Annotated in this window: 51 protein-coding genes (1 of these 51 only partly in view); 22 read left to right on the top strand and 29 right to left on the bottom strand. The window is 61.4% G+C overall.

The window, feature by feature from the left end:
• A protein-coding gene (gene rpsB, locus QLG12_RS15355; RefSeq protein WP_008052780.1) for a 30S ribosomal protein S2 crosses the window boundary here: on the bottom strand, nucleotides 1-337 show its 5' portion. Its footprint begins 401 nt before the window's first position; 337 of the gene's 738 nt are visible here — the first part of the coding sequence; it begins with the start codon at nucleotides 335-337; its stop codon lies beyond the left edge, outside the window.
• 373 nt (nucleotides 338-710) lie between these two features.
• Between rpsB and map the strand changes: the two genes are divergently transcribed.
• The 5 genes from map (at nucleotide 711) to QLG12_RS15330 (ending at nucleotide 7,233) form a co-directional block, all read left to right on the top strand.
• Nucleotides 711-1,493 (top strand): type I methionyl aminopeptidase, encoded by a 783-nt coding sequence (gene map / locus QLG12_RS15350; protein WP_039769663.1) that lies wholly within the window; start codon nucleotides 711-713, stop codon nucleotides 1,491-1,493.
• A 40-nt stretch (nucleotides 1,494-1,533) separates the two neighbouring features.
• Nucleotides 1,534-4,236 carry a [protein-PII] uridylyltransferase gene (locus tag QLG12_RS15345; protein WP_236194220.1) on the top strand — a complete coding sequence of 901 codons (2,703 nt, stop codon included), beginning with the start codon at nucleotides 1,534-1,536 and terminating at the stop codon, nucleotides 4,234-4,236.
• A gap of 43 nt (nucleotides 4,237-4,279) precedes the next feature.
• A complete protein-coding gene (gene dapC, locus QLG12_RS15340) occupies nucleotides 4,280-5,479 on the top strand; it encodes a succinyldiaminopimelate transaminase (RefSeq protein ID WP_282474826.1) in 1,200 nt (399 codons plus the stop codon).
• Nucleotides 5,480-5,644: 165 nt separating this feature from the next.
• A complete protein-coding gene (locus QLG12_RS15335; RefSeq protein WP_197868755.1) occupies nucleotides 5,645-6,379 on the top strand; it encodes a M12 family metallopeptidase in 735 nt (244 codons plus the stop codon).
• Between the two features lie 182 nt (nucleotides 6,380-6,561).
• Nucleotides 6,562-7,233, top strand: a complete 672-nt coding sequence (locus tag QLG12_RS15330) for a hypothetical protein (protein WP_282474825.1) — start codon at nucleotides 6,562-6,564, stop codon at nucleotides 7,231-7,233.
• A 24-nt stretch (nucleotides 7,234-7,257) separates the two neighbouring features.
• Here QLG12_RS15330 and QLG12_RS15325 read toward each other — a convergent pair whose 3' ends face one another.
• Complete coding sequence (locus tag QLG12_RS15325) at nucleotides 7,258-8,889, bottom strand: Na+/H+ antiporter (protein ID WP_197868757.1); 1,632 nt, start codon at nucleotides 8,887-8,889, stop codon at nucleotides 7,258-7,260.
• 181 nt (nucleotides 8,890-9,070) lie between these two features.
• Here QLG12_RS15325 and QLG12_RS15320 point away from each other — a divergent pair, with 181 nt between their 5' ends.
• The 4 genes from QLG12_RS15320 to QLG12_RS15305 all read left to right on the top strand — a co-directional run bounded on the left by QLG12_RS15320 (nucleotide 9,071) and on the right by QLG12_RS15305 (nucleotide 12,231).
• The gene (locus QLG12_RS15320; protein WP_003222107.1) at nucleotides 9,071-9,433 is read left to right on the top strand and encodes an ArsC family reductase; all 363 of its coding nucleotides are present in this window, start codon (nucleotides 9,071-9,073) and stop codon (nucleotides 9,431-9,433) included.
• A 31-nt stretch (nucleotides 9,434-9,464) separates the two neighbouring features.
• Nucleotides 9,465-10,499 carry a 2,3,4,5-tetrahydropyridine-2,6-dicarboxylate N-succinyltransferase gene (dapD, locus tag QLG12_RS15315; protein ID WP_011332675.1) on the top strand — a complete coding sequence of 345 codons (1,035 nt, stop codon included), beginning with the start codon at nucleotides 9,465-9,467 and terminating at the stop codon, nucleotides 10,497-10,499.
• 125 nt (nucleotides 10,500-10,624) lie between these two features.
• Nucleotides 10,625-11,830 (top strand): cysteine desulfurase, encoded by a 1,206-nt coding sequence (locus QLG12_RS15310; protein ID WP_197868812.1) that lies wholly within the window; start codon nucleotides 10,625-10,627, stop codon nucleotides 11,828-11,830.
• Nucleotides 11,827-12,231: a SufE family protein gene (locus QLG12_RS15305; RefSeq protein WP_197868813.1), complete on the top strand. Its 405-nt coding sequence runs from the start codon at nucleotides 11,827-11,829 to the stop codon at nucleotides 12,229-12,231. The genes QLG12_RS15310 and QLG12_RS15305 overlap by 4 nt, the downstream gene beginning before the upstream one ends.
• 117 nt (nucleotides 12,232-12,348) lie before the next feature.
• Here QLG12_RS15305 and tcdA read toward each other — a convergent pair whose 3' ends face one another.
• Nucleotides 12,349-13,167 carry a tRNA cyclic N6-threonylcarbamoyladenosine(37) synthase TcdA gene (gene tcdA / locus QLG12_RS15300; protein WP_282474824.1) on the bottom strand — a complete coding sequence of 273 codons (819 nt, stop codon included), beginning with the start codon at nucleotides 13,165-13,167 and terminating at the stop codon, nucleotides 12,349-12,351.
• Between the two features lie 214 nt (nucleotides 13,168-13,381).
• On the opposite strand from tcdA, the gene QLG12_RS15295 reads away from it, so the two are divergent.
• The 4 genes from QLG12_RS15295 to QLG12_RS15280 all read left to right on the top strand — a co-directional run bounded on the left by QLG12_RS15295 (nucleotide 13,382) and on the right by QLG12_RS15280 (nucleotide 18,599).
• Nucleotides 13,382-15,973, top strand: coding sequence for a glycosyltransferase (locus QLG12_RS15295; RefSeq protein ID WP_039769651.1), 2,592 nt, complete (start codon nucleotides 13,382-13,384; stop codon nucleotides 15,971-15,973).
• A gap of 212 nt (nucleotides 15,974-16,185) precedes the next feature.
• Nucleotides 16,186-17,337, top strand: a complete 1,152-nt coding sequence (gene dapE, locus QLG12_RS15290; RefSeq protein WP_011332670.1) for a succinyl-diaminopimelate desuccinylase — start codon at nucleotides 16,186-16,188, stop codon at nucleotides 17,335-17,337.
• Nucleotides 17,337-18,146: a putative RNA methyltransferase gene (locus tag QLG12_RS15285; RefSeq protein ID WP_236194215.1), complete on the top strand. Its 810-nt coding sequence runs from the start codon at nucleotides 17,337-17,339 to the stop codon at nucleotides 18,144-18,146. Before dapE ends, QLG12_RS15285 begins: the two co-directional genes overlap by 1 nt.
• 75 nt (nucleotides 18,147-18,221) lie before the next feature.
• The gene (locus tag QLG12_RS15280) at nucleotides 18,222-18,599 is read left to right on the top strand and encodes a hypothetical protein (protein ID WP_064378976.1); all 378 of its coding nucleotides are present in this window, start codon (nucleotides 18,222-18,224) and stop codon (nucleotides 18,597-18,599) included.
• A gap of 81 nt (nucleotides 18,600-18,680) precedes the next feature.
• On the opposite strand, the gene QLG12_RS15275 is transcribed toward QLG12_RS15280, so the two are convergent.
• Entirely contained in the window at nucleotides 18,681-18,890 is a 210-nt protein-coding gene (locus QLG12_RS15275) for a cold-shock protein (RefSeq protein ID WP_007954750.1), read from the bottom strand.
• Nucleotides 18,891-19,127: 237 nt separating this feature from the next.
• On the opposite strand from QLG12_RS15275, the gene plsB reads away from it, so the two are divergent.
• Genes plsB through QLG12_RS15260 form a run of 3 tightly spaced genes read left to right on the top strand, consistent with a single transcriptional unit; the run spans nucleotide 19,128 to nucleotide 22,796 of the window.
• The gene (gene plsB / locus QLG12_RS15270) at nucleotides 19,128-21,632 is read left to right on the top strand and encodes a glycerol-3-phosphate 1-O-acyltransferase PlsB (protein ID WP_197868816.1); all 2,505 of its coding nucleotides are present in this window, start codon (nucleotides 19,128-19,130) and stop codon (nucleotides 21,630-21,632) included.
• Between the two features lie 51 nt (nucleotides 21,633-21,683).
• Nucleotides 21,684-22,082, top strand: a complete 399-nt coding sequence (locus QLG12_RS15265) for a YbaY family lipoprotein (RefSeq protein WP_197868817.1) — start codon at nucleotides 21,684-21,686, stop codon at nucleotides 22,080-22,082.
• Nucleotides 22,083-22,106: 24 nt separating this feature from the next.
• Nucleotides 22,107-22,796, top strand: a complete 690-nt coding sequence (locus QLG12_RS15260) for a DUF4197 domain-containing protein (RefSeq protein ID WP_011332665.1) — start codon at nucleotides 22,107-22,109, stop codon at nucleotides 22,794-22,796.
• Here QLG12_RS15260 and QLG12_RS15255 read toward each other — a convergent pair.
• The 3 genes from QLG12_RS15255 to QLG12_RS15245 form a co-directional block, all read right to left on the bottom strand.
• Nucleotides 22,793-24,187 carry a Fic family protein gene (locus QLG12_RS15255; protein ID WP_282474823.1) on the bottom strand — a complete coding sequence of 465 codons (1,395 nt, stop codon included), beginning with the start codon at nucleotides 24,185-24,187 and terminating at the stop codon, nucleotides 22,793-22,795. The two genes, QLG12_RS15260 and QLG12_RS15255, sit on opposite strands and share 4 nt — an antisense overlap.
• 490 nt (nucleotides 24,188-24,677) lie before the next feature.
• On the bottom strand, nucleotides 24,678-27,746 hold the full coding sequence (locus QLG12_RS15250) for an efflux RND transporter permease subunit (RefSeq protein WP_197868819.1): 3,069 nt from the start codon (nucleotides 27,744-27,746) through the stop codon (nucleotides 24,678-24,680).
• 6 nt (nucleotides 27,747-27,752) lie between these two features.
• Nucleotides 27,753-28,853: an efflux RND transporter periplasmic adaptor subunit gene (locus QLG12_RS15245; protein ID WP_108559792.1), complete on the bottom strand. Its 1,101-nt coding sequence runs from the start codon at nucleotides 28,851-28,853 to the stop codon at nucleotides 27,753-27,755.
• Nucleotides 28,854-28,947: 94 nt separating this feature from the next.
• On the opposite strand from QLG12_RS15245, the gene QLG12_RS15240 reads away from it, so the two are divergent.
• A complete protein-coding gene (locus tag QLG12_RS15240) occupies nucleotides 28,948-29,583 on the top strand; it encodes a TetR/AcrR family transcriptional regulator (protein ID WP_282474822.1) in 636 nt (211 codons plus the stop codon).
• Nucleotides 29,584-29,715: 132 nt separating this feature from the next.
• On the opposite strand, the gene QLG12_RS15235 is transcribed toward QLG12_RS15240, so the two are convergent.
• Nucleotides 29,716-30,498 carry a class I SAM-dependent methyltransferase gene (locus QLG12_RS15235; protein WP_197868821.1) on the bottom strand — a complete coding sequence of 261 codons (783 nt, stop codon included), beginning with the start codon at nucleotides 30,496-30,498 and terminating at the stop codon, nucleotides 29,716-29,718.
• A 93-nt stretch (nucleotides 30,499-30,591) separates the two neighbouring features.
• On the opposite strand from QLG12_RS15235, the gene QLG12_RS15230 reads away from it, so the two are divergent.
• Entirely contained in the window at nucleotides 30,592-31,206 is a 615-nt protein-coding gene (locus tag QLG12_RS15230) for an energy transducer TonB (RefSeq protein ID WP_197868822.1), read from the top strand.
• 4 nt (nucleotides 31,207-31,210) lie between these two features.
• Here QLG12_RS15230 and QLG12_RS15225 read toward each other — a convergent pair whose 3' ends face one another.
• The 7 genes from QLG12_RS15225 to ppc all read right to left on the bottom strand — a co-directional run bounded on the left by QLG12_RS15225 (nucleotide 31,211) and on the right by ppc (nucleotide 38,454).
• Nucleotides 31,211-31,903: an extensin family protein gene (locus QLG12_RS15225; protein WP_282474821.1), complete on the bottom strand. Its 693-nt coding sequence runs from the start codon at nucleotides 31,901-31,903 to the stop codon at nucleotides 31,211-31,213.
• Nucleotides 31,904-31,905: 2 nt separating this feature from the next.
• Nucleotides 31,906-32,742 (bottom strand): isocitrate lyase/phosphoenolpyruvate mutase family protein, encoded by an 837-nt coding sequence (locus QLG12_RS15220; RefSeq protein ID WP_282474820.1) that lies wholly within the window; start codon nucleotides 32,740-32,742, stop codon nucleotides 31,906-31,908.
• Between the two features lie 32 nt (nucleotides 32,743-32,774).
• A complete protein-coding gene (locus QLG12_RS15215; RefSeq protein WP_085609175.1) occupies nucleotides 32,775-33,635 on the bottom strand; it encodes a DUF72 domain-containing protein in 861 nt (286 codons plus the stop codon).
• Entirely contained in the window at nucleotides 33,635-33,943 is a 309-nt protein-coding gene (locus QLG12_RS15210) for a hypothetical protein (RefSeq protein ID WP_007954720.1), read from the bottom strand. The genes QLG12_RS15215 and QLG12_RS15210 overlap by 1 nt, the downstream gene beginning before the upstream one ends.
• A gap of 173 nt (nucleotides 33,944-34,116) precedes the next feature.
• On the bottom strand, nucleotides 34,117-34,791 hold the full coding sequence (gene tsaB, locus QLG12_RS15205) for a tRNA (adenosine(37)-N6)-threonylcarbamoyltransferase complex dimerization subunit type 1 TsaB (RefSeq protein WP_282474819.1): 675 nt from the start codon (nucleotides 34,789-34,791) through the stop codon (nucleotides 34,117-34,119).
• 93 nt (nucleotides 34,792-34,884) lie between these two features.
• Nucleotides 34,885-35,535 (bottom strand): adenylate kinase, encoded by a 651-nt coding sequence (gene adk / locus QLG12_RS15200; protein ID WP_064593717.1) that lies wholly within the window; start codon nucleotides 35,533-35,535, stop codon nucleotides 34,885-34,887.
• 288 nt (nucleotides 35,536-35,823) lie between these two features.
• Complete coding sequence (ppc, locus tag QLG12_RS15195; protein ID WP_282474818.1) at nucleotides 35,824-38,454, bottom strand: phosphoenolpyruvate carboxylase; 2,631 nt, start codon at nucleotides 38,452-38,454, stop codon at nucleotides 35,824-35,826.
• A gap of 214 nt (nucleotides 38,455-38,668) precedes the next feature.
• Here ppc and QLG12_RS15190 point away from each other — a divergent pair, with 214 nt between their 5' ends.
• From QLG12_RS15190 to QLG12_RS15180, 3 genes are all read left to right on the top strand, one after another.
• Nucleotides 38,669-39,013 (top strand): hypothetical protein, encoded by a 345-nt coding sequence (locus QLG12_RS15190; protein ID WP_011332654.1) that lies wholly within the window; start codon nucleotides 38,669-38,671, stop codon nucleotides 39,011-39,013.
• 367 nt (nucleotides 39,014-39,380) lie between these two features.
• Nucleotides 39,381-39,785, top strand: a complete 405-nt coding sequence (locus QLG12_RS15185) for a DUF4398 domain-containing protein (protein ID WP_064378962.1) — start codon at nucleotides 39,381-39,383, stop codon at nucleotides 39,783-39,785.
• A gap of 55 nt (nucleotides 39,786-39,840) precedes the next feature.
• Complete coding sequence (locus QLG12_RS15180; protein ID WP_197868828.1) at nucleotides 39,841-40,629, top strand: OmpA family protein; 789 nt, start codon at nucleotides 39,841-39,843, stop codon at nucleotides 40,627-40,629.
• Between the two features lie 65 nt (nucleotides 40,630-40,694).
• On the opposite strand, the gene QLG12_RS15175 is transcribed toward QLG12_RS15180, so the two are convergent.
• From QLG12_RS15175 to QLG12_RS15110, 14 genes are all read right to left on the bottom strand, one after another.
• Nucleotides 40,695-41,024, bottom strand: a complete 330-nt coding sequence (locus QLG12_RS15175) for a hypothetical protein (protein ID WP_197868829.1) — start codon at nucleotides 41,022-41,024, stop codon at nucleotides 40,695-40,697.
• Entirely contained in the window at nucleotides 41,021-41,935 is a 915-nt protein-coding gene (locus QLG12_RS15170) for an alpha/beta hydrolase (RefSeq protein ID WP_007954702.1), read from the bottom strand. The genes QLG12_RS15175 and QLG12_RS15170 overlap by 4 nt, the downstream gene beginning before the upstream one ends.
• A 100-nt stretch (nucleotides 41,936-42,035) precedes the next feature.
• Nucleotides 42,036-43,313: a flavohemoglobin expression-modulating QEGLA motif protein gene (locus QLG12_RS15165; RefSeq protein ID WP_011332649.1), complete on the bottom strand. Its 1,278-nt coding sequence runs from the start codon at nucleotides 43,311-43,313 to the stop codon at nucleotides 42,036-42,038.
• A 33-nt stretch (nucleotides 43,314-43,346) separates the two neighbouring features.
• On the bottom strand, nucleotides 43,347-43,901 hold the full coding sequence (locus QLG12_RS15160) for a hypothetical protein (protein WP_192563670.1): 555 nt from the start codon (nucleotides 43,899-43,901) through the stop codon (nucleotides 43,347-43,349).
• Nucleotides 43,902-44,034: 133 nt separating this feature from the next.
• Nucleotides 44,035-44,739, bottom strand: coding sequence for a TetR family transcriptional regulator (locus QLG12_RS15155; protein ID WP_282474966.1), 705 nt, complete (start codon nucleotides 44,737-44,739; stop codon nucleotides 44,035-44,037).
• Nucleotides 44,740-44,857: 118 nt separating this feature from the next.
• Complete coding sequence (gene lysS / locus QLG12_RS15150) at nucleotides 44,858-46,360, bottom strand: lysine--tRNA ligase (RefSeq protein WP_039769614.1); 1,503 nt, start codon at nucleotides 46,358-46,360, stop codon at nucleotides 44,858-44,860.
• Nucleotides 46,361-46,429: 69 nt separating this feature from the next.
• Nucleotides 46,430-47,525 (bottom strand): peptide chain release factor 2 gene (gene prfB / locus QLG12_RS15145; protein WP_102621447.1). Its coding sequence is split into 2 segments (ribosomal slippage): nucleotides 46,430-47,452 and nucleotides 47,454-47,525, totalling 1,095 coding nucleotides; the frame shifts between segments, so codons are not numbered across the junction.
• Nucleotides 47,526-47,631: 106 nt separating this feature from the next.
• Nucleotides 47,632-48,633: a PleD family two-component system response regulator gene (locus QLG12_RS15140; RefSeq protein WP_197868831.1), complete on the bottom strand. Its 1,002-nt coding sequence runs from the start codon at nucleotides 48,631-48,633 to the stop codon at nucleotides 47,632-47,634.
• A gap of 48 nt (nucleotides 48,634-48,681) precedes the next feature.
• Complete coding sequence (locus QLG12_RS15135) at nucleotides 48,682-49,692, bottom strand: chemotaxis response regulator protein-glutamate methylesterase (protein ID WP_197868832.1); 1,011 nt, start codon at nucleotides 49,690-49,692, stop codon at nucleotides 48,682-48,684.
• Nucleotides 49,689-51,983 (bottom strand): hybrid sensor histidine kinase/response regulator, encoded by a 2,295-nt coding sequence (locus QLG12_RS15130; RefSeq protein WP_282474817.1) that lies wholly within the window; start codon nucleotides 51,981-51,983, stop codon nucleotides 49,689-49,691. Before QLG12_RS15130 ends, QLG12_RS15135 begins: the two co-directional genes overlap by 4 nt.
• Nucleotides 51,980-52,663, bottom strand: a complete 684-nt coding sequence (locus QLG12_RS15125) for a chemotaxis protein CheW (RefSeq protein ID WP_282474816.1) — start codon at nucleotides 52,661-52,663, stop codon at nucleotides 51,980-51,982. The genes QLG12_RS15130 and QLG12_RS15125 overlap by 4 nt, the downstream gene beginning before the upstream one ends.
• Nucleotides 52,660-53,937: a CheR family methyltransferase gene (locus tag QLG12_RS15120; RefSeq protein WP_282474815.1), complete on the bottom strand. Its 1,278-nt coding sequence runs from the start codon at nucleotides 53,935-53,937 to the stop codon at nucleotides 52,660-52,662. The genes QLG12_RS15125 and QLG12_RS15120 overlap by 4 nt, the downstream gene beginning before the upstream one ends.
• Nucleotides 53,934-54,470 (bottom strand): chemotaxis protein CheW, encoded by a 537-nt coding sequence (locus QLG12_RS15115; RefSeq protein WP_282474814.1) that lies wholly within the window; start codon nucleotides 54,468-54,470, stop codon nucleotides 53,934-53,936. The genes QLG12_RS15120 and QLG12_RS15115 overlap by 4 nt, the downstream gene beginning before the upstream one ends.
• Entirely contained in the window at nucleotides 54,470-56,092 is a 1,623-nt protein-coding gene (locus tag QLG12_RS15110; protein WP_197868837.1) for a methyl-accepting chemotaxis protein, read from the bottom strand. The genes QLG12_RS15115 and QLG12_RS15110 overlap by 1 nt, the downstream gene beginning before the upstream one ends.
• Before the next feature lie 526 nt (nucleotides 56,093-56,618).
• Here QLG12_RS15110 and QLG12_RS15105 point away from each other — a divergent pair.
• On the top strand, nucleotides 56,619-57,081 hold a 463-nt coding region (locus QLG12_RS15105), incomplete at its 3' end, for an Hcp family type VI secretion system effector (RefSeq protein WP_282474813.1).

Raw genomic sequence — 57,081 nt, 5'->3', positions numbered from 1 at the left:
GCTTGATGGAAGCACGAATGGTTTTGAAGTTGGTCAGCATGCCGCCCAACCAGCGGTGATCGACGTACGGCGAACCGCAACGTGCTGCTTCTTCAGCAACGATCTTGCCAGCGGAACGCTTGGTGCCGACGAACAGAATCTTGTTTTTGCCCTGGGCCAGACGCTCTACGAAAGTCAGAGCTTCGTTGAACATTGGCAGGGTTTTTTCAAGGTTGATGATGTGAATCTTGTTACGCGCGCCGAAAATGTACTTGCCCATTTTCGGATTCCAGTAACGGGTTTGGTGACCGAAGTGCACACCGGCCTTCAGCATATCGCGCATGTTGACTTGGGACATGATAGTTCCTTGATAAGTCGGGTTGGGCCTCCACGTATCCCAATGACCAACCATTGATCCGAGGATCAAAGGCACCCAGGCCATCGTGTCGACACGTGTGTGGGTTAATGCTCCCGGGGCTATCCCCGGAAAGCGGCGCATTTTATACCACAGGGACGACGCAAACGGAACCCGGAATCTGCAATCGCGTCAGGGACATGCGCGCCAGCCCCTTGGAATCGGGACAATGCACCGCATTGTATAGAGAGAAGCGATGCACGCAGGCGCGGATTTGCGCCTTTGGTCTGTTAGAATCGCGTTTTTCGGGGCCGCCAAATCAACGCCGCGCCCCTGTTCGTATCAGCAAGCGCCGCCGAGCGCAGAGAGAGCCTGTATGACCGTCACCCTCAAAACCCCCGAGGACATCGCTGGCATGCGTGTCGCCGGCAAACTGGCCGCCGATGTGCTGGAAATGATTGCCGAGCACGTCAAGCCGGGCGTGACCACCGATGAGCTGAACCAGATCTGCCACGACTATATCGTCAACGTGCAGCAGGCCATCCCCGCCCCGCTCAACTACAAGGGCTACCCGAAGTCGATCTGCACCTCGATCAACCACGTGGTCTGCCACGGCATCCCGAACGACAAGCCGTTGAAAAACGGTGACACCCTGAACATCGACGTCACCGTGATCAAGGACGGCTACCACGGCGACACCAGCCGCATGTTCCACGTCGGCACCGTGCCGGTCTGGGCCGAGCGCCTGTCGCAGGTCACCCAGGAATGCATGTACAAGGCGATCGAAATCGTCAAACCCGGCTGCCGCCTCGGTGACATCGGCGAAATCATTCAGAAGCACGCGGAAAAGAACGGCTTCTCGGTGGTGCGTGAATTCTGCGGCCACGGCATCGGCAAGGTATTCCACGAAGAACCGCAGATCCTGCACTACGGCCGCGCCGGCACCGGCATGGAACTGAAGGCCGGCATGACCTTCACCATCGAGCCGATGATCAACCAGGGCAAGGCCGACACCAAAGTACTGGGCGACGGCTGGACCGCGATCACCAAGGATCGCAAGCTGTCGGCACAGTGGGAACACACTTTGCTTGTCACCGATACCGGCTACGAGATCTTCACCCTGCGCAGCGACGACACGATCCCGCGCATCTCGGCCTGACCCAGACACCGCTCCCAGCCTATAGAAGGAAAGCCAATCGATGCCGCAGGTGGATCCCGAACTTTTCGACCGCGGCCAGTTCCAGGCTGAACTGGCCCTGAAAGCGAGTCCCATCGCGGCATTCAAGAAGGCGATCCGCCAGGCCCGCGAAGTGCTCGATGCACGTTTTCGGGCCGGGCGCGACATTCGGCGACTGATCGAAGACCGGGCGTGGTTCGTCGACAACATCCTGCAAAAGGCCTGGGACCAGTTCGACTGGAGCGAAGACGCCGACATCGCGCTGGTCGCAGTCGGCGGCTACGGTCGCGGTGAGCTGCACCCCTACTCCGACATCGACCTGCTGATCCTGCTGGACAGCGCCGACCACGAAATTTTCCGCGATTCCATCGAGCGCTTTCTGACGCTGCTGTGGGACATCGGCCTGGAAGTCGGTCAGAGCGTTCGCTCGGTCGACGAATGCGCCGAAGAGGCCCGCGCCGACCTGACGGTGGTCACCAACCTGATGGAAAGCCGCACCATCTGCGGCCCCGAGCGCCTGCGCCAACGCATGCTCGATGTCACCAGCACTGCGCACATGTGGCCGAGCAAGGATTTCTTCCTGGCCAAGCGCGCCGAGCAGAAGGCTCGCCACCACAAGTACAACGATACCGAATACAACCTGGAACCCAACGTCAAAGGCTCGCCCGGCGGGCTACGGGATATTCAGACGATTCTGTGGGTAGCCCGTCGTCAGTACGGCACCCTGAACCTGCGCGCCCTGGCCGGTGAAGGGTTCCTGGTCGAGAGCGAGAACGCCTTGCTGGCCTCCTCCCAGGAATTCCTCTGGAAGGTGCGTTACGCCCTGCACATGCTGGCCGGTCGCTCCGAAGACCGCCTGCTGTTCGATCACCAGCGCACCATCGCCGGGCTGTTGGGGTTTGAGGGTGACGACGCCAAACAGGCCGTCGAAAACTTCATGCAACAGTACTTCCGCGTGGTGATGAGCATCGCCCAGCTCAGCGACCTGATCATTCAGCACTTCGAGGAAGTCATCCTCGCCCCGGAAGACGAAGCGCCGCCGCAGCCGATCAACTCGCGCTTCCAGCTGCACGACGGTTACATCGAGGCACGCAACGACAACGTGTTCCGCCGCACGCCGTTCGCCATGCTCGAGATCTTCGTGCTGATGGCCCAGCAGCCGGAAATCAAAGGCGTACGCGCCGACACCATTCGTCTGCTGCGGGAAAACCGTCACCTGATCGACGACAACTTCCGCAACGACATCCGCAACACCAGCCTGTTCATCGAGCTGTTCAAGTGCAAGATCGGTATCCACCGCAACCTGCGGCGGATGAACCGCTACGGCATTCTCGGGCGCTATCTGCCGGAGTTCGGCTTCATCGTCGGGCAGATGCAGCACGACCTGTTCCACATCTATACGGTCGATGCGCACACGCTGAATCTGATCAAACACCTGCGCAAGTTGCAGTACACCCAGGTGTCGGAGAAATTCCCGTTGGCCGCCAAGCTCATGGCCAAACTGCCGAAGCCTGAACTCATTTATATGGCTGGCCTGTATCACGACATCGGCAAGGGCCGGCATGGCGATCACTCGGAAATCGGCGCGGTCGATGCCGAGGCGTTCTGCCAGCGCCACCAACTGCCGGTCTGGGACAGCCGCCTGATCGTCTGGCTGGTGCAGAACCACCTGGTGATGTCGACCACCGCCCAGCGCAAGGATTTGTCCGACCCGCAGGTGATCCATGACTTCGCCCTGGCGGTCGGTGACGAAACCCGTCTCGACTACCTGTATGTCCTGACCGTAGCCGACATCAACGCGACCAACCCGACCCTCTGGAACTCGTGGCGTGCCAGCCTGTTGCGCCAGCTCTACACCGAAACCAAGCGCGCCCTGCGCCGTGGCCTGGAGAACCCGGTGGATCGCGAAGAGCAGATCCGCCAGACCCAGAGCGCAGCGCTGGACATACTGGTACGCGGCGGCACCGATCCAGATGACGTCGAGCAATTGTGGGCGCAACTGGGTGACGACTACTTCCTGCGTCACACCGCCGGCGATGTGGCCTGGCACACCGACGCCATCCTCCAGCAACCGGCCGACGGCGGTCCGCTGGTGCTGATCAAGGAAACCACCCAACGCGAATTCGAGGGTGGTACGCAGATCTTCATCTATGCGCCGGACCAACACGACTTCTTCGCCGTGACCGTGGCCGCGATGGACCAGCTCAACCTGAACATTCACGACGCCCGGGTCATCACGTCCAGCAGCCAGTTCACCCTCGACACCTACATCGTGCTCGACACTGATGGCGACTCGATCGGCGACAATCCGGTCCGGGTCAAGCAGATTCGCGACGGCCTGACCGAAGCGCTGCGCAACCCGGCCGACTACCCGACGATCATCCAGCGTCGGGTGCCGCGCCAGCTCAAGCATTTCGCGTTCGCTCCGCAGGTGACGATCCACAACGACGCCCAGCGCCCGGTAACGGTGCTGGAACTCACCGCGCCGGATCGCCCGGGCCTGCTGGCACGGGTCGGCGGGATTTTCCTCGAGTTCGACCTGTCGCTGCAGAATGCCAAGATCGCCACCCTGGGCGAGCGGGTGGAAGACGTGTTCTTCATCACCGACGCCCACAATCAACCGCTGTCCGACCCGCTGCTGTGCAGCCGTTTGCAGGATGCCATCGTCGAACAGTTGAGCGTCAATCAGGAACCCGATATCAAACTGACGCGCATCAGCATTTGATTGCGCGCCCGGCTTCAACCGCTTTGCACGAGATCCCGCACCGATGAACAACGCTCTGTCCCAGCTTCAGCCCTACCCGTTCGAAAAGCTCCGCGCCCTGCTCGGCAGCGTCACGCCAAACCCGGACAAACGCCCGATCGCGCTGTCCATCGGCGAACCGAAGCACCGCTCGCCAAGCTTTGTCGCCGAGGCGCTGGCGAACAATCTGGAGCAGATGGCGGTGTACCCGACCACCCTCGGCATCCCGGCCCTGCGCGAAGCCATCGCGGCCTGGTGCGAGCGTCGCTTCAACGTGCCGAGCGGCTGGATCGACCCGGCGCGCAACGTGCTGCCGGTCAACGGCACCCGTGAAGCGCTGTTCGCCTTCACCCAGACCGTGGTCAACCGTGGCGACGACGCGCTGGTGGTCAGTCCGAACCCGTTCTATCAGATCTACGAAGGCGCAGCGTTCCTCGCCGGCGCCAAGCCGCACTACCTGCCATGCCTGGACGAGAACGGCTTCAACCCGGACTTCGACGCGGTATCGCCTGACATCTGGAAGCGCTGCCAGATCCTGTTCCTGTGCTCGCCGGGCAACCCGACCGGCGCGCTGATTCCGGTCGACGTGCTGAAAAAGCTCATTGCCCTGGCCGACGAATACGACTTCGTGATCGCCGCCGACGAGTGCTACAGCGAGCTGTACTTCGACGAACAGACCCCGCCACCGGGCCTGCTCAGCGCCTGCGCCGAACTCGGTCGCAAGGACTTCAAGCGTTGCGTGGTGTTCCACAGCTTGTCCAAACGCTCGAACCTGCCGGGCCTGCGCTCCGGTTTTGTCGCCGGCGATGCCGACATCCTCAAAGGCTTCCTGCTGTACCGCACCTACCACGGCTGCGCGATGCCGGTTCAGACCCAACTGGCCAGCGTCGCCGCATGGAATGACGAAGTGCATGTTCGCGCCAACCGTGCGCTGTACCGCGAAAAATTCGATGCCGTGCTGGCGATCCTCAGCCCGGTGATGGATGTGCAGCGTCCGGATGGCAGTTTCTACCTGTGGCCGAATGTGCAAGGTGACGATGCCGCGTTCTGTCGGGATCTGTTTGCCGAAGAGCACGTGACCGTAGTGCCGGGTTCCTATCTGTCGAGGGACGTCGACGGCGTCAATCCGGGCGCCGGGCGCGTGCGCATGGCGCTGGTAGCCCCCTTGGCGGAGTGCGTGGAAGCGGCCAAGCGCATTCGCGATTTCGTGTTGCGCCATAAGTAATCGCTCACGCCCGTGCCGGGCAATCCGGCACGGGCGATCAAACATGACGTAACACTTCCCCCGCTTTTTCTACCCCACCTTTACGCTGGCCAGACGTTAGTCTTGAGTCGCGTCATTCTGCGCACTACCAAAAATCAACCTGCAACTTCATGGACGAAGTAAATAATGAAAGAACTTCTGGATTGCCAACTGATTCAATGGCCGGACGACCAGGCCGCTTACATCGCCGCCATCAACGAGAACCCGGCGAATGCCGGTCCCCAAAGCACAGCAGGCTCTCGCCGCAAACGCTCGGTGGTCAATTATTCGAAACTCTGGGCAAATGGTCGAACATTGAAAATTGCTTTTATGGACGCACCCGACGCCGATCATAAGACAAGGATTATCAACGCGGCTCGTAAATGGCTGGCCTATATCAACCTGAACTTCGAATTCGTCGACGATCTGAAAGGCGATATTCGCATCGCAACCCGAAACAATGACAACAGTTCAATGCTGGGTACCGATGCCCTGTTGATACATCCCGACCATCCAACGATGAATCTGGGCGTCAAACCAGAGCATCCCGATTTCGAGACCATCGTGATCCACGAGTTCGGCCATGCACTGGGCGCCCTGCATGAACATCAGCATCCTCAAGCCAATATTCCGTGGGACAAACCCAAGGTTTACGCGTTTTACCGGAATCGGGAAATGAATCCGCTGACTCGCGAACAGGTCGACCGCAACCTGTTCGCGACTTTCGATACGCTGGATGCGATTTATACGAACTACGACAGGCGATCGATCATGCATCATCCTGTATCGAACGATTTGACCATCGGCAACTGGGAAGTACCGATAAACCGCAAGATCAGTAAAAAAGACAAACAATTGATGAAGCTGCTTTATCCAAAATAATTCGGACATTTCAAAATAAAAAATTTGCCAGGTGCAACGCCTGGCAAACTTCAATTGAAAACACACAACCTTACATCAAACAACTTTCACAAACTAACATCCACCACTAACTTCAACACCACCCGAACCCATCGAGTCCCGGGAAATTCAACTATCAATTCTACAAGCAAGGACACTTGAACATGATTGCGACTATCACCGCCCCCCGTCGTAAAAAACGTGCGATTGGCAAACCGGCTCACTTTTGGACACCAGGTCAAACATTGCGCATTGCCTTCTTAAACGGCGACCAGCCGTTCAAGGATGCGGTCAAGGCTGCTGCCAGCGAATGGCTGCCGTACATCAATTTGAACTTTGATTTCGTCGAGGGTGAATCGGGAGATATCCGAATCAGCAGCGAGCCCGGGATTTACTGGTCGATGATTGGCACCCACGCACTGCTGATCGAGGACGGCCCGACCATGAGGCTGTCGCCGGATCTGCAGGCACCGGCGTTTTTCGCCGCCAACGTCATGCACGAGTTCGGGCATGCGCTGGGGGCCGAGCATGAGCACCTGCATCCGGAATCGAACATCCCCTGGAACAAGGCAGCGGTCTATGCCGCGCACTGGGTCAAAGAAAACGCCGACGAAGACGATTACGCCCGCCGGTCTGTCGATGAACGCTACTTCAACCTGCTCGACGCCAGCGATTTCGACCATTTGCCCTACGATCCGAAATCGATCATGCACTACGCCGTGCGTCAGGACTGGACCCACGGCGACTTCAAGATTGATCTGAATCTGGAGCTCAGTGAAACGGACAAGACGTTCATGTCGAAGGCTTACCCCTACCCTGCAGAACAAGCGCAATAACCCATTCGAACCAACGTGACGCCATTATTTGACCGAGCCCAGATTCGCCTCACTCAAATCCAGCTCCCCCAGGACTTCACGCAACACGTCATCACCAATCTGGTGCTGTCGGCTGAGGCTGTACAACTCAAGGCGCTGCGCACGCAATGCCTTGAGGCGCAAGCGGCGTTCGAGCAAGTCCATCTGGAACGCCAACGCCTGGGCTTCCGCCGAATCGTTGAACACCTCCAGTTGATGGCGATACTCGGACATGATCCGCGCCTTGAGCTCCGCTGCCAGGGCGGCTTGCGCGGCGTCCTGCGGGTTGACCTCCTCGGTCTCCAGCGCATGGATCGCTGCTTCCGCCGTCTTGCGCCAGGCGTCGCGCACTTCCTGACGACGCTTGTCGTCCGGACTCTTTTCGATGCCGCGCAACAGCAACGGCAGCGCAATACAGGCCGCCACCAGCGATAACAGAATCACCCCGGCGGCGATGAAGATCAGCAGATCGCGCTCGGGGAACGCCTCGCTCCCCATCAGCATCGGCACCGACATCACGCCCGCCAGGGTCACCGCACCGCGCACGCCGCCGACGGTCAGCAGCCAGCAGGAACGGGCGGTCGGCACCTGCGTCAGATCACCCTTGCCGCGCAAGCGACGCAGCAGCACCGACAGCCGCCAGATGCTCTGCACCCAGATAAAGCGCAACAACACCAGCGCCAGAAAAATCGCCACCACATCGAGACAGCGATAGAACAGGGTCGGCCATAACGATGTCTCGTGGCTGACCACCGCTTTAATGATGTCCGGAAGTTGCAGGCCGAGCAGCAGGAAGATCAAACCGTTGAAGGCAAACTCCAGCAACGACCAGACGCTGCGGTTGAGCAACCGGGTGCTGGTCTGGCGCGGCAGCAGATCGAGCCAGCTCTGCATCATCCCCGCCGCCACTGCCGAAAGAATGCCCGACGCGCCAAGCCGCTCGGCCAGCACGTAAGCGGCGAATGGCAGCAGCAACATGAACACCACGTGGGTCGCCGGATCGTCCCAGCCCCGGGCGATCATCCAGGCGCGCAACCGGCCGACCAGCCAGCTCAGCGCCACGCCGACCGCCAGCCCGCCGACGGCCACCAGCACGAAGGTCAGGCTGGCATTGGCCAGGGAGAATGCACCGGTCACCGCCGCGACCAGCGCGAACTTGAACGTCACCAGGCCCGACGCATCGTTCATCAACGCCTCGCCCTGCAACATGTGCATCAACGGCGTGGGCAAGCGGTTCTGCGAAATGGCCGAGACCGCCACGGCGTCGGTCGGAGACAGCACCGCCGCCAGCGCAAAGGCCACCGGCAATGGAATCGTCGGCAGCAGCCAATGAATGAAGTAGCCAGCACCGACCACGGTAAACAGCACCAAACCGACCGCGAGCGTCAGCACCGGCCCGCGCAGGCGCCACAATTCACGCTTGGGCATGCGCCAGCCATCGGAAAACAGCAGCGGCGGCAGGAACAGAAACAGGAACAGTTCAGGATCAAGAGCCACGTGCAGGCCGAGAGTCGGCCAGGCCAGCAAGGCACCGGCGGCGATCTGCACCAGTGGCAGCGGCAGCGGAATCACCCGTCCAATCAGGCGCGAGACACTGACCAGCATCAGCAGGATCAGGACGGTATAAGCGGTTTGCATAAAGCGGAAATCCCGGACAATCGACAGCGTTGAACTGCCATATTAGCCGCTTAGGCTGTGCGTGACCGTTGCACCTATGTCGCAGCCTCCTAAGCAAAAGCAACCTCGGCGCCGCGAAACCGTCTGGTCATGGCATAATCCGACACCATTTTTTTCCAGCACCTGTAAAGGGGGCAATTCCTTGACCGTTTCAAGCAAAACGTTGCACCTTTTCGGCATCAAAGCCTGCGACACCATGAAAAAGGCGCGCACCTGGCTCGATGAACACGCTGTCAGCTATGACTTCCACGATTACAAGACCGCCGGCATTGACCGCGAGCACCTGACCCAATGGTGCGACGAACATGGCTGGCAAACGGTGTTGAACCGCGCAGGCACGACCTTTCGCAAACTCGACGACGAACGCAAAGCCGATCTCGACCAGTCGAAAGCCATCGAACTGATGCTCGCTCAACCCTCGATGATCAAGCGCCCGGTGCTCGATCTCGGTGACCGAACCCTGATTGGCTTCAAGCCAGATATCTACGCGGCCGCCCTCAAGTAAGCAGCCCGTCACATTTTGTAGAGGTATTCACATGTCCAACTCCCTGTTCAGTATCGCCTTCGGCGTCGGCACCCAGAACCGTCAAGGCGCGTGGCTGGAAGTGTTCTACGCTCAGCCGCTGCTCAATCCATCGGCCGAACTGGTTGCCGCAGTTGCACCGATCCTCGGCTACACCGAAGGCAACCAGGCCATCACCTTCACCACCGCACAGGCTGCGCAGCTGGCTGAAGCCGTGAAAGGCATCGACGCCGTACAAGGCAAGCTGCTGACCCGTCTGGCTGAAAGCCACAAACCGCTGGTCGCCACCCTGCTGGCCGAAGACGCGCAACTGACTTCCACCCCTGAGGCTTACCTCAAGCTGCACCTGCTGTCCCATCGTCTGGTCAAGCCACACGGCGTGAGCCTGGCCGGGATCTTCCCGCTGCTGCCAAACGTGGCCTGGACCAGCCAGGGCGCGATCGACCTGAGCGAACTGGCCGAGCTGCAACTCGAAGCCCGTCTGCGCGGCGAGCTGCTGGAAGTGTTCTCGGTGGACAAGTTCCCGAAAATGACCGACTACGTGGTACCGGCCGGCGTGCGTATCGCTGACGCCGCGCGTCTGCGCCTGGGCGCCTACGTGGGCGAAGGCACCACCGTGATGCACGAAGGTTTCATCAACTTCAACGCCGGCACCGAAGGCCCGGGCATGATCGAAGGCCGCGTTTCCGCTGGCGTATTCGTCGGCAAGGGCTCGGACCTGGGCGGCGGCTGCTCGACCATGGGCACCCTGTCGGGCGGCGGCAACATCGTGATCAAGGTCGGCGAAGGCTGCTTGATCGGCGCCAACGCCGGTATCGGTATCCCGTTGGGCGACCGCAACACCGTCGAGTCGGGCCTGTACGTGACCGCCGGCACCAAAGTCGCACTGCTGGACGAGAACAACAATCTGGTCAAAGTGGTCAAGGCCCGTGAACTGGCCGGTCAGACCGACCTGCTGTTCCGTCGCAATTCGGAAACCGGTGCCGTGGAATGCAAGACCCACAAATCGGCCATCGAACTGAACGAAGCGCTGCACGCTCACAACTAAGCGCCAGAAGCTCACCTGAGGGAGCCAGCCTGTTTGCGATGACGTTCGACCGATCGTCATCGCGGGCAAGCCCGCTCCCACAGGGTTCGGCGTTAACCCGCCCATCTTCACCAGGGCTTGAAACCGTGATGATTCCCTCCCCCTGGCGCGCCGACTTCCCGGCCATCGCCGCCCTGCAACGGCAAGACCAGACCTATCTGGACAACGCCGCCACCACGCAAAAACCCCAGGCCCTGCTCGACGCACTGACGCATTACTACGCCAATGGCGCGGCCAACGTGCATCGTGCCCAGCATCTGCCCGGCGCTCATGCCACGCAGGCGTTCGAGGACAGCCGCCTGAAGGTTGCCCAGTGGCTGAATGCCGGTGAAAGCGGGCAGATCATCTTCACCCACGGCGCCACCAGTGCGCTGAATCTCCTGGCTTATGGCCTGGAACACCTTTTCCATCCGGGCGATGAAATTGTCATCAGCGCCCTGGAGCATCACGCCAACCTGCTGCCGTGGCAGCAACTGGCACAACGTCGCGACCTGAAACTGGTGATCCTGCCGCTGGACGATGACGGCGTGATCGACCTCGCCGCCGCCGTTCACCTGATCGGTCCGCGCACTCGCTTGCTGGCGGTCAGCCAGTTGTCCAACGTACTCGGTGCCTGGCAACCGTTGCCGGCACTGCTGGCGATGGCCAGGGCGCACAACGCACTGACCGTGGTCGATGGCGCTCAGGGCGTGGTCCATGGCCGGCATGATGTGCAAGCGCTGGGTTGTGACTTTTACGTATTTTCCAGCCACAAGCTGTACGGCCCCGATGGCCTCGGCGTGCTGTTCGGGCGCAACGCAGCGCTTGAGCAACTGCAGCCGTGGCAATTTGGCGGCGAGATGGTGCTGGAAACCAATTATCACGACGCCCGTTTCCGCCCGGCGCCACTGGGCTTCGAGGCCGGAACGCCGCCGATTGCCAGCGTGATCGGCCTCGGTGCGACCCTCGACTATCTGGCCGGTCTGGATCAGGACGCCGTGTCCGCTCACGAAGCGGCGCTGCATGATTATCTGCTGCGCGGCCTCGCCGCCCGCAATGGCATTCGTCTGCTGGGCAAGCCGCAACTGGCGCTGGCCAGTTTTGTCGTTGAAGGCGTACACAACGCCGATCTGGCTCATTTGCTGACCGAACAGGGCATCGCCGTGCGCGCCGGGCACCACTGCGCCATGCCGCTGCTCAAGCGCTTCGAACTGGCCGGGGCGATTCGCGTGTCGCTGGCGCTGTACAACGATTCCGAGGATCTTGAGCGGTTCTTTGAAGCGCTGGATCAAGCGCTGGAGTTGTTGCGATGAGTCTGCCGGTCGAGGCTGCCGAAGCGCTGCAAACGTTTCAGAACGCCACCGGTTGGGAACAACGGGCGCGGCTGTTGATGCAGTTTGGTGATCGTCTGCCGCCGTTGAGCGATGAAGACAAGTGCGAGGCCAATCGGGTGCACGGCTGTGAAAGTCAGGTGTGGCTGGTTGGCGAATTGCGCGATGGCCACTGGCAATTTGCAGCGGGCAGTGATGCGCGAATGATTCGCGGGTTGGTGGCGTTGCTGCTGTTGCGGGTCAACGGTTTGACCGCCGGCGAGCTGCAACAGTTGGACCTGCCGGACTGGTTCAATCAGTTGGGACTGTCGCGACAGTTGTCGCCGTCGCGCAGCAATGGCTTGAATGCCGTGCTGCAGCGGATGAATGAGTTGGCGGGCTAATCGCCATCGCTGGCAAGCCTGCTCCCACATTGGATTTTGGTGTTACACGGATTTTGTGTTCACTGAGGATCAATTGTGAGAGCTGGCTTGCCAGCGATGAGGCCATCAGCCACAACATCAAACCTGAGGCTTGACCCGATCCGCCGGACGCCGAACGCCCGCCACAATCTTGTCCACAGCCTTGGTCGCCGCGACCATGCCGAACGTCGCCGTGACCATCATCACTGCGCCAAACCCGCCGGCGCAGTCCAGCTTCACGCCATCACCGACAAAACTCTTCTGCAGGCAAATGCTGCCGTCCGGTTTCGGATAGCGCAGCTGTTCGGTGGAAAACACGCACGGCACGCTGTAATGGCGAGTCACAGTGCGCGAGAAACCATAGTCACGACGCAGCGTGGAGCGCACTTTCGAGGCCAGAGGATCATTGAACGTACGGTTGAGATCGCAGACCTGAATCAGCGTCGGATCGATCTGCCCGCCCGCCCCACCGGTGGTGATGATCTGGATCTTACGGCGCTTGCACCAGGCGATCAGCGCGGCTTTTGCGTTGACGGCGTCGATGCAGTCGATCACGCAATCGATGTTCGGCGTGATGTATTCGACCATGGTGTCGCGGGTGACGAAATCCGCCACGGCGTGCACCGTGCAGTCCGGGTTGATCCCGCGCAGACGCTCGGCCATCACCTCGACCTTGGGCTTGCCGACCGTGCTGTCGAGCGCGTGCAATTGGCGGTTGGCGTTGCTGACGCAGACGTCATCGAGGTCGAACAGCGAAATCTCGCCCACCCCGCAACGGGCCATGGCTTCCGCCGCCCAGGAACCGACGCCGCCAACGCCGACAATCGCCACATGGGCTGCACGCAGGCGCTCGAGGCCCTCGATGCCATACAAACGGGCGATGCCTGCAAACCGCGGATCTTCTGTACTCATGACCATTACCCTGAAAACCGGCGCGCATTATAGGACTACGCAGCGACAAGTTTTAAGCTTCAAGCTACAAGTGTAAGAACTTAAGTCAAAGTCGATTGCCCAACGTCCGGCATTTCCCCGTCTCTTGTAGGACTCGGCGAACTGCCGGTGTAGGATGCGCGCCCTCTTGGCGTCAATCAGCCGACCCTTCGTTCCACAGCCTTTGGAACCCGACACAGCTATGTCATCGCGTAAATTTGGACTCAACCTGGTGGTGGTTCTGGCAATCGCCGCCCTGTTCACCGGTTTCTGGGCGCTGATCAACCGCCCCGTCTCCGCGCCGAACTGGCCGGAGCAGATCTCCGGTTTCTCCTATTCACCGTTCCAGCAGGGACAGTTCCCACAGAAGGATCAGTATCCGTCCGACGATGAAATGCGCCGCGACCTGGAGATCATGAGCAAGCTGACGGACAACATCCGCATCTACTCGGTCGACGGCTCCCTGCAGGACATCCCGAAACTGGCGGAAGAATTCGGCCTGCGCGTGACCCTGGGGATCTGGATCAGCCCCGACCAGGAACGCAACGAGCGGGAAATCACCCGCGCCATCGAACTGGCCAACACTTCGCGCAGCGTGGTTCGCGTAGTCGTCGGTAACGAGGCGATCTTCCGCAAGGAAATCACTGCCCAGGAACTCAGCGTGCTGCTCGACCGTGTGCGCGCGGCCGTGAAAGTGCCGGTGACCACGTCCGAGCAATGGCACGTCTGGGAAGAGCACCCGGAACTGGCCAAGCACGTCGACCTGATTGCCGCGCACGTGCTGCCGTACTGGGAATTCATTCCGGTGGACAAGGCCGGGCAGTTTGTTTTCGACCGCGCCCGCGATCTGAAAAAGATGTTCCCGAAAAAGCCGCTGCTGCTGTCCGAAGTGGGCTGGCCGAGCAACGGCCGCATGCGCGGTGGCGCCGATGCGTCGCCGGCGGATCAGGCGATCTACCTGCGCACACTGGTCAACAAACTCAATCGCCAGGGCTTCAACTACTTCGTGATCGAAGCGTTTGACCAGCCGTGGAAGGCCAGCGACGAAGGCTCGGTCGGCGCTTATTGGGGCGTGTTCAACGCCGCGCGCCAACAGAAATTCAACTTCGAAGGCCCGGTGGTGGCGATCCCGCAATGGCGCGTGCTGGCCATCGGCTCGGTGGTGCTGGCGCTGTTGTCGCTGACCCTGCTGATGATCGACGGCTCGGCCCTGCGTCAGCGCGGTCGTACCTTCCTGACCTTTATCGCGTTCCTTTGCGGTTCGGTGCTGGTGTGGATCGGTTACGACTACAGCCAGCAATACAGCACGTGGTTCAGCCTGACGGTGGGCTTCCTGCTGGCGCTCGGTGCGCTCGGGGTGTTCATCGTGTTGCTGACCGAGGCCCACGAACTGGCCGAGGCGGTGTGGATCCACAAGCGTCGCCGTGAATTCCTGCCGGTGGTCGGCGATTCGGACTACCGCCCGAAAGTCTCGATCCACGTGCCCTGCTACAACGAGCCGCCGGAGATGGTCAAACAGACCCTCAACGCCCTGGCCAACCTCGACTATCCGGACTTCGAAGTCCTGATCATCGACAACAACACCAAGGATCCGGCGGTCTGGGAACCGGTGCGCGACTACTGCGAAACCCTCGGCCCGCGCTTCAAGTTCTTCCACGTCTCGCCCCTGGCCGGTTTCAAGGGCGGTGCGCTGAACTACCTGATCCCGCACACTGCCAAGGACGCCGAAGTGATCGCGGTGATCGACTCCGACTACTGCGTGCACCCGAACTGGCTCAAGCACATGGTGCCGCACTTCGCCGACCCGAAAATCGCCGTGGTGCAGTCACCGCAGGACTATCGCGACCAGAACGAAAGCACCTTCAAGAAGCTGTGCTACGCCGAATACAAAGGCTTCTTCCACATCGGCATGGTCACCCGCAACGACCGCGACGCGATCATCCAGCACGGCACCATGACCATGACCCGCCGTTCGGTTCTGGAAGAACTGGGCTGGGCCGACTGGTGCATCTGTGAAGACGCCGAGCTTGGTCTGCGGGTATTCGAGAAAGGCCTGTCGGCGGCGTATTACCACGACAGTTACGGCAAGGGTCTGATGCCGGACACCTTCATCGACTTCAAGAAGCAGCGTTTCCGCTGGGCCTACGGTGCGATCCAGATCATCAAGCGCCACACCCGCAGCCTGCTGCGCGGCAAGGACACCGAGCTGACGCGCGGCCAGCGTTACCACTTCCTCGCGGGCTGGCTGCCGTGGGTGGCGGACGGCATGAACATCTTCTTCACCGTCGGCGCGCTGTTGTGGTCGGCGGCAATGATCATCGTGCCGCAACGGGTCGACCCACCGCTGCTGATCTTCGCGATCCCGCCGCTGGCGCTGTTCGTATTCAAGGTCGGCAAGATCATCTTCCTCTACCGTCGCGCCGTGGGCGTGAACCTCAAGGATGCGTTCTGCGCGGCACTGGCCGGGCTGGCGTTGTCGCACACCATCGCCAAAGCGGTGCTGTACGGTTTCTTCACCAGCAGCATTCCGTTCTTCCGCACCCCGAAAAACGCCGACAACCATGGCTTCTGGGTGGCGATTTCCGAGGCCCGGGAAGAGCTGTTCATCATGCTGCTGTTGTGGGGCGCGGCGCTGGGGATCTTCCTGGTGCAGGGCATTCCGAGCAACGACATGCGCTTCTGGGTGGCCATGCTTCTGGTGCAGTCGCTGCCGTACGTGGCGGCGCTGATCATGGCGTTCCTGTCGTCGCTGCCAAAACCATCGGCGGCGCCTGAACCGGCACCGGTGGTCTAAATCCTTCCGGATGCACTAAACGGCGGCCAATGGTCGCCGTTTTGCTTTAAGATAACCGCCATTTTGCAGGGCCAAGGCCCCGATGGCCTGCCCCTAGACCTGTGGGAGCGAGCTTGCTCGCGATGAGTCCGTCACATTCAACACTTATGTTGAACAGGACATCGTCATCGCGAGCAAGCTCGCTCCCACATTTACAGCTTTCGGAGTTTTCCATGACGGCCCACGCCGACCTTTCGCCGACCCTCCAACTCGCCATCGACCTGATCCGCCGTCCGTCCGTGACGCCGGTCGACGCCGATTGCCAGAAGCAGATGATGCAGCGCCTGGGCGATGCCGGTTTCCAGCTGGAACCGATGCGCATCGAAGATGTGGATAACTTCTGGGCGACTCACGGCAAAGGCGACGGCCCGGTACTGTGCTTCGCCGGCCACACCGATGTGGTGCCGACCGGCCCGGTGACCGCCTGGCAGATCGACCCGTTCAACGCGGTGATCGACGAGCACGGCATGCTCTGCGGCCGTGGCGCGGCGGACATGAAAGGCAGCCTGGCTTCGATGACAGTCGCGGCCGAGCGTTTTGTCGCCGACTACCCGGACCACAAGGGCAAGGTTGCGTTTCTGATCACCAGCGACGAAGAAGGCCCGGCGCATCACGGCACCAAGGCCGTGGTCGAGCGTCTGGCAGCCCGCAACGAACGCCTGGACTGGTGCATCGTCGGTGAACCGTCGAGCACCACGCTGGTGGGCGACGTGGTGAAGAACGGTCGTCGCGGCTCCCTCGGCGCCAAACTGACCGTGCGCGGCGTGCAGGGCCACGTGGCATATCCGCACCTGGCGAAGAACCCGATCCACCTCGCTGCCCCGGCTCTGGCCGAACTGGCTGCCGAGCATTGGGATCACGGCAACGATTTCTTCCCGCCGACCAGTTTCCAGATTTCCAACGTCAACTCCGGCACCGGCGCGACCAACGTGATTCCGGGCGATCTGGTGGCGGTGTTCAACTTCCGTTTCTCCACCGAATCAACCGTTGAAGGCCTGCAGAAACGCGTGGCCGACATTCTCGACAAGCATGGCCTGGACTGGCACATCGACTGGGCGCTGTCCGGTCTGCCGTTCCTCACCGAGCCGGGCGCACTGCTCGACGCGGTGTCTTCGAGCATCAAGGACATCACCGGCCGCGAGACCAAGGCATCCACCAGCGGCGGCACCTCCGACGGTCGTTTCATCGCGACCATGGGTACGCAGGTTGTTGAGCTGGGCCCGGTCAACGCGACCATCCACCAGGTCAACGAGCGCGTACTGGCGGCCGATCTCGACGTGCTGACCGAGATCTACTATCAGACCCTGATCAAGTTGCTCGCCTGATGCTCGCGTGTCCGATCTGCAGTGAACCGCTGACCGCGGTGGATAACGGCGTGGTCTGCCCCGTCGGCCACCGCTTTGACCGCGCGCGACAGGGTTACCTGAACCTGCTGCCGGTGCAGCATAAGAACAGCCGTGATCCCGGCGACAACCAAGCGATGGTCGAGGCCCGCCGCGACTTCCTGAACGCCGGGCATTACGCGCCGGTGGCCAAACGTCTGGCGGAGCTGGCAGCCGGTTACGCGCCGGCCCGCTGGGTCGATATCGGTTGTGGCGAGGGTTACTACACCGCGCAGATCGCCGAAGCATTGCCGAACGCTGACGGCTACGCACTGGACATCTCGAAGGAAGCGGTCAAACGCGCCTGCAAACGCAATCCGGCGCTGACCTGGTTGATTGCGAGCATGGCCCGGGTGCCACTGGCCTCCGGCAGCTGCCAGTTTCTGGCCAGCGTTTTCAGTCCGCTGGATTGGGAAGAAGCCAAGCGCCTGCTCAGTGTTGGCGGCGGCCTGATGAAGGTCGGCCCGACCAGCGGCCACCTGATGGAACTGCGCGAACGCCTGTACGACGAAGTGCGCGAGTACACCGACGACAAGCATCTGGCCCTGGTGCCGGAAGGCATGGCACTGGCGCACAGTGAAACCCTGGAATTCAAGCTGACGCTGGACAAGCCCGAGGATCGCGCCAACCTGCTGGCGATGACACCCCACGGCTGGCGCGCCAGTGCCGAGCGCCGCGCGGCGGTCATCGAACAGGCCGAGCCGTTCGTGACCACCGTCTCGATGCGCTACGATTATTTCGTTCTTCAATAACCTTTGGTCTCGGGCAACGACCCGGGGCCGGCTAAATCCGCGAATGGATTTTTCAGACCCGCAGTGAGGACATCCATGCGCCAACCGGACATCGAGATTTACCTGAAAGACGCCGACGTCGACCACAAGGCCATTTCCGCCTGGCTGGGCGCCGCCCTCGGCCCGTGCAGCGAATGGGTGCAGAAAGGCCAGACCTGGAAGTGCAAGGCCGGCAACATCCCGGTGACCTGGCTGCCGAAAGCCGTGGGCAAGTGGAACAGCCTGTACCTGGAAAGCGACGCGACCCCATGGGACGACGACATCGCCTGCGCCCGCGCAGCGTTTGCCGCGCTGAATGTCGAAGTGCGCTGCGCGCCGGGGACGTGGGTCGAGGAAGAAGGTGAGGAGACGGCGGATCGCTGGATCCGGATCAGCGCCGACGGTGAAGAAGAAATCACCTGGAAAACGGCCTGAAAGCAGCTTCGAGCTGCAAGCCTCAAGCTGCAAGCCTGACCGCTTGAAGCTTGTAGCTCGAGACTGGCCGCAGGCCCTCCCTTACAGGCCTACAACATCCTCAGCCTGCAACCCCTTCTGCCCTTCCACCACCGCGTATTCAACCTGCTGACCCTCGGTCAGCGAACGGTGGCCTTCGCCACGGATCGCGCGGTAGTGCACGAACACGTCCACCCCGTCTTCGCGCTGAATGAAGCCGTAGCCCTTGGCGTCGTTGAACCACTTCACGTTGCCGGTTTCACGTGTTGCCATCTGTTCATACTCCTTTTTTATTATTGAACAGGCTTTTCGCAGGAAAGCCTTTGAGGAACGTCAGCCTGCATCCGACGTCCATAAAAGGGCCCCGGCGACAGATCGCCGAGTATATGACAGGCGGCAAAACTCTCAACAGGAGATTACTTCGCCGCTTTTTTGCCGATTTTCGCCCAATACGGCAAACTGTCGACCGCCCGAGCAAACGCTCGGTTTATCCACTCACGCAGAAGCCGTATGACCCGTTCCCCGTTCCGCCGTCTTGTGTTTGGCACCTTGCGCCGACTGTTGTATCTCTGGGTTCGCTCCGAGACGATCAACCAGTCGTCGTTCACCCTCAACCTAGACCGCAGTCGTCCGGTTTTCTACGTCCTGCAAAACCCATCGCTGACCGATCTGGCGGTGGTCGACACCGAGTGCACCAAGGCCGGTCTGCCGCGCCCGGTGTTGCCGGTGTCCGTGGGTTCGCTGATCGAACCGGCGGCGTTCTTCTACCTGACGCCGGACCCGGACTGGCTCGGCCGCCAGGACAAGCGCGGCGCGCCGCCGACCCTGACCCGACTGGTCAGCGCCCTGAGCCAGAACGCTGCCGAAGATGCACAGATCATTCCGGTCAGCGTGTTCTGGGGCCAGTCGCCGGACAGCGAGAACAGCCCGTGGAAACTGCTGTTCGCCGACAGCTGGGCCGTCACCGGGCGTCTGCGTCGTCTGCTGAGCATCATGATTCTGGGACGCAAGACCCGCGTGCAATTCTCCGCACCGATCCACCTGCGCGAGCTGATCGAACACAACAAGGGCCACGAACGCACCGTGCGCATGGCCCAGCGAATCCTGCGGGTGCACTTTCGCAACCTCAAGGCTGCGGTGATCGGCCCGGACATTTCCCACCGGCGCAACCTGGTCAAAGGCCTGCTCAACCAGCCGCTGGTCAAGCAAGCGATCCTCGACGAAGCCGAGCGCGAAAACATCTCCCCGGAAAAAGCCAAGGCCCAGGCCCTGCGCTATGGCAACGAGATCGCCTCGGACTACACCTACACCGCGATCCGTTTTCTGGAAGTGGTACTGAGCTGGTTCTGGAACAAGATCTACGACGGGATCAAGGTCAACCACATCGAAGGCGTGCAGAAGGTCGCCCAGGGTCACGAAGTGATCTACGTACCGTGCCACCGCAGCCATATCGACTACCTGCTGCTGTCGTACCTGCTGTTCCGCAACGGCCTGACCCCGCCGCACATCGCCGCCGGGATCAACCTGAACATGCCGGTGATCGGCAGCCTGCTGCGTCGCGGCGGTGCGTTCTTCATGCGCCGCACGTTCAAGGGCAATCCGCTGTACACCTCGGTGTTCAACGAGTACCTGCACACCCTGTTCACCACAGGTTTCCCGGTCGAGTACTTCGTCGAAGGCGGTCGCTCGCGTACCGGGCGCATGCTGCAACCGAAAACCGGGATGCTGGCGATCACCCTGCGCAGTTTCCTGCGTTCGTCGCGGATGCCGATCGTGTTCGTGCCGGTGTACATCGGTTACGAGCGCGTGCTTGAAGGCCGGACCTACCTCGGCGAACTGCGTGGCGCGAGCAAGAAGAAAGAATCGATCTTCGACATCTTCAAAGTCATCGGCGCGCTCAAGCAGCGCTTTGGCCAGGTGGCGGTGAACTTCGGCGAGCCGATCAAACTCGCGGAATTCCTCGACAGCGAACAACCAGGGTGGCGCCAACAGGAACTCGGCCCGCAGTACAAGCCGGCCTGGCTCAACGAAACCACCAACCGCCTCGGCGAGAAAGTCGCGCAGCATCTGAACGAAGCGGCGGCGATCAACCCGGTCAACCTGGTGGCGCTGGCGCTGCTCTCGACTACGCGCCTTGCACTCGACGATCGGGCCATGGCGCGGGTGCTGGATCTGTATCTGGCATTGCTGCGCAAAGTTCCGTACTCGCCGCACACCACCTTGCCGGAAGGCGATGGCCGGGCGCTGATCGAACACGTGAAGGAAATGGATCTGCTGTCCGAGCAGAACGATGCGCTGGGCAAGATTTTGTACCTGGACGAGCAGAACGCCGTCCTGATGACCTACTACCGCAACAACGTGCTGCACATCTTCGCCCTGCCGGCGCTGCTGGCGAGTTTCTTCCAGAGCACCTCGCGCATGAGCCGCGAACAGATCCTGCGCTATACCCGCGCACTGTATCCGTACCTGCAATCGGAACTGTTCATCCGCTGGACCCTGGACGAACTGGATGCGGTGATCGATCAGTGGCTCCAAGCGTTCGTCGAACAAGGCCTGCTGCGCTTCGAAAAAGACGTCTACCTGCGCCCGGCGCCAAGCTCGCGGCATTTTGTGCTGCTGACATTGCTGTCGAAGAGCATCGCCCAGACCCTGCAACGCTTCTACATGACGGTTTCCCTGCTGCTCAACAGCGGCCAGAACAGCATCAGCGCCGAAGAACTCGAAGACTTGTGCACGGTCATGGCCCAGCGCCTGTCGATCCTGCATGGCCTGAACGCGCCGGAATTCTTCGACAAGAGCCTGTTCCGCCACTTCATCCAGACCCTGCTCGACCTCGACGTGCTGCGTCGCGATGAAGCCGGCAAGCTGAGCTATCACGAACTGCTCGGCGAACTGGCCGAAGGCGCAGCCAAACGGGTGTTGCCGGCGGAGATTCGCCTGTCGATCCGTCAGGTAGCCCTGCATCGCAGCGAAGATGCGGCCGATCAGGTCGCCCCCCCTGTGCAAAGCGACTAAATTGCTACAGGCGCCAGGCTTCTTCTGGCGCCGTCGATACGGAGATCTGCGATGAAAAAACTTTCTCTGCTGGCCGCCACCACCCTGCTCAGCGCCTGCCAGTCGACTTCACCGGCCGGCAAGGTCAGTCTCGACGGCGAAGTGTTCTATCTGCAACGCATCGCCCTGCCACCCAGTGCGACCTTGAGTGTGAGCCTGCAGGACGTTTCGCTGGCCGATGCTCCGGCCATGGTGCTCGACGAACAGAAAGGCCCGGTCAAAGGCCAGGTGCCGCTGCCGTTCCACTTGAGCTACGATCCGGCCCAGGTCAAACCCGGCCACCGCTACTCGGTCAGCGCACGCATTGAAGTCAACGGCGAGCTGATGTTCATCACCACCGAAAACCATGCCGTGCAGCTCGATGGCAAGGATCCGCAGCCACTGAAGATCCGCGTCGACGCCGCCCGCTAACTCTCTCCGAACAAGGAAGCCGCCATGCTCCGCCCTACCCTTCGCTTCGCCGGCCTGTGCGCGGGCCTGATGATCTCCGCCAACGCACTGGCCCTGTCCCTCAGCGACCTGTCGCAAGGCGACGCCACCGGCGGCCTCAAGGACGCCCTGACCCAAGGCGCACAACTGGCCGTCAAACAACTCGGCACCCCGGGTGGCTTCAGTAACAACCCGGACGTGAAAATCGAACTGCCGGGCAAACTCGGCAAAGTCGCCGGCAAGATGAAAGCCTTCGGCATGGGCGCCCAGGTCGAGGAGCTGGAAACCGCCATGAACAAGGCTGCGGAAACCGCCGTCACCCAGGCCCAGCCGATCCTGGTCGACGCCGTGAAGAAAATGAGCGTGGAAGACGCCAAAGGCATCCTCAGCGGCGGCAACGACTCCGCCACCCAATACCTGGACAAATCCAGCCGCGAACAGATCCGCACCAAGTTCCTGCCGATCGTCAAACAGGCAACCGACAAAGTCGGCGTAGCCCAGAAATACAACGCCTTCGCTGGCCAGGCCGCGACCTTCGGCGTGGTCGATGCGAAAAGCGCCAACATCGAAAGCTACGTCACCGAACAAGCGCTCAACGGCCTGTTCGAAATGATCGGCAAGCAGGAAGAAACCATCCGCAAGAACCCGGCCGCTGCGGCGACGAGTCTGGCGAAAAAAGTGTTTGGTACGCTCTAAACCGGCACCACACGGGAGTGAGTTTTCTCACTCCCGTTGTTCAATCCGTCGCCAGCAGACACACGTAAAAAGTACACCCACTCGCGTCCCATTTTCTTCTTCTCGAAAACCTGCAGCTCAACCAACCCGCTCAACGTCAACACCGCTGTGTTGTAGGCACAACCAAGATGCTCCTTGACGTTCCCCGCCGTGAACTCCTTCGCCACCCCGCTCCTGGCCACCTGATAAATCGCCCGCTGCCGCTCTGTCAGCCGATCAAAAAAGCCCGAACAGGTCAGCCAGCGCTCGAAGCCTTCGCTGTACGCCACACTCTTGCGGTACACGTCGGTAAAACCCTCCACCGCCCGCAAAATCACCGAACACTGAAACTCGATGAAGTACGTCAGGTCGAGCTCATCAGCCTCGCTGTGCAAATACGACCGCCCGTACTTTACCGGCGCGTTGCGCAGTAAAAGACTGATCGCGATATAGCGGAATGCCGAAAACTCGTACTTGAACATGAGCCAGTAAAACAGCGCCCTGGCGACCCGCCCGTTGCCATCGCGAAAGGGATGTTCATAGCCCAGGGCAAAGTGCAGCGTGATCGCCTTGATCAGCGGATGCAGGTAGTTTTTTTGCCGAGGTGAACCCTGTGGTTGATTGACCCACTGCGAGAGCAAATCCAGTCGCCTCACTAATCCGGCGGCAGGCGGTGGCGAGTGGACGGTATTCCCTTCGCAGTCCTGCACCACCACTTCATCGTTGGTCCTGAAAAGCCCGGGGTCGTACTGCTCGTCATCAATACCCTCGACACCGACCCGATGCATCGACGCAATCAACTCCACGCTCAAAGGTTCGTAACGTTTTTCCCAGGCGAAATTCATCATCCGGAAATTACCCATGACCATCCGCTCATCCGGCGTCCGGGGCTGGCGCCGTTGCTTGAGCATGTCCTTGGCAACACGGGTAGTGGTCGCGGCGCCTTCCAGCTGACTGCTGCTGATCGCCTCATCCTCGATCAGATCGTTAAGCAAATAACTGAAATGCGCCCGCTCGCCTATCTGGCTGGTCATGTACTCCAGCGACGCCGTCGTGGTTTGCCGATCAACCACTGAAAGGGCCTTCTGCGCGGTTGGTGTCGGCACAAACTTTCCCCACTGGGCCGGCTCCCCCAAAGGCAGAAGATGAATGTACTGAGCGGCCCGCGCCTTCTTGACCAACGCCCAACACAAACGCGAGTCCAGCCCGCTGGGCCAGCGATACCGCAAATCCTCAAAAGGCAGATACCGCCCCTGATCATCCAGCGGCTTGAGCAACGCAAGGTAGTCCGCCAGACGCTGCTTGTGAGGCGCGCGCATCAACAACTCAAAGACCGGATCGGCCCGACCTTTCAATACCGGCGGTTTCTTCATCAACGCTGCTCAACCAAGGCTGCAAAACAGCCTCGAGTACAGCACCGCCAACACAGCGACTCAATATCGGAGGCGTCTGAAAAACATGTAGGAGAGAACACCCCCTCCTACAACGAGCAAATAAAGGCGTAAACCACAATGAGCGTTAGCTCGAGTACCGCTCTTGACGTGCCGGCCCCTTCGGCCGGCTGAGTGGAGGGATTTATCCGGGGGTAGGCGCGTAGCGCCGTTCGACGAAGTCGAACACATCGAGAGGAGGTGCAGCGAAGCAAACCGGAGGCGATGCCCCCGGATGAATCCCAGAACGAAGGAACCCCGAGCCCCAGCGAGGGGCCGAACGCCGGGGCCCAGACCTTTGGTTCCTTTGGGGCGTTTGCCAAAGGGACTCGCCGTAAGGGCGAAACCGCCAGCCGCAACACCCGCAGAAATGGATATTCGCCCAAAACCCCAAGAGCATGGTCGGCCCAAAGGCCGCCACGCTCAAACAGCCTCAAGCCTCCTTGCGAACCCGGAACCAGGCCGCATACAACGCCGGCAAAAACAAAAGCGTCAGAGCAGTAGCAACAATCAACCCCCCCATGATCGCCACCGCCATCGGCCCGAAAAACACACTGCGAGAAAGCGGAATCATCGCCAGCACCGCTGCCAGCGCCGTCAGCACAATCGGCCGGAACCGCCGCACGGTCGCCTCAATAATCGCCTGCCACGGCTTGAGCCCGGCGGCGATGTCCTGCTCGATCTGATCCACCAGAATCACCGAGTTACGCATGATCATCCCCGACAGCGCGATCGTCCCGAGCATCGCCACAAACCCGAACGGCTGACGGAACACCAGCAGAAACAGCGTCACTCCGATCAAACCCAGCGGTGCAGTCAGAAACACCATCGCCGTGCGCGAAAAACTGCGCAGCTGCACCATCAGCAACGTCAGCACCACGACAATGAACATCGGCACCCCGGCGTTCACCGACTTCTGCCCACGCTCCGAATCCTCCACCGTACCGCCGACATCCAGCAGATAACCGTCCGGCAACTCGGCCCGGATCGGATCAAGCGTCGGCAGGATCTGCTTCACCAGTGTCGCCGGCTGCTCCTTGCCATAGATGTCCGCGCGCACGGTCACGTTCGGCAGGCGATTGCGGTGCCAGATGATGCCCTCCTCGAAGCCATATTCCAGGGTGGCAATCTGCGACAGCGCGACGCTGCGACCGTTATCGGTGGGCACCGCCAGACTCGGCAGCAACGACAGTTCGGTGCGCTCGTGCACGGTGCCGCGCAGGAGGATTTCGATCAGTTCGTTGTCCTCGCGGTACTGGCTGACGCTGGATCCGGTCAGCGAACTCTGGAGGAATTTCGCCAGATTCGCCGTGCTCACTCCCAGGGCCCGGGCGCGATCCTGATCGATGTTCAGGTACACGACCTTGCTCGGCTCTTCCCAGTCCAGATGCACGTTGACCACATGCGGATTCTCGCGCACCTTGGCCGCGACTTTTCGGGCCAGCGCACGGACTTCCTCGATGTGCTCGCCGGTGACGCGGAACTGCACCGGATAGCCGACCGGAGGACCGTTTTCCAGGCGCGTGACCCGCGAACGCAGGGCCGGGAACTGCTCGTTCAACGTGTCGATCAGCCACGTGCGCAGCGCTTCGCGTTCCTCGATGGTTTTCGCCAGCACGACGAACTGGGCGAAGCTCGCCGCCGGCAGTTGTTGATCCAGCGGCAGGTAGAAACGTGGCGAACCGGTGCCGACGTAAGCGACGTAGTTATCGATGCCAGCGTGATCCTTGAGCATCGCTTCCAGGCGTTTGACCTCACCCGTGGTATTGGCCAGCGAAGCGCCTTCGGCAAGCTTCAGATCGACCATCAGCTCCAGTCGCCCGGAAGCCGGGAAGAACTGCTGCGGCACGAACCGGAACAACGCCACCGACGCCAAGAACAGCAGCACGGTGAGCACGATCACGGTTTTACGCCGACGCACGCACCACTCCACCAGACGCCGCACCCGTTGGTAGAACGGCGTGCCGTAGGGGTCGGTCTGGCCGTCAGCCGTACCGTGTTTGGCCGCGTGAATTTTCGCCAGATCCGGCAGGAGCTTTTCCCCCAGATACGGCACGAACACCACGGCCGCCACCCAGGATGCGAGCAAGGCGATGGTCACCACCTGGAAGATCGAGCGGGTGTATTCGCCAGTGCCGGACTGCGCCGTGGCGATCGGCAGGAAACCGGCGGCGGTGATCAGCGTACCGGTGAGCATCGGGAACGCGGTGCTGGTCCATGCATAACTGGCAGCCTTGATCCGGTCGAAACCCTGCTCCATTTTGATCGCCATCATTTCCACGGCGATGATCGCGTCGTCCACCAGCAAACCCAGCGCCAGCACCAGCGCGCCGAGGGAGATTTTGTGCAGGCCGATGCCGAGGTAATACATGCAGGCGAAGGTCATCGCCAGCACCAGCGGAATGGTCAGCGCCACCACCATGCCGGTGCGCACGCCGAGGGAGAAGAAACTCACCAGCAACACAATGGCCAGTGCCTCGATCAGCACCTGGACGAACTCGCCGACACCGGTTTTCACGGCGGCGGGCTGGTCGGAGACCTTGCGCAACTGCATGCCGGCCGGCAGGTTTTTCTGGATCCGGGCGAACTCGATTTCCAGAGCCTTGCCCAGCACCAGAATGTCGCCGCCGTCCTTCATCGCCACCGCAAGACCGATGGCGTCTTCGCCCATAAAGCGCATGCGCGGCGCCGGAGGATCGTTGAAACCGCGCCGCACATCAGCGACATCGGAGATGCGGAACGTACGATCACCGACGCGTATCGGGAAGTTCTTGATCTCGTCGACTGTCTGAAAATTCCCCGAAACCCGTAGCTGCAATCGCTCGCTGCCGGTTTCAAAGAAGCCGGCGGTGGACACGGCGTTCTGTTCTTCCAGCGCCTGCTGCACCGCCGCCAGCGGCAAGCCGAGGGTGGCGAGTTTGACGTTGGACAGTTCGACCCAGACCTTCTCGTCCTGCAAACCAAGCAAGTCAACCTTGCCCACATCCTTGACCCGCTGCAGCTGGATCTGGATACGGTCAGCGTAATCCTTGAGCACCGCGTAGTCGAAACCGTCGCCGGTCAGCGCATAGATATTTCCGAAAGTGGTGCCGAACTCATCGTTGAAAAACGGCCCCTGAATGCCCGGCGGCAGGGTCTGGCGAATGTCGCTGACTTTCTTGCGCACCTGATACCAGAGATCCGGAATCTGCACCGAATGCATCGAGTCGCGGGCAATGAACGTGACCTGGGATTCACCGGGGCGCGAGAACGAAACGATGCGTTCGTACTCACCGGTTTCCATCAGTTTTTTTTCGATGCGCTCGGTGACCTGACGCGAGACTTCCTGGGCCGTGGCGCCGGGCCAACGGGTCTGAATGACCATCGCCTTGAAGGTGAACGGCGGGTCTTCGCTCTGGCCGAGCTTGGTGTAGGACAAGGCGCCGACGATCGCCAGCAAAAGCATCAGGAACAGTACGATCTGGCGATTGCGCAGCGCCCAGGCGGAAAGATTGAAACCCATCGGGGATTACTCCTTGTCCGCCAAATTGACCACGCGGTTGGAGCGATCCACCGGACGCACCTGCTGCCCTTCCAGCAGCACGTGCACGCCGGCGGCGACCACCCAGTCGCTGGCGTTCAGGCCTTCGAGCACCGGCACGGTTTTCTCACCGAACGGGCCGGTGCGCACCGGGGTCTTTTTCAGGGTGTTGTTGGCGCTGACGACCCAGACGTAGGTCGCGCCGTTTTCGGCCGTCAGCGCCGAGAGCGGCACCGACAGCGGGATGACATCGGCGGTCTGCACGAAGACCCGGGCGCTCTGGCCCAGTTCTGCCGGGACTTTGCCGGAGGTGAATGAAATGCGTGCGGCAAAGGTGCGGGATTTCGGATCGGCGGCTGGCGACAGCTCGCGGATCTGCCCGGCGAAGCGCTGGTTCTGTTGTGTCCACAGCTCTACCGACACCGGCTGGCCGACCTTAAAGCGACCGAAGCTCTGCTCCGGCAGGCTGATCAGCACTTCCCGTTCACCGTCAGTGGCGAGGGTGAAAACGGTCTGCCCGGCGGCGACCACTTGGCCGACTTCCACCGAACGCTTGGCCACCACGCCATCCTGCGGTGCGCGCAACACGGCGTAACTGGCCTGATTGGTCGAGACGTTGAATTCGGCTTTGATCTGTTTGAGGCGGGCTTCGCCTGAGCGATAGAGGTTCTCGGCATTGTCATAGGCCGAGCGGCTGACCATCTGCCGTTCCATCAGGGTCTTGTAGCGGTCACGCTCGGCGCGCACCAGGTTCAGGTTGGCTTCGGCGGCCGCGACCTGGGCCCGGGTGGCTTCCAGTTGCAGGCGTACATCCTGCGGATCGAGTTCGGCGAGCGGTTGATCGGCCTTCACCCGCTGACCTTCCTCGACCAGTCGTCGGCTGACTTTGCCGCCGATGCGGAACGCCAGATCGGGTTCGTAGCGGGCGCGAACCTCGCCCGGATAACTTTCCATCGCCTGCGCCGAAGGCTCTGGCTGCACCACCATGGCCGGTCGCACACTGACTGGCGTCACCTCTTCCTTGCCACATGCCGACAATAAAAACGCCAGACTGACTGGCACCGCAAAGGACAACGCATGGCGGAACATGGTGAAGGACCTTTCGCTAAGGAGGCTTGGAATAATTATACTGGCCGGTATGTTATTAATAGCAAACTCACCAGTCCAGTATTAAAAGCGAAGAATGTCGAACAATCTTTCCACTCCAAACGGCCCCGGCCGACCGAAGGATCCGGCCAAGCGCCAGGCGATTCTCGAGGCGGCGAAAATCCTGTTTCTGAGTCATGGCTATGCCAACACCAGCATGGACGCGGTGGCCGCCGAGGCCGGGGTGTCAAAGCTGACGGTGTACAGCCATTTCAACGACAAGGAGACGCTGTTCTCTGCCGCCGTGGTGGCCAAATGCGAGGAGCAATTGCCGCCACTGTTCTTCGAATTGCCGGACGGCATTGCGGTGGAAAATGTGTTGCTGAACATTGCGCGAGGCTTTCACCACCTCATCAACAGTGAGGAATCGGTAAACCTGCATCGTCTGATCATGGCGCTGGGCAGTCAGGATCCCAATCTGTCACTGATCTTCTTCGAGGCCGGCCCCCAGCGTATGGTGCAAGGCATGGAACGATTGCTGGGGCGGATTCACGAAACCGGCGTGTTGAGCATCGACAACCCGCACAACGCCGCCGAGCACTTCTTTTGCCTGATCAAGGGCGCCGGGAATTTCCGCCTGTTGTACGGCTGCGGTGAGCCACTGACCGGCGAGGCGGCGGAAAGTCATGTGCAGGAAGTGGTCGGACTGTTCATGCGGGCCTATCGACCCTAGTTTCTGCGGTGTCTGTCCTGACGCTATCGCTGGCAAGCCAGCTCCCACAGGGATCGAAGTGTGATCACTGATTGTGTGCACACCACTGAACCTGTGGGAGCTGACTTGCCAGCGATTGGGGACGACCAGGCCTCAGGCCTTGAGCGCTTTCTTCGGGTAGATGTCGTAACGGCTGGATTTGCCGTCCAGTGCATGACTCGGTTTCGGCCCTTCGATGCACGGCGCCTTGCGCGGGCGCTTGACCACCACCCGGTGTGTGGCCAGTGCCAACGCCGCTTCCAGCAAGGCCGGCGCATCCGGATCATCGCCCACCAACGGGCGGAACAGGCGCATTTCCTTCTTCACCAGTGCGGTTTTCTCACGATGCGGGAACATCGGGTCGAGGTAGATCACCTGCGGCGGCTCGCCTTCCCAATTGCGCATCACCTCGATGGAGTTGCCCTTGAGCAGCTTCATCCGCGCCACGATCGGCGCCACCTCGAAGTCTTCCGCCGCACGGGCCAGACCATCCTCCAGCAACGCGCCGATCAGCGGCTGACGCTCAATCAGGCTCATCTCGCAACCGAGACTGGCCAGTACGAACGCGTCTTTCCCGAGCCCCGCCGTCGCATCCAGCACCCGTGGACGCACGCCCTGGGCGATGCCGACCGCCTTGGCGATCATCTGCCCGCTACCACCGCCATACAACCGGCGATGGGCCGCGCCGCCCTCGACGAAATCGACCCGCACCGGGCCCGGCGCATCCGGCCCCAGTTGTTGCAGCTGCAAACCCTGCTCGCCGACTTGCAGGGCAAACTCGCCGTCAGCCACCTGCAACGGCAGGCTCAGGCGCTGCGCCCACTGCTCGGCCTGCGCTTCGAACGTCGGGCCGAGGGCCTCGACATGGATGCGGCAGGCCGCGGGTTGCTCAATCATGGAAAACACGCTCAAAAAAGTTAAGGATCGGCAAAAACCGCCGATAACCCAATCAACGCGCATTTTGCCAGAGCTGAGCGTCAACCGAAAAAAATGTCAGGCATTCTTCCCACATCGATTGGCTACCTTTCGCCCACAGGCGATTTCAGCCGTCATAACACTCAAGCATTGGGCGGCGTCAGCCACCTGTGGCAGGATTTTTTTGCCCAGGCGCTGGCCGAACAATCGAGTGATGTGGTGCCGGCCTGCGGCACTTTCCCGCCGGTTGACCTGGAAAGCCCTGAAGAACCGACCGTCGGCAGTGAACTGCATGCGCACATCATCAGCCAGCGCGAATGCGATGTGGTGGAAACCGAGGTGCGTCCGCCGGAGCCGCTGTTCCTGCCAATCGCCGAAATCGACATGACACTGGCCGAGCCGTACCCTCCATTCCCGCCGGAAGCCATCAAGACTCAGCAAAAACAGCAGGAATTCGACAGCAGCTGGGTTCGCCCGATCGTGATCAACAACGGTCAGCCGATTCCGGAGCCGGGCCCTGCCCCGCAGAAAAAACCGCTTTACCTGCCGATTGCCGAATTCGATCTGGATCTGCTGCAGCCTTACCCGCCGTTCCCGCCGGAAGCCATCGTCGAGCAGCAAAAAGCCCTGGACTTCGATAACGGCTGGGTGCGCCCGATCGTTCAGCAGAACCTGCGCATCGCCGCCTGATTTCTCAGCGACACACACTCCAGCGTCCGACATCGACATGAAAGTGGTTGCGATGGGCGGCGTTGTAATCCGGACTCAACACCACACTGAACGACTCGCAGGCACCATCGCGCACCTGACGCAGAAACTGCGCGTCCTGATTTTGCTTCGGCCAGTCCTTGAGTACGCTGATCGCGCGACCATCCGCCAGACGGAAGCCGGCAATGTCCAGCGCATCGGCGCTGGCGTGGCGACTGAGCGCGCCGTTCTCGCGGTTGTAGACGTTGCGGCAGGCGAAGCTGCCGAGGTGATCGACACGCGCCACCGACTGACCGTAGGCCCGCTGCGCCGCCGGTTGCAGCGTATGACGCTCGAACATCGCGAACGCCACGGCCAACGGGCAACTGGCGAGAAAGCTGCTGCTGAGCCCCACCCCGCCGCCCTGCACGCGCAAAGCACCCATCAGCGGGCATTTGGCATCGGGGCTGTCGGCCTGTGGCGAAACCCGCAGGCCGGAGCTGCCCAGCGCCTGCTCACACAAGGCCGGATCGCTGCGCAGACGCATCAACTTATAGCCTGTGAGCCAGTTGGGCGTCGCCTGCACGTCCAGCGGCGCCCACGGGTTCCATTGCGGCGGCACATCGAGCCAACCGCGCCAGACGCCGATCAGGCCGCCACCGATGATCAGCAGCCCCGCCAACAGTAGCCAGCGCCCCATGCTCATCCCTTGAAGAATTGATTGGCCTTGGCGTACGGCATCGAACGAGAGGTGAAGGTGAATGTGCCGGACTGCTGGATTTCTTCAGCCGCGCGGAAAAACTCGCCGAACGCTGCCAGTGCCAGCGCCGAACCGGTGCTGATCCGCTTCACGCCCATGTCCTCAAGCTGCTGCACCGTCAGCTTCAAGCCGCCGGACATCAACACATTGACCGGTTTCGGCGCCACCGCGCGCACCACCGCCAGGACTTCTTCGGCGGTTCGCAGGCCCGGCGCGTACAGCACGTCGGCGCCGGCTTCGGCAAAGGCCTGCAGACGAAGGATGGTGTCGTTGAGATCGGGATTGCCGTGCAGATAGTTTTCCGCACGGGCCGTCAGGGTGAAGGGAAACGGCAAGGTGCGCACGGCAGCGACGGCGGCTTCGATCCTCGCCACCGCGTATTCGAAACAGTAGATCGGCGAGTCTTCCCGGCCGGTGGCATCTTCGATCGAGCCGCCCACAGCGCCCGCCTCGGCTGCGCGGATCAGACTCTGCGCCGATTCGGCCGGGGCATCGGCGAAACCGTTTTCCAGATCCACCGCCACCGGCAGGTCGGTGGCCGCAACAATCGCCCGGACATTGGCCAGGGTATCGTCGAGACTCAGGCCGCCATCGGGCTTGCCTTGGGAAAACGCATAGCCGGCGCTGGTGGTCGCCAGCGCCTGATAGCCGAGACTGGCGAGCATCTTCGCGGAACCGGCATCCCACGGATTGGGAATCACGAAAATTCCTGGGCGTTCGTGCAGGGCTTTGAAGGCTTCGGCTTTACGGGCTTGTTCTTGACGGGCTTGGGCATCCATCGGCAGGCTCCTGGGCAGGAAAGAAATCCGCCTCAGAGCAGGCCAAGTTGCTCGGCGGCGGGTTCTCTGTATAGCTCAGGCAAAGGTCGCAGGCCAGGCAAACGTTGCATCAGTTGTGCGTGAAAACGTTGCGCCAGCTTCGCCGCGAGGAGGTTATCGGCGGTGTGCAGGAAGATGTACGGCGTACGGCCCTCTTCGATCCACTCGGCGATTTTTGCCACCCACGGCACCAGAAACGGATCGTTGGCCTCAAGCTCCGGATGGCCAATAAAGCGCACCTGCGGGAATTGAGTGAACGCTGCCGGACGCGTCGGTACGCGGGGCTTTTTCGATTGGGCGTGGATCACCGACGATTCGGTGGACAGGCAACTGAACAGTGCGCGCGGATCGAGGCAGATGCGCTCCACACCGCGATCCAGCAACAGCCGGTTCAGCAGTCGCTCACTCTCGCCCTTGGCGAAGAATTGTTCGTGGCGCACTTCCACCGCCAGCGGGCAATCCAGCGCATCGATGAACGCGGCAAGCTCCGGCAAGCGGTGTGGCGTGAAGCTTTTCGACAGTTGCAGCCACATTGGCGAGACACGCTCACCGAGCGGCTTGAGCAACTGGAGGAAGGTTTCGGCGGCGGTCAGTTGATCGCGCAAGTCGCCGCTGTGGCTGATGTCACCGGGGAACTTGGCGGTGAAGCGAAAGTGTTCCGGCATCACCTCGGCCCAGCGCTGCACGGTGGCGGGCGACGGGCTGGCGTAGAAGGTCGTGTTGCCTTCCACGGCGTTGAACACTTGTGAATAGAGTCCGAGGAAATCGGAGGTCTTGGCGTCTACCGGATACAGGTACTCGCGCCAGGCGTTTTCGCTCCAGGACGGGCAACCGAGGTAGTAAGGCAGATCCATCAGATGTACAGATCGAGGCCCAGCACGTCTGCATCCCAATCGACAAAACCGGCGGTGCTCAGGTAGCTGGCCAGGGCCATGGCCACGCTTTTTTTCATCGCGCGGTGATAAATCATGTCTTGTTGGCGGGCGGGCAGATTGCTCAGGCGTTGGGCGGTGGCTTTGGCGGCACGGGCAGCCAGTTGCTCTTCGGTCGGGAATTCCAGCTCGCCGTCGATATCGTCGACGGACTCATCCAGCGCCGGATTGCCTTTGCGAGGCTTGCGCTTGATGGGGTAGGAATGAGTGGAAACGCCGTCTATACGCATAAAGTCATGCTCGGTATCGATGATGGCAATTTAGCGGCACCTGACCGACTTAGCAAATCGCCGAGTGATAACTAGAACACATAAAAGACAAAAGGTTTAAAGCGCGGAGTTAGAAACGGACGATTGGCAGGAACAGGGAGAACCCTGCGGCGAATGCCACAGGGTGAATGGCCTCAGCGGGCTTTCGGGGTGGCCACTTTGTCGCGCAGGTAAACCGGCAGTGCGTCGTCCGCCGGAATCGCTTCACCGCGCTCCCAAGCAAATCGCGCCAGGGTCAGCAGGTCTTCGGCGTGAGGCAGCATGCCCGCATCGGACCCGCTCAGGTTTACAGCGATGCGTTCGCCATAACCCCAGCCAGTGCCGGCACCGAACCAGTCACCGGAGGCATCGTCCGGCAGCGCGGCGACTTCCGGCGGCAGCACCGCCTCGGCGCCGACCAGACGCATCTCCCCGGCCGTCTCGCGGTAGCAGCCCCAATACACCTCATCCATGCGCGCATCGATGGCGGCCGCGACCTGGCTCACGCCGTGCTCGCGATAAGCCCGCTGTGCCAGCACGGCCAGATTCGACACCGGCAACACCGGGCGATCCAGCGCAAACGCCAGGCCTTGCACCACGCCAATCGCAATCCGCACGCCGGTGAAAGCGCCCGGGCCACGGCCGAAGGCGATGGCATCCACCGCTTGCAGGGTGGTGCCGGCATCGGCCAGCAGTTGCTGGATCATCGGCAGCAGTTTCTGCGCATGCAGGCGCGGGATCACCTCGTAATGGCTCGTGACCTTGCCGTCATGCAGCAAGGCAACGGAGCAAGCTTCAGTCGCGGTGTCCAGGGCCAGCAAGGTGCTCATCGATGTGTCCGTAAATCAGGTGGGGAAAAGTGCGCCAGTATAAACAACTACGGCCCGCAAGCGGGCCGTGGATGATGCAGCGGATCAGGTTTTTCAGCTCAGGGCTTCAAGCACCTTGGCGGTGATCGCTTCAACCGAACCGACGCCAGGGATATGGCTGTACTTCGGCTTGCCACCGTTTTTGGCGGACAGGTTCTGGTAGAACTCCACCAGCGGCTTGGTCTGCGAGTGGTAGACCGACAGGCGATGACGCACGGTTTCTTCGGTGTCGTCCTTGCGCTGTACCAGCTCTTCGCCGGTGATGTCGTCTTTGCCGGCCAGTTTCGGCGGGTTGTAGACGATGTGGTAAACGCGGCCGCTGGCCTCGTGAACGCGACGACCGGCGATACGCTGAACGATTTCTTCGTCTTCAACAGCAATTTCGACCACGGCGTCCAGCTCGACACCGGCAGTCACCAGCGCTTCAGCCTGAGGAATGGTGCGCGGGAAGCCATCGAACAGGAAACCCTTGGCGCAATCGGCTTGAGCGATACGGTCCTTGACCAGCGCGATGATCAGGTCATCCGACACCAGGCCGCCGGCATCCATGATGCTCTTGGCCTTGATGCCCAGCTCGGTGCCGGCCTTGACCGCGGCACGCAGCATGTCGCCGGTGGAAATTTGCGGAATGCCGAATTTCTCGGTGATGAACTTAGCCTGAGTACCTTTACCGGCCCCGGGAGCTCCCAGCAGAATGACGCGCATCGATGTGCTCCTCAATTTTTTATATAAAAAACAACGGATTCGCCTCGTGGGGCCAATCTCATAAAACGGGTCGTGGCCGCCCAAACGGCCAAAGGCTGATCAAGATACACAGCAGGCTGCGCCCACACAAGACGCCAAAAGTCGGAGAAACCGGCGCCCGCCGCGACCTTGCGACGCGGTTCCCCAAGTCGCAACCCCATCATTAACTGTCGCCTGACCGCATTTTTCCCACGGCCAATAAACGGCACCCGAGGCTCGCCCCGGGTGCCCCGCCCCACGCAGAAAACCTTAGCCGGTATTTCGCAAACCGGCGGCAATCCCCGCCACAGACACCAGCAACGCCTGTTCCACCGGGCTGCCCTGCTCGACATTCTGTTGCCGCGAACGCGCCAGCAATTCGGCCTGCAATAGATGCAGCGGGTCGAGGTAGGTGTTGCGCAGGCGGATGAATTCCAGGGTGTCCGGGCTATGTGCCAGTAGCTGCGATTGACCGGTCAGGCCGAGGACGACGGAACACGCCTGCGACAATAGGTCGCGTAAGTGCGCACCCAATGGCAGCAAGTCAGACTCCACCAAACGCTCGTCGTAGGACCGCGCAATGTCGGCGTCGGCCTTGGCCAGCACCATCTCCAGCATGTCGATGCGCGTGCGGAAGAACGGCCACTGCTCACGCATCTGGCCCAGCAATTCACCTTCGCCGCGCTCCAGCGCGTTGTTCAGAGCGGTTTCCCAGCCAAGCCAGGCCGGCAGCATCAGGCGAGTCTGGGTCCAGCCGAAGATCCACGGAATCGCCCGCAGACTTTCGATGCCACCGGCACGGCGCTTGGCCGGACGGCTGCCCAATGGCAAACGCCCCAACTCCTGCTCGGGGGTCGACTGGCGGAAATACTCGACGAATTGCGGATTTTCCCGCACCACCGCACGGTAGGCCGCGACGCCGTCAGCGGCCAGCTCGTCCATCAAATGCCGCCATTCCGGCGTCGGTGGTGGGGGTGGCAACAGGGTCGCTTCGAGCACCGCCGCCAGATACAGATTGAGGTTTTGCTCGGCGATGTCCGGCAGGCCGAATTTGAATCGAATCATTTCCCCCTGCTCGGTGGTGCGGAAACGTCCGGCCACCGAACCCGGCGGCTGCGACAGAATCGCCGCGTGCGCCGGGCCGCCGCCACGGCCCACGGTGCCACCGCGACCGTGAAACAGCAGCAGTTCGACTTGCTGCTCACGACAGATTTCCACCAGCCGCTCCTGCGCCCGATATTGCGCCCAGGCCGCCGCAGTGGTGCCGGCGTCCTTGGCCGAGTCGGAATAGCCGATCATCACTTCCTGCGGGCCTTGCAGCCGCGCGCGGTAACCCGGCAGCAGCAACAGGCGCTCGATCACCGGACCGGCGTTATCGAGGTCGGCGAGGGTTTCGAACAGCGGCACCACGCGCATCGGCCGCAGTACGCCGGACTCCTTGAGCAGCAATTGCACCGCCAGCACATCGGAAGCGGCACCGGCCATGGAGATCACGTAGGAGCCCAGCGAAGCACCCGGCGCGGCGGCGATTTCCTTGCAGGTGGCGAGCACTTCGGCGGTGTCGGCCGAAGGTTTGAAATGCGCCGGCAGCAACGGCCGACGGTTTTGCAGCTCACGAGTGAGGAAGCTGATGCGCTGTTCTTCGTCCCACTCTTCGTATTTGCCGAGGCCGAGGTAATCGGTGATTTCGGTCATGGCCGCGCTGTGACGAGACGAATCCTGACGCACATCGAGGCGCACCAGGAACAGGCCGAAGGTCACGGCCCGGCGCAGGCAATCGAGCAACGGCCCGTCGGCGATCACACCCATGCCGCATTCGTGCAGCGAGTTGAAACACAGCTCCAGCGGATCGAGCAGGTCGCGATTGTTGTGCAGCACATCGGCCGGGGCCGGCGTGGTCGCGGTCAGCGATGCATGGGCCCAGTTGCGCGTGGCGCGCAGCCGTTCACGCAATTGCTTGAGCACCGCCCGATACGGCTCGGCACTGTCGCCGGCCCGGGCCTTGAGCGCGTCGCTGGCCTGTTGCATCGACAGTTCGGCGGCCAGGTGATCGACGTCGCGCAGGTACAGATCCGCCGCCATCCAGCGCGCCAGCAACAGCACTTCGCGGGTCACGGCAGCGGTCACGTTCGGGTTACCGTCACGATCGCCGCCCATCCACGAAGCGAAGCGGATCGGCGCCGCTTCCAGCGGCAAACGGAGGCCAGTGGCCGCAAACAGCGCCTGATCGGCCTTGCGCATATGGTGGGGAATCGCCTGCCACAGCGAGTGTTCGATCACCGCAAAACCCCACTTGGCTTCGTCCACCGGAGTCGGCCGGGTGCGGCGGATTTCTTCGGTGTGCCAGGCCTCGGCGATCAGGCGTTGCAGGGTGTTGTGGATCTGCTCGCGCTCAGCCGTGGTCAGGTCGCGGTGATCCTGGGCCGCCAGTTGTGCGGCAATCGCGTCGTACTTCTGGATCAGCGTGCGCCGGGCCACTTCGGTCGGGTGCGCGGTGAGCACCAGTTCGATTTCCAGCCGCGCCAGTTGCCGCGCCAGGGATTCGGCGCTGTGCCCTTCGTTGCGCAGGCGGGCGAGCAATTCCGGCAACACGCGGGACTCGAACGGCGCGGCCTGGGTCTCTTCGCGGCGATGGATGAGCTGGTACTGCTCGGCGATGTTCGCCAGGTTGAGAAACTGGTTGAAGGCCCGCGCCACCGGCAGCAGTTCGTCTTCGCTCAATTGATTGAGGCTGGCGCTGAGTTCGGCGTCCATCGAGCCGCGCCGGTCGGCCTTGGCGCCCTTGCGGATCTGCTCGATCTTGTCGAGAAACGCCTCGCCGTACTGGTCACGGATGGTGTTGCCCAACAGCTCACCGAGCAGGTGAACGTCTTCGCGCAAGCGTGCATCAATATCGGTCATCAGCATCTCTCCAGCAGTAATCGGTGACGGATCGCAAGTGAGTGGATGAACAGAGAGTGCCGCTCTGGAACGCTTCTTACAAGCAGACGACGAAGGGACTTTAAACCTTGAGGCTTGCAGCTAGTCTCAAGAGTAAGCCGCACAACGGCTTGCCGCCGGCAGACGCCGGACACTCACCAAGACCTGCCATGAGCAGGTGCGACATGAGGTTCTTATGAAAATCCGTGAACTCGCCCAGCATTGGGAAGAAACCGCCAAGGGTCGCCTGACCGACACCGGCTACACGATTCATCTGGATGTGGAAGCTGCCGCACGCCTGGCGGCGATCGCCGAGATGTACCCCAAACGCCACGCCGAAGAACTGCTCGGCGAGCTGATCGGCGCCGCCCTCGAAGAGTTCGAAGCGAGCCTGCCGTATGTGAAAGGTTCGACCGTGGTCGCAACTGACGAGGAAGGCGATCCTTTGTATGAAGATGTCGGCCCGACGCCGCGTTTTCTCGCCCTGTCGCGGCGTCATCTGCACGACTTGTCGGCCGCTGCCGGCAAGCAAAAACACTGATTCCGCAACACCTCAAAACGGTAGGAGCGGGCTTGCCCGCGATGGCGTCAGTTCAGTCACAGATGTGTTGAATTTGATGGCCTCATCGCTGGCAAGCCAGCTCCCACAGGGTCTGTATTTTTCCTCTGCTCTTACGCCATTTTTCGCCCGCGCGTACCACTCTCCCCCGCCAAAGTTCCCGGTTTAGAGCCTTGTCCGTTCGGTCAGAATATTTTTTGGCGATGAGCCATCTTTTCTGAACTTTTGAAAAATGCCTTCGGTCGGAACAGGTAACCACGCCTGGGACGAGCGTTTCAAAACGCGCTGACACATGACGGTTGTCACTCCTCGACCAGGATGGATTTCGAAGCTTCCAAGGAGTTAACCAATGGAGTTGAAGACCATGAAGACCCAAACCTCGTTCTCCCACCTGCGCGGTCTGAAACTGGCCGCTCTGGCCATCGGCACCAGCTTCGTACTGGCCGGCTGCGCCGGCAATCCACCGACCGAGCAGTACGCCGTGACTCAATCGGCGGTCAACAGCGCGGTCAGCGCCGGCGGTACCGAGTTTGCCGCCGTGGAAATGAAGCAGGCCCAGGACAAGCTCAAGCAAGCCGAAATAGCCATGCACGACAAGAAGTATGACGAAGCCCGCATCCTCGCCGAACAGGCCGAGTGGGACGCGCGCGTCGCCGAACGCAAGGCTCAGGCGATGAAAGCCGAACAAGCGGTGAAGGATTCCCAGAAAGGTGTTCAGGAACTGCGTCAGGAAAGTCAGCGCACTGTGCAGTAAGCGCGCATCCCGACCGCAAGGCTGAAACTCTTATCGATAGAAAGGACGAACGATTATGCGTAAACAACTGATGATCCCCGCTCTCCTGGCCGCAAGCGTTGCCCTGGCTGCCTGCTCGACGCCGCCTAACCCGAATCTGGAACAGGCACGTACCAACTACGCCGGCCTGCAGGCCAACCCGCAGGCGAGCAAAGTCGCGGCACTTGAAACCAAGGACGCCAGTGATTACCTGGACAAAGCCGACAAGGCTTATCTGGACAAGGAAGACCAGCGCAAGGTCGACCAACTGGCCTATCTAACCAACCAGCGCGTGGAAGTGGCCAAGCAGACCATCGCCCTGCGCACCGCTGAAAACAACCTGAAGAACGCCGCCGCCCAACGTGCCCAGGCCCGTCTGGATGCCCGCGATCAGCAGATCAAGCAGCTGCAGGACAGCCTCAACGCCAAGCAGACCGATCGCGGTACTTTGGTGACTTTCGGTGACGTGCTGTTCGCCACCAACAAGGCCGACCTGAAATCCAGCGGTCTGGTGAACATCAACAAACTGGCGCAGTTCCTCCAGGAAAACCCGGATCGCAAAGTGATCGTCGAAGGCTATACCGACAGCACCGGCTCGGCGAGCTACAACCAGTCGCTTTCCGAGCGTCGCGCGACCTCGGTGCAGGTTGCGCTGATCAAGATGGGTGTAGACCCTTCGCGCATCGTGGTGCAGGGCTATGGCAAGGAATACCCGGTCGCGGATAACGGCAGCGTATCGGGCCGTGCGATGAACCGTCGGGTGGAAGTGACCATTTCCAACGACAACCAACCCGTGATGCCACGTTCGGCTGTCAGCTCGAACTAAGCGTTACGCGGTAACGAAAAAGCCCCGCCTGATTTGATCAGGCGGGGCTTTTGTTTGCCGCAGTTTTACTCTTCCAGCTTCTGCGGGGTCTCCTGCCCCATGCAGCGCACGGCTTTTTTCTGTGCATTGACCAGCACCCCGGTCAGGCCTTTCTGCTCGGTATCGAACAGCACCAGCACGCCATCGATGCATTGCGCCACTTGCGGCGCCGGCGTCAGCGAGACCTTGTAGTCTTCGCCGGGAACGGTCTTGAGCATGGTGAATTCGTTGAGCAGCAACGCATCCTCGGGTTTGGCGAAGTGCAGGTAGCCGTAGTACCACAGGGCGCCGACGGTGCCGAGGATGCTGCAGATACCGGTGATGATCAGCGGGATGGCGTTGCGTTCTTCACTCATTGCGGACTCTCTGGTGGTTCGTCTTCAGAATTCGGGGGTGTCGGATAGTTCGGGATCTCGCCGAGGCGGCGCAGGCCGTTGAAGTGTTCGGGATCGTCGAGGTAACGCAGCATCACCTGACGCCAGACCGGATCGCCGAAGGTCTGCACATGCCCGCCCCGAGTCAGTTGCAGCACACGCGGTGGCGGCGCAGCTTGATACAGACGGATGCCGTTGGAAAGCGGCACCAGCGGATCGTCGAGGCTGTGGAAGATCAGTTTCGGCACGCCGTTGAGCTGCGGCATGGCGTTGATCGCACTGTCGCCATCCGGCACCAGCCACGACAACGGCACCTGAAACGGCCACGTCAGCCACGAGGTGCTGAGGGCGTATTGGCCGACGCTGCGGTAACTGGCGGGCACGCCGTCGAGCACCAGGGCCTTGAGCTGCTTTTGTCTTTGCGGATGTTGCACCAGCCAGTGCACGGCCATCGCCCCGCCCAGGCTTTGGCCCAGCAGCACCAGCGGTTTGCCTTTGACCTCCGGCGCCTTGTCCAGCCAGGCGAAGGCGGCGTCGATGTCCTGATAGATCGCCGGCAGACTTGGTTCGCCCTCGGACAGGCCGTAACCGCGATAGTCCACCAGCAGCACTTGATAGCCGTTTTTCGGCAGCCACCAGCTCCCGCCCAGGTGCATCGGCAAATTGCCGCCGTTGCCGTGCAAGTGCAGCACCGTGCCCTTGACCTCGACACCGGGCTTGGCCGGCAGCCACCAGGCATTCAGCTTGAGGCCGTCGGCGGTGGTCAGGGTGACGGTGCGGTATTCGAGTTTGGCCTTTTCCGGCGTGAAGATCTGACCCGGCTCGGGATAAAACAGCAAGGAGCTGCAACCGCCGAGGGTCAGGAGCAGGCAAAGGATGCCGAGGATTCTCATCCGGTGAAACCTCGCGAAGAGAGTTGAAACACAACCCTGAGGAAAACAAATGACCTTGTGGGAGCGGGCAAGCCCGCTCCCACAGAGGACGGTGTGGGGACTACAGAATGTTGGAGTAATCCGCCTCGATCCGGTCCAGGCTCAAGTGATTGAGGAAGTTGGAGAAGCACATCCACGCCGACAACGCGTTCATGTCGCGGAACTGGTCCGGCAGGTACTTGGGCGGTACCACCAGGCCTTCGTCCACCAGCTGACGCAGGGTTCGCATGTCCTCCAGCGTAGTCTTGCCGCAGAACAACAGCGGGATCTGCTCGAGCTTGCCCTTGCGCACGGCCAACTGAATGTAGTTGTAAACCATGATGAAGCCCTTGAGGTAGGACAAGTCTTTGGTGAATGGCAGACCGGTCGGCGTCGATCCACGGAAAACCCGACTGGCGTTGCCGTAGCTTTCCGCCATCTCGAAGCCCTGCTCGCGGAAGAACTCGAAAATCTGCAGAAAGTCCGCGCCCTCCTCGACCATGTGAATGGCGCGGGTGCGGTTGGTCAGTTTGCGCAGACGGCTGGGGTAGGAGGCGAAGGTGATGATTTCCATCAGGATCGCCAGGCCTTCCTGGGTCACCGTCGACGAGGGCGGGCCCTTGGACAGAAAGGTGCAGATCGGCTGGTTCAAGCCGTTGAGGGTGGTGCCGACGTGCACCAGGCCTTCGTGGACTTCCAGCGCGCGCACGTCGCGGTCGTTGAACATCGCATCGGTGCGAATCTTGATGTAGTCGGCACCCGCCGCCGCGTCGGCGACGATGCCGTCGGACTCGAACACGCGGATGGTTTCCTCGGCCTCGCCGAACACCTTGTTCAAACGGGTCTGCAGCAAGTGCACGGCGTCCTTGGCGGTAAGGGTCTTCGGTTCGTCCTTCAGATCGCCACGGCCGTCGATGTTGTTCAGGTAATCCGACATCATCAGGCCAAGGTCGGCCAGGGTCGGGTCACCGGCGTGGAACGCATCGGACGCGGCGCCGTACAGTTCCTGGGAAATCAGGCCGAAATCCTCGGTGCCGCGCGCTTCGAGCATGCGCACCACCATCCGGTATTCCTTGCACATGCGGCGCATGATCTGGCCGACCGGATTGAACTGGCCGAGCTGGCGCGTGATGTCGCGCTCGATGTTCTGGAATTCCAGCTTGACCTTGCTCGAATCGAAGGACAGCGGCCGGTTGAGGTAGTAGTCGCGATCCACCGCCGGCAATTCCTTGCCCTTGGCCTTGAGGAAGCCCTTGCGGATGTTCTCGTCCCACTTGACCGCGTCGAGCACGCGGATCGGCGTCTGCGCCAGCACTATGCGATCGGACAGAATGCGTATCGTCTGCTGGTAATCGTCCACCCGAAACTCCTGTAGAAAACGTGACGAACTGAATTATTTGGCCTTGGCCTGATGCTGATAGCGCGCCGCTTCGACGAAAACGTCGGAATTGGCCGGGTCGTCGAGGTAAGCAAAGACCTTTTCAAGCGGGCTGTCGACCTGCACACCCTCGCCGTCATCGGTCTGGAAGCCCTGCCCGTCAAGGGTTTTCTGGGCGATGGCCTGGTTGATCTGCTCAAGGTCGAGGTTGTAAATCACCAGTTCACGTTTGTCGGTGATCTCGAAGCCGGCGATGGTGAAATGCCCGCCGTATTGCGCCGGCACCTTCGCCGATAGATACCAGCGATTGCCGTGGCGCGACACCGTAAACGGATAGGCTTCACGCTCGCGGGGTTTGGCTTTGAAATACGCAACGGCCTGATAGCGATCGTTGCCCAGGCGCGTCAGCTCCAGATTCATCGGCTCGCCCCAGGCATTGGTGCTCGACCATTGGCCGAGCAGGCCCTTGGGCGCAGGTTCACTGGCGGGCAGCGGCTCGCGGAAGGTCACCAGACAACCGCTGAGCAGCAGGAACGACAAGGCGATCAGTACGCCACGCCAGGCTTTCATTCGACACTCCCTAGAACCTGAAACACCTTCCCCTGTGGGAGCAAGCTTGCTCGCGATGGCGGAGTGTCAGCCAATGAAGACTTTGAATGACAGATCGCAATCGCGAGCAAGCTCGCTCCCACAGGGAATTGCGTTACACCGACGCGAGCACCAGGTGCATATAGCGCGTCAGAATGCCGAGCATGTCCTCTTCGGCCAAAGGCTCGGCGTCGTTGAGCAGGCCCTGATATTCCATCCGTCCGATAATCGCCGTCAACACCTTGGCATCCTGCTGCGGCTCGCGCGAGCCCAATACCTGGAACAACTGGCAGGTGCCCTGCAACAGAATCTGCTGATGGGAACGCACCAGTCCCGCCAGACGCGGGTTGAGCAGCGCTTCCTGACGGAAGGCCTGTTCGGCCATCAAATGCTCGCGACGATTCACCAGTTGCCGGTGCACGTAGTCGGCCATCAACCGCGCGATATCGTCGGCCAGTTGCGAACGCGACTCCGGGCTGCCGTCGCCGCTGACCACCATTTCGCGCAGCAGGCCTTCGTTGTTGATCCACAGCTTGGCCATGTAGGCCGCGCTGCGTTCGACGTACTGGGCAAAGGTATCGGTGAGCAGGTCATCGATGTCCTTGAAGTAATACGTGGTGGCCGACAGCGGCACACCGGCCTCGGCCGCCACCGCCCGGTGACGCACGGCCCGCACGCCGTCGCGCACGACAATGCGCATCGCCGCATCGAGAATGTCCTGTCGACGCTGTTCACTGCCCTGCCGGCTGGCCTTGCGGCCCTGGTACTGAACACTTTCAGCGACCGCAGTGGCGATTCCCGCTGCACCCTCTTGAGCCATTGCACCGATCACGACAGGCATACCTCTGTTGTTTTCTTAAAAATTAACCATTTGATACGTTTGTACCAGACAGGCAATAAAAAGCCGCCCATTTCAGGCGGCTTTTTTATTGAAACACTTACGCTTGTGGCCGCATGTGCGGGAACAGGATCACGTCGCGGATCGACGGGGAGTTGGTCAGCAGCATCACCAGACGGTCGATGCCGATACCTTCACCGGCCGTCGGCGGCATGCCGTACTCCAGCGCACGAACGAAGTCGGCGTCGTAGTGCATGGCTTCGTCGTCGCCGGCGTCCTTGTCGGCCACCTGCGCCATGAAGCGCTCGGCCTGGTCTTCCGCGTCGTTCAACTCGGAGTAGGCGTTGGCGATTTCACGGCCGCCGATGAACAGCTCGAAACGGTCGGTGACGTTCGGGTTGTCGTCGTTGCGACGGGCCAGCGGCGACACTTCGAACGGGTACTGGGTAATGAAGTGCGGCTGTTCCAGCTTGTGCTCGACCAGTTCTTCGAAAATCATCACCTGCAACTTGCCCAGACCTTCGAAGCCCAGCACCTTGGCGCCGGCCTTCTTGGCGATGGCGCGCGCCTTGTCGATGTCGTTCAGGTCATCGGCGGTCAGCTCAGGGTTGTACTTGAGGATCGAGTCGAACACAGACAGGCGCACGAACGGCTCGCCGAAATGGAACACCTTGTCGCCGTACGGCACGTCAGTGCTGCCCAGCACCAGCTGCGCCAGTTCACGGAACAGTTCTTCGGTCAGGTCCATGTTGTCTTCGTAGTCGGCGTAAGCCTGGTAGAACTCCAACATGGTGAATTCAGGGTTGTGACGGGTCGAAACGCCTTCGTTACGGAAGTTGCGGTTGATCTCGAACACTTTTTCGAAGCCGCCAACCACCAGACGCTTGAGGTACAGCTCTGGCGCGATACGCAGGAACATTTCCATGTCCAGCGCGTTGTGGTGGGTTTCGAACGGCTTGGCCGCGGCGCCGCCAGGAATGGTCTGCAGCATCGGCGTTTCGACTTCGAGGAAATCACGCTTCATCAAGAAGCTGCGGATGTGCGCGATCACTTGCGAACGTACGCGGAAAGTCTGACGCACGTCTTCGTTGACGATCAGGTCAACGTAGCGCTGACGGTAGCGCTGTTCGGTGTCGGTCAGGCCGTGGTGCTTGTCCGGCAGCGGGCGCAGGGATTTGGTCAGCAGGCGCACGCTGGTCATTTCGACGTACAGGTCGCCCTTGCCGGAACGGGCCAGGGTGCCTTCGGCGGCGATGATGTCGCCCATGTCCCAGGTTTTCACCGCGGCCAGGGTTTCTTCGGACAGGGTCTTGCGGTTGACGTAGACCTGGATGCGACCGGTCATGTCCTGAATCACCATGAACGAGCCACGGTTGAGCATGATGCGACCTGCAACCTTGACCGGGATCGCCGCCTCTGCCAGCTCTTCCTTGGTCTTGTCCGCGTACTGTTTCTGCAACGCATCGCAGTAGTTGTCGCGGCGGAAGTCGTTCGGGAAGGCATTGCCCTTGGCGCGCTCGGCAGCAAGCTTTTCCTTGCGCAGAGCGATCAGGGAGTTTTCTTCCTGTTGCAGGGCTTGCGGATCGAGTTGTAGGTCGCTCATGTCTTTAAATTTTCCATCACAGGTTCGTTGCCCCCGCCGGCGACGGGGGACTTGAGGTCGGTTGAAAGCTTACAGCCCCGATTTCAGGCTGGCTTCCAGGTATTCGTCGATGTCGCCGTCGAGTACCTTGTCGCAGTCGCTGCGTTCGATGTTGGTGCGCAGATCCTTGATCCGCGACGCATCGAGCACGTACGAACGGATCTGGTGACCCCAGCCGATGTCCGACTTGGTGTCTTCCAGCGCCTGGGACGCCGCGTTGCGCTTCTGCATTTCCTGCTCGTACAACTTGGCCCGCAACATTTTCATGGCGGTGTCCTTGTTGGCGTGCTGGGAACGTTCGTTCTGGCAGCTGACCACGGTGTTGGTCGGTACGTGGGTGATACGTACGGCCGAGTCGGTGGTGTTTACGTGCTGACCACCGGCACCGGAGGAACGATAGGTGTCGATCCGCAGGTCTGCCGGGTTGATTTCGATTTCCACCTTGTCATCGATCTCTGGCGAGACGAAAACCGCGGAGAACGAGGTGTGGCGACGGTTGCCGGAGTCGAACGGGCTCTTGCGCACCAGACGGTGCACGCCGATCTCGGTACGCAGCCAGCCAAAGGCGTATTCGCCCTTGATGTGCACGGTCGCACCCTTGATCCCGGCGACTTCACCGGCCGACAGCTCCATGATGGTCGCGTCGAAACCGCGTTTGTCGGCCCAGCGCAGGTACATGCGCAGCAGGATGTTGGCCCAGTCCTGGGCTTCGGTGCCGCCGGAACCGGCCTGGATGTCCAGGTAGGCGTTGTTCGGGTCCATCTCGTGGCTGAACATACGGCGGAATTCGAGCTTGGACAGGGACTCTTCGAGACCTTGAAGGACTTCGACGACGTCGTTGACCGCGCCCTCGTCGTTCTCTTCAACGGCCATGTCCAGCAGCTCGCGGCAATCGGCCAGGCCACCGTTCAGTTCGTCGAGGGTGTCGACGATCTGCGCCAGCGCAGCGCGCTCGCGGCCCAGTTCCTGGGCGTATTCAGGTTTGTTCCAGACGGCAGGATCTTCAAGCTCGCGATTGACTTCGATCAGACGCTCATGCTTTTGATCGTAGTCAAAGATACCCCCGAATAGTTTCGGAGCGCTCGGACAGGTCCTTGATGGTGTTCAGGATCGGGTTGATTTCCATGACGGGCAGCACTCGTTGGCGAACTTTTGAAAGCCGGCGAGTATAACGTAATCACGCTGTCACGGCAGCCCGTCTGGCGGCTCTTGAGGCGAATGAACCCAATGGTTCATTCGATCCTCACCTGATTGCGCCCGTTGTTCTTCGCCAGATACAAACCACGATCCGCCGCCGAGATCAGCAACCGGCAGTCGCTGCCCGACTCCGGCACCATGGTCGCCAGGCCGATGCTGATGGTCAGGCTCGATCCTTCAGCCGGAGCAATGTGCGGAATCTTCAGCGCCGCGACCGTCTGGCGCAGCTTCTCCGCCACCAGTCGGGCCCCGCCCGGCGAGGTGTTGGGCAGCACCAGCGCAAACTCTTCGCCGCCATAACGCGCCGGCAGGTCGGACGGCCGGGCACTGGCCTCGCGGATCGCCGTGGCGACCTTGCGCAACGCTTCGTCGCCTTCGACGTGGCCGAAGGTGTCGTTGTAGGACTTGAAGTAATCGACGTCGATCATCAGCAACGACAACTGGCTCTGGTCACGCAGCGAGCGGCGCCATTCCAGTTCCAGGTATTCGTCGAAGTGCCGGCGGTTGGACAGCCCGGTCAGGCCGTCGGAGTTCATCAGCCGTTGCAGGACGAGGTTGGTGTCGAGCAATTGCTGCTGGCTGACCCGTAACGCGCGGTAGGCCGCGTCCCGTTGCAGCAACGTCATGTAGGAGCGCGAGTGATAGCGAATACGCGCCACCAGCTCGATGTTGTCCGGCAATTTCACCAGGTAATCGTTGGCCCCGGCAGAGAACGCCGCGCTCTTGATCAGCGGGTCTTCCTTGGTCGACAGGACGATGATCGGAATGTCCTTGGTCGCCGGGTGATTGCGGTATTCGCGCACCAGGCTCAGGCCGTCGAGGCCGGGCATCACCAGATCCTGCAGGATCACGGTCGGCTTGATCCGCACCGCATGGGCCACGGCAAGATGCGGGTCGGAGCAGAAGTGGAAGTCGATGTTCTCTTCATTCGACAGCCCACGGCGCACGGCTTCGCCGATCATCGCCTGATCGTCAACCAACAACACCATGGCAGCGTTCTCGTCGGTTTTGATGTCATCGATCTGTAAGTCATTCATGGGCGGTCACCTGAGTGCTGCGGGGGCCAGGATTGCGGATGGATGTGTTCATTTAGGGAAAATCTCCAGCAATCGTGGCGCTATCTTTTCCAGTGGACGGATTTCTACGGCCGCGTCGATGGCTGCGGCAGCCTTGGGCATGCCGTACACCGCACTGCTTTGCTGATCCTGCGCGATGGTCAGATAGCCCTGTTGACGCATGAGCTTAAGCCCTTGAGCCCCGTCGCGTCCCATCCCTGTCAATAAAACCCCTACTGCGTCACCGTTCCAGTAACTGGCGACGCTTTCGAAAAATACATCGATCGAAGGGCGGTAGATCTCGTTGACCGGCTCGGCGGTGTAGGCCAGCGTGCCGTTCTTGAGCAAGCGAATATGGTGGTTGGTGCCGGCCAGCAACACCGCGCCGGCCTGCGGCGGTTCGCCTTCGCGGGCCAGACGCACATCCAGGCCGCTGGCGCTGGCCAGCCATTCGGCCATGCCGGCGGCGAACACCTGATCAACATGCTGCACCAGCACGATGGCCGCCGAAAAGTGGCGCGGCAGGCCCTTGAGCAAGACTTCCAGCGCCGCCGGGCCACCGGCCGAAGAACCGATCGCCACCAGTCGCTGGCGCGAGGCGTTACTGCGCGGTGCCGCAGGTGCGGGGCGTGAGCGGGCGGTTTTTTCGCCGATCAGCCAGCCGATGTTGAGGATCTTGCGCAGCAGCGGCGCCGCCGCTTCCTGAGGATTGCCGCCGCCGATGGCCGGGGTGTCGACCACGTCCAGCGCGCCGTGGCCCATGGCTTCGAAAACCCGGTGCACGTTCTGCTGGCGGTCCACGGTGACGATGACGATCGCGCACGGGCTCTCGGCCATGATCCGGCGGGTGGCCTCGACGCCATCCATCACCGGCATGATCAGGTCCATCAGGATCAGGTCCGGGGTGTTTTCGGCGCACAGGCGCACCGCTTCGGCGCCGTTGCTGGCGACCCACACGACCTGATGCGCCGGCTCGAAAGCCAGCGCCCGGCGCAGGGCCTCCACCGCCAGGGGCATGTCGTTGACGATTGCGATCTTCATGCCCGCGCTCCTCCGATGAGCTCAACCACCGCGTCGAGCAGGGCGTCGTCATGAAAACTGGCCTTGGCCAGATAATAGTCGGCGCCGGCGTCCAGTCCACGGCGGCGGTCTTCCTCGCGATCCTTGTAGGACACCACCATCACCGGCAACGATTGCAGACGGTTGTCGCGGCGCAACAACGAGACCAGTTCGATGCCGTCCATGCGCGGCATGTCAATGTCGGTGATCAGCAGGTCGAAGTCCTCGGAGCGCAGGGCGTTCCAGCCGTCCATGCCGTCCACCGCAACAGCCACGTCGTAGCCGCGATTGAGCAGCAGCTTGCGTTGCAACTCGCGCACAGTCAGCGAGTCGTCGACTACCAGAATCCGTTTGCGCGCCGCTTCTGCGGCCTGATTGCCGTGGCGGGCAATGCGCTCCAGTCGCCCGGTGTTGAGCAGTTTGTCCACCGAACGCAGCATGTCTTCGACATCGACGATAAGCACCACCGAGCCATCGTCCAGCAGAGCGCCGGCGGAAATGTCCTGCACTTTGCCCAGACGCTCGTCCAGCGGCAGCACCACCAGCGTGCGTTCGCCGATGAAGCGCTCGACCGCCACGCCGTAGATCGCGTCGCGCTCGCGGATCACCACGACCTTCAGGGTGTCGCCGCTGTTCTGGCTGGCCGGACGCTGTAGCAACTGGCTGGCCGCGACGAGCCCGACATGTCGGCCCTCGTGCCAGAAATGCTGGCGCCCTTCGACCTGCACGATATCGTCCGGCGCCAGATCGCACATGCGCTCGATGTGCGCCAGCGGGAAGGCGTAGGCCTCGTCGCCGACCTCCACCACCAGGCTGCGCACCACCGACAGGGTCAGCGGCACTTCGAGATAGAAACGACTGCCCTCGCCCGCCGTCTGCTCCAGCACCACCGCACCGCGCAACTGGCGGACCATGTGCTGAACAGCATCGAGACCGACGCCACGACCCGACACTTCGGTGACCTTGTCGCGCAGGCTGAAACCCGGCAGAAACAGGAAGGTCAGCAGTTCTTCTTCGCTCAATTGGGCGGCGGTTTCCGCGGGCGACAACTGGCGTTCGACGATGCTGCGCCGGACCTTTTCCAGATCCACACCATTGCCGTCGTCGCTCAGTTCCAGCACCAGCAGACCGGCCTGATGCGAGGCGCGCAGACGAATCAGGCCTTCCTCGGACTTACCCTTGAGCAGGCGTTCCTGTGGGGTTTCGATGCCGTGATCGACCGCGTTGCGCAGCAGGTGCGTCAGCGGTGCTTCAAGTTTTTCCAGTACATCGCGGTCGACCTGAGTCTTCTCGCCCTCGATCTCCAGCCGCACCTGCTTGCCGAGGCTGCGGCCGAGGTCGCGCACCATCCGCACCTGACCCGACAGCACATCGGCGAACGGCCGCATGCGGCAGGCCAGCGCGGTGTCATAGAGCACTTGTGCACGCTGACTCGCCTGCCAGGCAAACTCGTCGAGTTCGGCGTTTTTCTCTGCCAGCAACTGCTGGGATTCGGCGAGCAAACGGCGCGCGTCTTCCAGCGCCTCTTGAGCTTCAAGGCTCAGGGCGTGTTCCTTGAGATGAACGTTAAGACTTTCCAGCGCCCGCAGGCCGTTGTTCTGCATGCGCTTGAGGCGCTGCATGGTGGCCAGGTGCGGTTTCAGACGCTGGGTTTCCACCAGGGATTTGCTCGACAGGTCGAGCAGGCTGTTCAGGCGTTCGGCGGTGACCCGCAGCACCCGCTCGCCGCCCTCGGTGGTGCGTTTGCTCTTGCGCGGTGCGGGCTCCGGCTCGGTCACCTCGACGGGGATTTCAACCGGCGCAGGCTCAACCACCGGCGGTGGCTGAAGTTGCAACTCGGCCATCGGCGGCGCACTCGCAGCGGCAGGCACTACTGGCGGCGCCGTCGGGTCGAGCAACCCGCCCATCAACGCCACATAAGCCTCGATGTCCGCCTGTTGCGGGCCGTTGGCCGGGGTGGCGATGCGCATCAGCAAATCGGTGCCCTGCAACAACGCATCGATATGCTCCGGGCGCAGGAACAACCGCCCTTCCTGGGCGCTGACCAGGCAATCTTCCATCACGTGGGCGACGCTGACGCCGCTGTCGATACCAACGATCCGCGCCGCGCCTTTCAACGAGTGCGCCGCGCGCATGCACGATTCGAGCTGATCGGCCTGGGTCGGGTTGCGCTCCAGCGCCAGCAGCCCGGCGCTGAGCACCTGGGTCTGGGCTTCGGCTTCGAGGCTGAACAGCTCGAGCAAGGAGGCGTCGCGCATTTGCTCGGGGGTCATGTGAGGCTCCGGGACACGGCGGACAACAGCTGTTCTTCATCCAGCCAACGCAGGCTGCGACCTTTGAAAGGCAACACACCTCGGGTGTATTTGGCGCTGGCGTGTGCGCCGGATCGTGACGCGGCGTCGAGAATTCGCTCGTCGATGGCGTGAATCCCGTCGACTTCGTCCACCGGCACCACCACCGGCCCGCCCTGGGCCGCGATGATCAGCATGCGCGGCATGATCCGCGCGCCGGTCGCCGGGGCTGCGCTGCTGTCGAGGTCGAGCAGTTCGACCAGCGACAGGCACGCCACCAGCGCCCCGCGTACGTTAGCCACGCCGAGCAAGGCCCGGGAGCGCTGGTGCGGTAAAGAGTGAATCGCCTGCAACGGCGCGACCTCCACCAGACTGCGGGTGGCCAGGCCGAGCCATTCTTCACCGAGGCGAAACATCAGCAGCGAACGGGTTTTCAGCTCGGTCTCGACCTGGATCGCCACCGGATCGCGTTCGTCCTGCTGCAATGCATAGCGGTCGAGCAGCCGTGTGGCGGCGGCGGAATACACCGAGCAATTGCGGCAATGGATGTGTTCTTCCAGCAACGGGCAGGACTTGTCGCCGTGGATACCGATGCGGTTCCAGCAATCGTCGATGGCCCGGGCGTCTTCGTGAGTGACGTTCAAAGTGTCGGACAGGATCATCGTTTACGCTCACTGTCGGCGGTGCGGCCGCTGCGGGCGGCGCGCTCCTGCAATCGTCTGGCGCCGGCCGTGTCGCCCTGGGCCTGCAGCAACGCAGCCAGGTGCATCAAGGCTTCGGGGTGTTGCGGTTCGAGATACAGCGCCTTGCGGTAAAAGCCCTGGGCTTCGAGGGCGCTGCCGGCGACATCGCTCAACAGGCCGAGCCAGTAAAACACCTGGGCCACCGGCTCATGGCTGCGCAAATACTGCTCGCACGCGGACCGGGCTTCGGCGCTTTTGCCTTCATTGGCCAGAGCGGCGATGTTGGCCAACAAGGTCGCGGCGTCGGGATTTGTGCTTTTAGCCGTCGCGGGCAAAGGCGTCACGCCAGCAAACGGACGGTTGCGCACCGGCGTCGGTGGCGTGCTGCGCAGCGGCTGGCGCACAGGCAACGGCAGCGCAATCGCGGTCGGCATCGGCAACGGTTCGGGTTGTGGATCGCTGTGACGGCTGAAAGCGAAGGACTGTGGAATCCCGATCGAACGCATGCCGAGCCGCCCGAGCAGGCTGCCTTCGGCTGGGCCGATAAACAGCACGCCATCCACATGGGTCAGGCGCTTCAGCACGGCGAATACCTGCTGCTGGGTCGGCTGATCGAAATAGATCAGCAGGTTGCGGCAGAACACGAAATCGAACGGCGGCTCGTTGACCAGCAATGACGGATCGAGCACGTTGCCAACATGCAGGCGCACCTGCTCGCGGACGCTTTCACTCACCCGGTAACCTTCGTTCTCGGCAGAAAAATGCCGCTCGCGAAAATCCAGCTCCTGGCCGCGAAACGAGTTCTTGCCGTACAGCGCCCGCCGCGCCTTGTCCACGGACATAGGGCTGACGTCCATGCCATCGACCTTGAACTGATGAGGCTTGAGCCCCGCATCGAGCAACGCCATGGCAATCGAATAGGGTTCTTCACCGGTGGAACACGGCAGGCTGAGGATGCGCAGCGCGCGCATGTTGTTCAGCTCGGTCAGGCGTTTGCGCGCCAGTTTGCCCAGGGTGGCGAAGGATTCCGGGTAACGGAAAAACCAGGTCTCGGGGACGATCACCGCTTCGATCAGCGCCTGCTGTTCATCCCGAGAGCCTTGCAGCGTCTGCCAGTACTCATCGGCATTCACCGTTTGCGACAGGGTGATGCGCTGGCGTACGGCTCGCTCGATGATCGCCGGCCCGACCGAAGCGACGTCGAGGCCGATGCGTTCCTTGAGGAAATCGAAGAAGCGCTGGTCGCTGCTCATGGCTGCTCCTCAAGCCGCGCCGGATCCAGCGGCGGCGACGGGATCAACAACGTACGCACCGACTCGTCCAGCAGGTCGTTGACCCGCACCCATTGCACCAGCCCCTGCGCGTCTTCACGCACCGGGCCCAGGTACGGTGCCTGACGATTGTCGAGGCCGTACGGCTGGAAATCATCCGGGTTGCAGCGCAGGGTATCGGTGGCCTGTTCGAGGATCAGTCCCAACCACTGCGCGGGTTGCGAGTCTTCCGCGCGGTAATGAACCAGCACCAGTCGCGTGCTGGTGCGCGCTTGCGCAGGATGGCCGAAGGTCAGGGCGCTGAGGTCGATCACCGGCACCACCGTGCCGCGATAGGCGAACACCCCCGCCACCCAGTGCGGCGCCCGGGCAATCGGCTTCAACGGCAGGCGCGGCAGCACTTCGGCCACTTCCGTGGCGCGCAGGGCGTAGCGTTCGCTGCCGATGCGAAACAGCAGAAACAGCGCCTGCTTCGCCACCGGTGCAGCGCTGCGTTTGGCGGTGATTTCGCTCATCAGACTTTGAATCGCGAAACGCCGCTGCGCAGGCCCACGGCCACCTGGCTCAGTTCGTCGATGGCGAAACTGGCCTGACGCAACGACTCGACCGTCTGGCTGCTGGCATCACCCAGTTGCACCAGCGCGTGGTTGATCTGCTCGGCGCCAGTGGCCTGGGCCTGCATGCCTTCGTTGACCATCAACACCCGCGGCGCCAGCGCCTGCACCTGATGGATGATCTGCGACAGCTGCTCGCCGACCTGCTGCACTTCAGCCATGCCGCGCCGTACTTCCTCGGAGAACTTGTCCATGCCCATCACCCCGGCGGACACCGCCGACTGGATCTCGCGGACCATCTGTTCGATGTCATACGTGGCAACAGCGGTCTGATCCGCCAGACGCCGCACTTCGGTGGCGACCACGGCAAAACCGCGACCGTACTCGCCGGCCTTCTCCGCTTCGATCGCAGCGTTCAGGGACAGCAGGTTGGTCTGGTCGGCGACCTTGACGATGGTCACCACCACCTGATTGATGTTGCCGGCCTTCTCGTTGAGGATTGCCAGTTTGGCGTTCACTAGGTCCGCTGCGCCCATCACCGAATGCATGGTGTCTTCCATGCGCGCCAGGCCCTGCTGCCCGGAACCGGCCAGCACCGAGGCCTGATCGGCGGCGGTGGAAACTTCGGTCATCGTGCGTACGAGGTCGCGGGAGGTCGCCGCAATTTCGCGGGACGTCGCGCCGATTTCAGTCGTGGTCGCAGCGGTTTCGGTGGCGGTGGCTTGCTGTTGCTTGGAGGTCGCAGCGATCTCGGTCACCGAGGTGGTGACCTGCACCGACGAACGCTGGGCCTGGGACACCAGCGAGGTGAGCTCCGTCATCATGTCGTTGAAGCCGGTTTCCACGGCGCCGAACTCGTCCTTGCGCTCGAGATTCAAGCGGCTGCTCAGATCGCCGGTGCGCATGATGTCGAGGATCTGCACGATACGGTTCATCGGCGCCATGATCGCGCGCATCAGCAACAGACCACAGAAACCGGCGGCCAGCACCGCCACCACCAGCGAGACAAACATGCTGACTTTGGCTGCCGCCACGGCCTCGTCGATGTTGGCCATGGCCTGGTCGGCGACTTTCTTGTTTTCGCTGATGATGTCGTTGAGCTTCATCCGGCCCGAGTACCAGGTCGGAGTCAGTTGCTCGTGGAACAGCTTGACCGCATCCGCTTCCAGATTGCGCTTGTGCAGATCGAGCACCGCATCCTGAATTTTCAGGTAGGCATCGTGATACTTCTCGAACGCCGCGAATTCGAGCTTGTCCTCGTCCGTGACCACCGTGCCACGGTAATTGGCCATCTGTTCCTGAAGCCGAGATTCGAAAGCCTTGTAATCGGCCGCATCTTCGCTGCTGATGCCCTGCCCTTCCTTGAGCCCCAGCAGTTCCTGGGTCTGCAGGTAGCTGTCGACCCACGCGCCACGAATCATCGAGCTGTAATAGACGCCGGGAATCGCGTCGTCACGGACGCTGTTTTCACTGGCTTCGATCTTCAGCAGCCGCGAATACGAGACGACCACCATCAGCAGCATGATGGCGATAATCACCGCAAAGCTCGCCAAAATGCGTTGGCGCAACGTCCAGTTCTTCACAGTCAGTCCTCGGGGCGGGTCGAAATGCGGGGGAGTATAGCTGAGGGCGGTGTTTCATTTATAAGACGGTTTGCCGCGCCCAGGCCTTCCGGTCATAAACACGACGGGCTCTGGACTGGGACTTTCCGGTAATCGGCGGTCGGCGTGCCAGTGGCGCAGTGGCAAAAAGGGGCGATGGATTGGCCATTTCGGTTTTAGATGATCTAGCGACACGGTAGCCATGTGCCACTGTGCGCAACTTCTTGCGCACTTGTTTCGCGAAATCGCCGCCTGATTTCGCTACAGCCCCCGAGTACCGTCGCCTGTAGCCGAGTGCGCAACTTCTTGCACAGTACTGCGCAAGAAGTTGCGCACTTTTGCTTTCATCGCTGTTCAAAAAACGCTCAAACCCGCGAACCAGAGCGGTCAAGCCCCCGGCTCCCGGGGGCGCACCAAAAACTGGCACGCTCCTTGATAACAGTTCAGGCACCCACCGGGCGATTTCGCCTCCCGGGCACCTTAAATTTATCCGCAAGGAGAGCACCCCATGGCAACACCAGCGTACATGTCGGTTACCGGCGAAAAACAAGGCCTGATCACTGCCGGCGCTTTCACCGCCGACTCCGTTGGCAACACCTACCAGGAAGGTCACGAAGACCAGGTCATGGTTCAGGCGTTCAGCCACGACGTGATCATCCCGCGTGACCCGCAATCCGGTCAGCCAACCGGTCAGCGCGTTCACAAGCCAGTGATCATCACCAAGGTCTACGACAAGGCTTCGCCACTGCTGCAAGCCGCTCTGACCTCCGGCGAGCGCATGAGCGAAATCGTTATCCAGTGGTACCGCACTTCGGCTCAAGGTACCCAAGAGCACTACTACACCACCAAACTGGAAGACGCGATCATCGTCGCCATCAACAACAAAATGCACAACTGCCAGGATCCATCGAACGCCCACTTCACCCACCTGGAAGAAGTGCAGTTCACCTACCGCAAAATCACCTGGACCC

It is taken from the genome of Pseudomonas sp. V88_4 (assembly GCF_029967985.1).
GTDB classification, from domain to species: domain Bacteria; phylum Pseudomonadota; class Gammaproteobacteria; order Pseudomonadales; family Pseudomonadaceae; genus Aquipseudomonas; species Aquipseudomonas glycinae.
Note: the sequence above shows the minus strand (reverse complement) of the source record. Positions and strands in the feature narration are given on the sequence as shown.

Excerpts from the sequence above, each read along its gene's own strand:
- QLG12_RS15190 (WP_011332654.1), top strand. The coding sequence starts at position 38,669 with ATGAAAATCCGTGAACTCGCCCAGCATTGGGAAGAAACCGCCAAGGGT.
- QLG12_RS15225 (WP_282474821.1), bottom strand. The coding sequence starts at position 31,903 with ATGGGGCGCTGGCTACTGTTGGCGGGGCTGCTGATCATCGGTGGCGGC.
- QLG12_RS15285 (WP_236194215.1), top strand. The coding sequence starts at position 17,337 with ATGCTCGCGTGTCCGATCTGCAGTGAACCGCTGACCGCGGTGGATAAC.
- QLG12_RS15175 (WP_197868829.1), bottom strand. The coding sequence starts at position 41,024 with ATGAGTGAAGAACGCAACGCCATCCCGCTGATCATCACCGGTATCTGC.
- dapE (WP_011332670.1), top strand. The coding sequence starts at position 16,186 with ATGACGGCCCACGCCGACCTTTCGCCGACCCTCCAACTCGCCATCGAC.
- QLG12_RS15120 (WP_282474815.1), bottom strand. The coding sequence starts at position 53,937 with ATGAGCAGCGACCAGCGCTTCTTCGATTTCCTCAAGGAACGCATCGGC.
- QLG12_RS15115 (WP_282474814.1), bottom strand. The coding sequence starts at position 54,470 with ATGAGCGAAATCACCGCCAAACGCAGCGCTGCACCGGTGGCGAAGCAG.
- QLG12_RS15160 (WP_192563670.1), bottom strand. The coding sequence starts at position 43,901 with ATGAAAGCCTGGCGTGGCGTACTGATCGCCTTGTCGTTCCTGCTGCTC.
- QLG12_RS15250 (WP_197868819.1), bottom strand. The coding sequence starts at position 27,746 with ATGGGTTTCAATCTTTCCGCCTGGGCGCTGCGCAATCGCCAGATCGTA.
- QLG12_RS15325 (WP_197868757.1), bottom strand. The coding sequence starts at position 8,889 with ATGCAAACCGCTTATACCGTCCTGATCCTGCTGATGCTGGTCAGTGTC.
- QLG12_RS15245 (WP_108559792.1), bottom strand. The coding sequence starts at position 28,853 with ATGTTCCGCCATGCGTTGTCCTTTGCGGTGCCAGTCAGTCTGGCGTTT.
- QLG12_RS15335 (WP_197868755.1), top strand. The coding sequence starts at position 5,645 with ATGAAAGAACTTCTGGATTGCCAACTGATTCAATGGCCGGACGACCAG.
- QLG12_RS15230 (WP_197868822.1), top strand. The coding sequence starts at position 30,592 with ATGTCAGGCATTCTTCCCACATCGATTGGCTACCTTTCGCCCACAGGC.
- QLG12_RS15170 (WP_007954702.1), bottom strand. The coding sequence starts at position 41,935 with ATGAGAATCCTCGGCATCCTTTGCCTGCTCCTGACCCTCGGCGGTTGC.
- QLG12_RS15265 (WP_197868817.1), top strand. The coding sequence starts at position 21,684 with ATGAAAAAACTTTCTCTGCTGGCCGCCACCACCCTGCTCAGCGCCTGC.
- tcdA (WP_282474824.1), bottom strand. The coding sequence starts at position 13,167 with ATGGTCATGAGTACAGAAGATCCGCGGTTTGCAGGCATCGCCCGTTTG.
- QLG12_RS15275 (WP_007954750.1), bottom strand. The coding sequence starts at position 18,890 with ATGGCAACACGTGAAACCGGCAACGTGAAGTGGTTCAACGACGCCAAG.
- QLG12_RS15330 (WP_282474825.1), top strand. The coding sequence starts at position 6,562 with ATGATTGCGACTATCACCGCCCCCCGTCGTAAAAAACGTGCGATTGGC.
- QLG12_RS15305 (WP_197868813.1), top strand. The coding sequence starts at position 11,827 with ATGAGTCTGCCGGTCGAGGCTGCCGAAGCGCTGCAAACGTTTCAGAAC.
- lysS (WP_039769614.1), bottom strand. The coding sequence starts at position 46,360 with ATGAGCGACCTACAACTCGATCCGCAAGCCCTGCAACAGGAAGAAAAC.
- ppc (WP_282474818.1), bottom strand. The coding sequence starts at position 38,454 with ATGACCGATATTGATGCACGCTTGCGCGAAGACGTTCACCTGCTCGGT.
- QLG12_RS15220 (WP_282474820.1), bottom strand. The coding sequence starts at position 32,742 with ATGGATGCCCAAGCCCGTCAAGAACAAGCCCGTAAAGCCGAAGCCTTC.
- map (WP_039769663.1), top strand. The coding sequence starts at position 711 with ATGACCGTCACCCTCAAAACCCCCGAGGACATCGCTGGCATGCGTGTC.
- adk (WP_064593717.1), bottom strand. The coding sequence starts at position 35,535 with ATGCGCGTCATTCTGCTGGGAGCTCCCGGGGCCGGTAAAGGTACTCAG.
- QLG12_RS15125 (WP_282474816.1), bottom strand. The coding sequence starts at position 52,663 with ATGATCCTGTCCGACACTTTGAACGTCACTCACGAAGACGCCCGGGCC.
- dapD (WP_011332675.1), top strand. The coding sequence starts at position 9,465 with ATGTCCAACTCCCTGTTCAGTATCGCCTTCGGCGTCGGCACCCAGAAC.
- QLG12_RS15140 (WP_197868831.1), bottom strand. The coding sequence starts at position 48,633 with ATGAATGACTTACAGATCGATGACATCAAAACCGACGAGAACGCTGCC.
- QLG12_RS15185 (WP_064378962.1), top strand. The coding sequence starts at position 39,381 with ATGGAGTTGAAGACCATGAAGACCCAAACCTCGTTCTCCCACCTGCGC.
- QLG12_RS15235 (WP_197868821.1), bottom strand. The coding sequence starts at position 30,498 with ATGATTGAGCAACCCGCGGCCTGCCGCATCCATGTCGAGGCCCTCGGC.
- QLG12_RS15295 (WP_039769651.1), top strand. The coding sequence starts at position 13,382 with ATGTCATCGCGTAAATTTGGACTCAACCTGGTGGTGGTTCTGGCAATC.
- plsB (WP_197868816.1), top strand. The coding sequence starts at position 19,128 with ATGACCCGTTCCCCGTTCCGCCGTCTTGTGTTTGGCACCTTGCGCCGA.
- QLG12_RS15155 (WP_282474966.1), bottom strand. The coding sequence starts at position 44,739 with ATGGCTCAAGAGGGTGCAGCGGGAATCGCCACTGCGGTCGCTGAAAGT.
- QLG12_RS15255 (WP_282474823.1), bottom strand. The coding sequence starts at position 24,187 with ATGAAGAAACCGCCGGTATTGAAAGGTCGGGCCGATCCGGTCTTTGAG.
- tsaB (WP_282474819.1), bottom strand. The coding sequence starts at position 34,791 with ATGAGCACCTTGCTGGCCCTGGACACCGCGACTGAAGCTTGCTCCGTT.
- dapC (WP_282474826.1), top strand. The coding sequence starts at position 4,280 with ATGAACAACGCTCTGTCCCAGCTTCAGCCCTACCCGTTCGAAAAGCTC.
- QLG12_RS15180 (WP_197868828.1), top strand. The coding sequence starts at position 39,841 with ATGCGTAAACAACTGATGATCCCCGCTCTCCTGGCCGCAAGCGTTGCC.
- QLG12_RS15240 (WP_282474822.1), top strand. The coding sequence starts at position 28,948 with ATGTCGAACAATCTTTCCACTCCAAACGGCCCCGGCCGACCGAAGGAT.
- QLG12_RS15260 (WP_011332665.1), top strand. The coding sequence starts at position 22,107 with ATGCTCCGCCCTACCCTTCGCTTCGCCGGCCTGTGCGCGGGCCTGATG.
- QLG12_RS15345 (WP_236194220.1), top strand. The coding sequence starts at position 1,534 with ATGCCGCAGGTGGATCCCGAACTTTTCGACCGCGGCCAGTTCCAGGCT.
- QLG12_RS15135 (WP_197868832.1), bottom strand. The coding sequence starts at position 49,692 with ATGAAGATCGCAATCGTCAACGACATGCCCCTGGCGGTGGAGGCCCTG.
- QLG12_RS15210 (WP_007954720.1), bottom strand. The coding sequence starts at position 33,943 with ATGCGTATAGACGGCGTTTCCACTCATTCCTACCCCATCAAGCGCAAG.
- QLG12_RS15215 (WP_085609175.1), bottom strand. The coding sequence starts at position 33,635 with ATGGATCTGCCTTACTACCTCGGTTGCCCGTCCTGGAGCGAAAACGCC.
- QLG12_RS15280 (WP_064378976.1), top strand. The coding sequence starts at position 18,222 with ATGCGCCAACCGGACATCGAGATTTACCTGAAAGACGCCGACGTCGAC.
- QLG12_RS15130 (WP_282474817.1), bottom strand. The coding sequence starts at position 51,983 with ATGACCCCCGAGCAAATGCGCGACGCCTCCTTGCTCGAGCTGTTCAGC.